The organism is Arthrobacter sp. 05L417 (assembly GCF_056397865.1).
Genome location: NZ_JBFTOG010000034.1, coordinates 1 through 57,010, shown reverse-complemented (window position 1 = coordinate 57,010; position 57,010 = coordinate 1). Strand labels below are relative to the sequence as shown.

Sequence of the window (57,010 nt, the reverse complement as noted above, 5' to 3'; positions counted from 1 at the left end):
AACGCGGCCAAACGTTTCCCTGAGCTGCAATACGAACCGCATCTGGACAAAGCTATCGCCGGAGCCGATACACTGCTCTTGCTCACCGAATGGCAGCAATACAAAGAACTCGATCCCTTTGAAGTGAGCAACGGCGTCGCCGGGCTCCGGATTCTCGACGGACGAAACGTTCTGGATGCCGCCAAATGGCGTGCCGCCGGTTGGCACTATCGCGGACTCGGAAGGCCATAAAGCGTGACCGACACTAAACAACCCGAAAGTATCCCGGACGAAAACGAGCTGCGCAGGGACACAAGGAAAGCCGTCCCAACCAGGCGCCGGCGCCGTCTTGTGAAAGTCGGAATAAGTCTCGCGGTGCTTTTGGTGGTCGCTGGGGCAGCCGTCCTATGGCTAGGCGCTAAGGCTTCAACCATCAAATCCGAGCTGGAAGCATCAACTCAATTGGTACCCAGGCTCAAGGAGAGCATCCTTGAGAATCGTCCGGCAGATGCAACCTCGGCAGCGAACGATCTGCGGCGCCACACTGCCGCCGCGCGGGACGCCACTTCCGATCCCCTCTGGTCCCTAGCCTCGGCCACTCCATGGCTCGGCGCGAATTTCTCCGCCACTTCGGAAATAGCCCGCTCAGCTGACGACGTGGCCACGCTGGGCGTCACTCCCCTGGTGAATGTGTATGACTCTCTCAACTGGGACAAACTGATGCCCAGCGGCAGCGGCACCGACCTTGAACCGATTCGAAAGGCCGCGCCCTCCGTCATTTCCGCCGCGCACGCCGTGCGCGCGTCAGCCGAGCGGCTGAACGGGATCGACGCAAGCAGCCTATTGCCACAAATTGCCGGACCACTAACACAAGCCAGGCAACAACTTAGCTCCATTGTGGACGAGTTGGACACGGCGTCCGACGCAGCAGGCTTGGCCCCGGGCATGTTGGGCTCCGATAAGCCGCGGCACTATTTGCTGCTTATCCAGAACAACGCCGAAGTTCGCGCCACTGGAGGAATTCCCGGCGCCTTGGCCGTACTCACCGCGGACAAAGGCAAGGTCAGTCTCTCCGGCGAGAGCAGCGCCACTGAGCTTGGAGCGTTCAAGCCTCCGGTACCCGTTGATGCCGAGCAGCAACGCATCTACACGGACCGCATGGGCACCTTCATGCAGGACGTCAACTTCACCCCGGACTTCCCCACCGCTGCCACCACTGCGTTGCAGATGTGGGAACAAAAAAAGGGTGAACGTCTGGACGGAGCGATTTCGATCGACCCCGTAGCTCTGGGCTACATCTTGGACGCCACGGGACCCGTTACGCTTCAAGATCCACAGATACAGGCTATGACCGCGGGGAAACTACCGACCCAGCTCTCCGGCAAGAACGTCGTGAAAACCCTGCTCTCTGATGTGTACGCCCAAATCCAGGAACCGAAGATGCAAGACGTGTACTTCGCAGCGGTGGCCAGGGAAATCTTCGGTGCCTTTTCCTCCGGCAAAGGCGAAGCCAAAAGCCTCCTGGCGGGCATCGGAAAAGGCGTAGAAGAGCGCCGAGTGCTCCTCTGGTCGGCGGACAGCGGGGAACAAACCGTCCTTGGCAAATACGCTCTCAGTGGCTCCATCTCCGGACCCAGCGTTCCGGCCGCACAGTTTGGCGCCTACTTCAACGACGGCACGGGCGCGAAAATGGATTACTACGTGAAACGAACCGTTCAGCTTATCCAGCAATGCACGGCTGCCGATGGTTACGGAACCTTCAAGGTCCGGATCACCAGCACCAACACTGCACCGACTGATGCCGCGACCTCGTTGCCGAATTACGTAACCGCCGGAGGAGCCTACGGCATCCCCGCCGGCTCGGTTCAAACGAATGTGATCACCTACGGGCCAGCCCAGGCCAACGTTGAAACTGCAACCCAGGATGGGAAAAACGTCCCATTCGGCGCGCAACGCCACGACGACCGGCCAGTTGGCACTCTCTCGGTTCGTCTGGCGCCTGGGCAGAGCAGCACCGTGGAATTCACTTTCGGGAAAATCGTCCAGCACAGCCAGCCCGAAGTGGTGGTGACTCCCACCGTCCAATCCGTGGACAACGTAATACTCCCGACTCAATCGGAAACCTGTGGAGCCGCAAGATAGACGGGGTGTTAACCCTTTGTAACGGGTTTGGATTTACTTTGCCGTCAGCACCCTTAGGATGATAGCTTCTCTGTTGGGTGGGTCTCAGATTTCAGTTCACGTGTTCGTGGTGGATGAAATCACGTCATCACAATGAATTACGTATCAGGTCTCAAGTACGTACCAAGGTCTCAGGGGGACAAAATGAAGAAAACTCTTTCAGCGCTCGCACTTGCGGGCACCATCGCACTTGCCGCCTCGGCTCCAGCAATGGCCGTCGATTACCCGGCACCGGTTCCGGGCACGGTTTCTAGCGCAACTGTAACGGTAGGCGGAACCGTCGTATTCTCCGGAGGCGGCTTCACGCCCGGCGAAACCATCACCATCACAATCACATTTACTGCCGCTCCCCAGGGCGCAGCAGCACCTGGCACTAGTGGCGGCCTCGCCTTGGCCGTACCCGGCGCCCTTCACCTGGCACCCACCACGGTGACGGCCGTTGCAAACAGCTCCGGCGCTTTCTCCACCGACGTCACGCTGACCGCCGCAGGCACCTACCAGCTGACCGCCGTCGGCGCGACCTCCGGACACACCGTCACCTCAACTGTGGTGGCAGCAGGAGTCAGCGGTGCGGGACTCGCAAACACCGGCGGCGCAGGACTGGCCAACACGGGCGGTACCGGATTGGCTAACACCGGCGTTGACTCCAGCCTGATCCTTTGGGGTCTAGTTGGTGCTGGCGCTCTCGTAGCCGGCACGGCCTCCGTAGTGGTGGTTCGCCGCCGCGCAAAAAACGAAACCGTAGCCGCGGCCTAAACGCAAAATAAAGGGAGGGGTTGTTTCCGGTGATCCGGAAACAACCCCTCCCTGTTTTTGGGTACTGTAATTTATGAACATGGGGAGACATTGGCGACGCCGCAAGAGGCTGAGCTTCAGAGTGGAGTTGCCCGCGATTCCACGAATTCCAGCCGTCCCGAGGCGGGCCTGGCCGACGATATTTCTGATCCTGCTGGCCGTGGTTTCTTTCGGTATGGCTGCTTTCGTGCTGTTGCGAGACTCGTGAAATCGGGCTCCTTCCAGAAATCGCTTGCCCGAATTGGACTACTCCGCTGGATTCTTCTGGGCTATTTCGTAGTACTCGCATTCATCGCTTTTTGGCCGACGCCAGTGGACAAGCCGGCAGCAGGCGACCTTTCAGTCCTCTTGGATTTGCTCCACCGAAACGGCATACCCGAATGGATCGACTACGGATTTGTCGAGGCCTCGTCCAACGTACTCCTCTTTGCACCTGCAGGGCTTCTTCTTGCGCTCACGCTTCGGCGCAAGCGATGGTGGCAGCTCCTGGCGCTCGGTACGGCAGTATCAGGGACGGTGGAGCTCGGCCAGTTGCTGTTGCTGCCACAGCGCTTTTCAAGCCTCCAGGACATCCTCATGAATACCTTTGGAGCCGGCCTCGGACTGTTGCTTGCGACAGTGTTGAAACGGTTGCCGCTGAGCGCTGTCAGGCCTTGAATGAGCCCCGATGTCTGCCGTGTTAAGTTGTAAATCACAGGCGTCGCACGCGCCTGCCAGCTAGTGAAAGAGCTACACCTTTGGAATCAACCCAACCCATTCGGATACTGACCGTTTGCACCGGCAACATCTGCCGCTCCCCCGTAGCCGAACGTTTGCTCCAGGCAGGCCTGGACCAGGTTCTCCCCGGCGGCTTCGAAGTGCGCAGCGCCGGCACCCGCGCGATGGTGGGAAGTCCCATCCAACCGCTGTCTGCCGACATCATCCGCACGTACGGCGGCACACCGGATGATTTTGCCGCCCGGCAACTCACCCAGAAAATCCTCAGGCAGGCGGATCTGGTGCTCACCATGGCGTCCCACCACCGCGGCGAAGTGCTGCAACTGGATGCCTCGCTGCTCAAGAGGACCTTCACCATCCGCGAGTTCGCACGGATGGTGACGGCCCTTGAAGAACGAGGCGACGCACCGGCGTCGGGCTCTGATTTCACCCAACTATGGCGAGAACTGCCGGCACGGGCATCCTCAGTGCGTCACCTCGTCCTCGCGGCAAAATCCTCAGACAACGACGTCGCTGACCCCTACAAGCAGGGTGCTGAAGCATACCTGCGGATGGAAGACGAGCTGGCTCCGGCCATCCTTAGGATTCTGCGCTACGCGCGGCTAAGCATGCAGCACTCCTAGTCCTAGCCGAGGAATCCCTTCATCCAGGACTTGAGGTCTTCACCGAATTCGGCCCGCTCGGACGCTAAGGTGATGACGGCTTTCAAGTAGCTGAGCTTGTCCCCTGTGTCGTAGCGACGGCCTCGGAAGACGACCCCGTAAACGCCCGCGCCTTCACCATCTCCCTCAGCGAGAGTTTGGAGGGCGTCGGTCAACTGGATCTCGCCACCGCGTCCGGGCCCGGTCTCCTCAAGGACATCGAACACGGCCGGGTGCAGTACATAGCGTCCAATGACAGCCAAGTTTGATGGCGCCTCCTCGACAGAAGGCTTCTCCACAAGGCTGTTGACCCGGACGTAGTCCTCGCCCGCGATGGGCGTAATGTCAGCGCAGCCATACGCGCTGATCTGTGACGGGTCCACTTCGATGAGGGCGATAACCGAACCGCCGGTCTTCGCATGGACGTCGATCATGGTTGACAGGAGCTCATCGTTCTCGTCAATAAGGTCGTCCCCCAAAAGCACGGCAAACGCTTCGTCACCCACGTGCTGCTTGGCGCACAACACGGCATGGCCCAAACCCTTCGGTTCGCCCTGCCGCACGTAGTGGATTGGCCCAAGCTCGGAGGCATGCCTCACTGCGTCCAGTCGGGTTTCGTCGCCCTTCAGCTCCAACGTGCGTTCGAGATCAGGTGCACGGTCGAAATGGTTTTCAAGAGCGCGCTTATTGCGGCCTGTGATCATGAGCAAGTCGCTGAGGCCCGCCTTCACGGCCTCCTCAACCACATATTGGATGGCCGGTTGATCCACTACCGGCAACATTTCCTTCGGCATCGCCTTGGTGGCAGGCAAGAAGCGCGTGCCCAATCCGGCGGCCGGAATAACTGCTTTACGAACTAATCTCCCCATAGACATAGGCAAATCCTACGAACGGATTATGAAAAGCGCTAATCCCTGAGGCAAGATTTCTGGCTCTCGGGTCAAGAAGTCTCTGGCTGCGTGCCCTTGCGCACCCGGTGCTCGCTCAGGATGGACAGGCAGTTGAAGGCGTTGATGCCGATGCACGTCATGCACAGCACGCTGATCTGTGCCTCGGCACGCCAGCTGATTACCTAACGCTCCCAGGCGAAGCATCCTTACTCACAGTGAGACGTCTGCGCACCACTCAATTTGCTCAGTTTTGGCACTCAATTTAGTCAGATTGGCACTCAATTCTGCGGAAATCCGTATCTAAAGGTGAAACGGCCGCTTAGGATCAGCACAGGACCGGCGCCGATCCTAATTCAAAGAGGAACATGCAACTCATCGCCTCGTCGCAGATATTCCGGAACATTTGGATGCTACGTCAGGCAAAGCATCGATGGCTCACAGCGGGTCGTGTTCGCGCGCCTTGGTCAATCGCCGAGTGAGAGTAGGGGTCAATTCATGGCAGCAAACAAAATCTTCATGCTACCGCTGTTGGCGGCTCCTGCGTGCTTCGCTTTCGCAGCAGTCGGAGGGAGCTTCGCGGTTGTCGGCTGGATAGGCGGACTACTGATGCTTGGGGCAGCCCTGTTCCTACGTACCCGTGAGTGGAAATCGGAAAGACAGGATGACTCAAATGAAAATCGTGCGTAGCTCTCAAGCCGCGCTAGTTGCCATATTCTGTGCGCTTGCAGTCGTTGCGGCATACCTTCTGCCACTGGTAGGGACATTCGACAAACAAGATACGACAGGGGGCGTATCCGTCGACGAAGGCGTCAGTGCGACAAGTATTTATCGGTCTACGACACCGAGCGTCCAGAAGACAGTCGCCGAGTTCGAGAAGACTTGGAAGCCACTCGGTGCTGGCGACGCCGAGAACTGGGGCGAGGCATTCCTAGACGCCAAACCGGTTCCTTCAGGGACGGGAAAGATAGTCCCAGCAACTCTCCGCGCATTCGCAAATGAGGATCTGGTCATGGTGCGTTCGGGATTGATTGGCTCCGGGGTTGTGGAACCTTCCGGTATCTCGTTGCTGTTCGACAAGACGACGCGCCAGCCCATTCAGAGGGTGGAAACAATATTCTTGCAGGGCGCCGGCGGCGGAACGGTAACGACCTGGATCGACGGAACGAAGGTGCTCGATCGATTCGTACCCGATCAGGTGCCCTTAGGAAAGAACGTTACGGTGGGATGGAACGAATTCACTGCCTGTCTTAACGGGGCTGGAGTGGCGTCCTGGGTGATTACTGCCATCACTATTGCATGCTCCGCCATCTGTGTGGGCAGCGCCGGCACAGGTTGCGTTCCGTGCCTCGTCGCCGCCGGTGGAATCACCGGGGGCGTCTTCTATTCTTGCGCTGCTCGGGGGCTTTTTTACTCCTGATGATTGTTTGTCGTACCCAAACGCAACTGCCCATGGCATGTCCTTACATTTAGATCGCAGACGCCGGCTTCGTTCCATTCTTTGGTTCGAAGCCGGCGTCGTGCGACTTCGCACGCTTCACGACGATGAACGCGCCTTGCGCACCGGGTGCTCGCTCAGGATGGACAGGCGGTTGAAGGCGTTGATGCCGATGCACGCCATGCACAGCACGCTGATCTGTTCCTCGGTGTAGACCTTCCGCGCGCGGGAAAACAGCTCGGCCGTGGGACGAGCTGTGCACATTCGCGTGATCTGTTCGGAAAGCTCAATCGCAACCTGTTCGGCCTCGTCGAAGAGCCCCACTTCGCCGTGCACCGACACCAGGGAAAGCCGCTGCTCGGTCTCGCCATAGCCAATGGCGCGGCGGTGATGCAGGTCCAGGCAGAAGGCGCAGCCGTTGATCTGCGAAGCCCGGTAGTTCACCAGCTCCAGGGTTCGGCGCGGGATCCCGGTCCTGTCCGCCTCCGCAGTGACCTGCCCCGCGTAGGCGGACAGTGCCTGATAAAGTCCAGGCTGTTGCTTGTCCAGATATCCTGCGAGCCTTGGGGTGTTTTCACTCATTCGTCGAGCCTATCGGAGAGATAAACCCGGCAAAGACCACACAAAGAAAAGAAGCGGCTGTGGGAACAGCGCAGGGGCGTGAGACGGTTGTTTCATGAGGATCGATGAGCGAATCGAACAGCACTATCCGGCGCTTGGCCCGCAGGAACAGCTCGCGGCAGATACCATCCTGAACCACTTGGGTGATCTCGCCGTCTACAACGCGGCCGAACTGGCGCGCCTGAGCGGAGTCTCCAAGGCAACCGTGAGCCGCTTGTTTCGCCGGCTCGGCTTTGCCGATTTCAATGAGGTCAAGGAGCACACCAGGGCACTGCGGTCCAGCGGTGTGCCGCTCGCCACCAGGGATTCCGACGGCGATCTGCCGACCCACGCGGCACTGGAACAGCGGAACCTTCAGCGTCTGTTCGAGTCCATTGACGAAACACGGCTGGGCGAAGTGGCCAATCTGCTTGCGGGAGCCCGGAAGGTATTGCTCATCGGCTTCCGAAACAGCTTTCCCCTCGCGCTCCATTTGCGGCAACAGCTCCTCCAATGCCGCGACGGCGTCGGGCTAGCTCCGCAGCCGGGCCAAAGCGTGGGCGAAGAACTCGCAGGGCTCGGTCCCGCCGATGCTGTGGTGCTGCTGGGATTCCGCCGCCGTCCAGAAGCCTTCTCAAACGTCCTCAAAGCTGCTGCCGGAACAGGTGCGGCCACCATCCTGATTGGCGACGCCACCGGGCGCCGGATGGCCGGCGACGCCAAGGTGTGGATCGAGTGTCCCGTGGAAGGCACTGGAGCCTTCGACAGTTATGCTGCGCCCATGAGCCTCCTGAGTGTCCTTGCCAACGCGGTACTTGCGGCCACCGGAAGACCAGGGACCAAACGCATCAGTGAAATCACAGGCCTTTTCGACTCGCTCGGAGAGGTCGAAAAGCTTCGGTAGATCCGACTCTCGGACGGCCAGAAACCATCCTCAGACCACGAGTGCGCCAACATTAAAACAGATGTTTCAAAGTTCCGACAGTTTAATACATTCGTTTCAGGCCGGAAACAATGCTCCCCTACGTTGGTAGGGTCCCTTGAATTTCGGCCGCGGACTTCTGGTTCCGCATGAGGATTGGCTTCGCCATGAAACTCGACATCAACGCTGCGCAGGCAGTCGCCATCAAGAAACCGCTGTACAAATCCCTGTTCTTCCAGATCTTTGTCGCCGTCGTCGCCGGGATCCTGATCGGGTATCTCTGGCCGTCGATCGGCGCAGGACTACGCCCGCTCGGTGACGGGTTCATCCAGCTCATCAAGATGATCATCGCGCCGCTGATCTTCCTGGTGATCGTCACGGGGATCGCGGCCGTTGGCGATGTCAAAGCCGTGGGCCGAGTGGGAGTCAAGGCGCTCTTGTACTTCACCGGGGCCACGTTGTTTGCCCTGGCCTTCGGCCTCGTGGTCGCGAACATCGTCCAGCCCGGTGCGGGGCTGAACATCGATCCGAGCACCCTGAGCCAGGACGCCCTGAAGGCGAAGACCGGCACCGCGCCGCCCAGCGACGCCGGACAATTCATCCTGGGCATCATCCCGACGAGCGTGATCGGCGCCTTCGCCAGCAACAACCTCCTCCAGGTCCTTTGCTTCTCTGTCTTCTTCGGCGCCGCAATTGTGGTGATCGGCAAGGACCGCTGTGCCCCTGTCATGAAGGTCCTGGACACCATCCTGGAGGTCTTCTTCAAGATCATGGGCTGGGTCATGCGCCTGGCACCGATCGGCGCCTTCGGTGCCATGGCGTTCATCATTGGCCAGTATGGACTGAGCACGTTGGGCACCTATGCCCTGCTCATCGTGGCCTGCTACGGTGCGGCGATCGTGTTCATTGGCCTGCTGTTCCTGATCGCCTGGGGCTTGGTCCGGGTCCCGCTGTGGCAGTTCATCAAATACACGCGCGAGGAGTTCCTCCTGGCTCTGGGCACCGCGTCCACTGAGTCGGTCCTGCCGCGGATCATGACCAAGCTGACGGACGCCGGCTGCTCCCGTTCCACCGCCGGCCTGGTGGTCCCCACCGGCTACTCCTTCAATCTGGACGGTGCGGCCATCTACTTGTCGATCTCGCTATTGTTCCTTGCACAGGCCTTCGGCCACCACCTGGATCTCGGGCAGCAACTGGCCGCCCTGGGCATCCTGATGCTCACCTCAAAGGGCATGGCAGGTGTCCCCGGTTCGGCCTTTCTCGCACTCTCCGCCACCGCAGGCGCCTTGGGCATCTTCCCTGTTGCCGGCGTCGCACTCCTCCTGGGAGCCGACCGCCTCATGGACTCCATGCGCGTCGTGGTGAACCTGCTCGGCAACTGCGTTGCGACGTTCGTCGTCGCCAAATGGGAGGGGCAGTTCGACCGCGAAGCCATGCTACGTGCTTTCAACGGAGAGAAAACCGTAGCTGAAGGCGGCCCGATCAATGCCGGGAACCTTGCTGTGCAGGCTGCAGGGACCCGCAGTTAGATGGCCAGTTCATTTCACCCCGAAGTCGCCATTCCACAAGCCCAGCTCCCAAAAGACCGGGCCATGGTCAAGGACGCATATACCGTCATACCTAAGGGCGTCCTTAAAGACACAGTCACCAGCAATCTCCCCGGCTGGGAGAACACACGGTCCTGGATCATCGCACGCCCCATCGAAGGTTTCGCGACAAGGTTCTCCCAGTTGATCGTCGAGGTGGGACCCGGCGGCGGTTCGCGGAAGCCCGAGCCGGAAGCCGCCGTCGAGGGGGTCCTCTTCCTGACAAGGGGATGGCTTACCCTGGCGCTTGACGGAGAACTGCATATCTTGGAGGAAGGCAGTTACGCGTATATCGCCGCAGGGGCCGCCTGGTCCGTAAGGAACGATTCGGACGGGATCACAAATTTCCACTGGATCCGTAAGGCCTACGAACCGGCGGATGGCTATACGGCCACGTCCTTTGTTACCCGCGATCAGGATGTGGAGCCCAGCCAGATGCAAGGCACCAACGGCAGTTGGGCCACCACTCGATTCGTGGATCCCGACGACCTCGCGCATGACATGCACGTGAACATCGTGACCTTCGAGCCTGGCACTTCCATCCCGTTCTCTGGAACACCAGCCATGGAACATGGGTTGTTCGTCCTCGAAGGCAACGGCGTCTATCTGCTCAACGACGACTGGGTGAAGGTCGAGGCCGGCGACTTCATGTGGCTGCGCGCATTCTGTCCGCAGGTCTGCTACGCAGGTGGCCCGGGCAAGTTCCGTTACCTGCTCTACACCGACGCAAATCGCCAGATCCGCCTCACGTAAGCGTCCGGGGGGCGCTGTCGGATTGTGTCCGAGCCGCTGTGCAGGGCGGACCCGCAGTCAGTGCTTGTCATGCAGGAGCAGTCCTTCGGCGTCCACCATCCGCTGCTCCTTGTCGAGGTCGAGGCTACGGCAGAGGACGAGGTAAAGGATCCCGGCAACGGGGAGTCCGACGAAGATTGAGTAGTCGACGCTTCCCAGCCCTTGGGCGATCGAGCCCACGAACGGGGCCGTGACCATGAACGGGATCATGGCCGCGATGCCGACGAGGTATGCCGTGGTGCCGCGCCAGCCCCATCGACCGTAGATCCCGTCGGGGTTGAAGATTTCGCCGATGACGTACTTGCCCTTGCGCACGAAGAAGAAGTCGACCAGGTTAATGGCGGTCCACGGCGTGAAGACATACGCGATGAAGATCAACACATTGCCGTAGAAGGCGTTGAAACTGTCGATCCCGACCACTTGCGAGATGCCGAACACCAGCACGAACATCAGCCCAATCGTGATGGCCCGGAGCTTCAGGGTCGGTTTGACGGGCCGGAACGAGTCCAGGATCGAGATCATCGTGAGGCTGCCGCCGTACTGGTTGATGCCCATGACCGAGAGCACCCCGACCAGCAGGGCCGCGATCACGATCCAGCCAAAGACGGGCCCGCCGAAGTTCACCGCGGCGGCAAGGAACCCGGTCACCGGGTCGGCGCCTGGCGACGCAGCCGCCATGATCGCACCGAGCACAAATACCCAGATCCCGGAGATCGCGCTCGGCAGGTAGGTCCACCAGAAGGCCGCCTTGACGCCGATCGACGCGGGAAGGTAGCGGGAGTAATCAGACACGTAGGGCGCCCAGCCGAGTTGGAATCCGGCCATGATAACGAAGACGGTCAAGAAGGCCGGGCCGTTGAATTCCCCGAGGTCGAAGGCTCCCGCCGGGAGCGCCCCATTGGTCAGGGCCGCTACGGTGAGGATTCCCATGAGGCCGAGCAGCGGAAAGGTCAGCCACTTGTTGACCTTGTGGATCCAGTCGTAGCCGAAGAGGGCCAGCACGGCGGCGAGGACGGCAGCGATCGTAAAACCGATTCGAGGCGGCACCGCGAAGAGCAGATTCGTCGCAGAGCCGGACAGCAGCGCGTCGCTCGTGTTGAAGGCGACATAGTTGACCAAGGCGGCGATGAAGACAGTGATGGCTGCACCGATGTATCCGAACTGAGGACGCGATTGCACCAGTTGCGGAAGCCCGAGCTGGGGGCCCTGCGCACTGTGGAAAGCCATGAAAAAAGTGCCGAAGAGAGAGCCAAGCACGGTTGCTACGATCGTCCACATCAATCCGGCTCCCGCGGCAAGCGCGGCCGTTCCGGTCGCCATCGCCGTCAGGTTGACGTTTCCGACAAACCAGATCGCCCCGACGCCGCGCAGCTTACCGTGCCGCTCGTTGTTCGGGACCCAATCAATCGATCTCTTCTCCATTGCCCTCGCAGCGCGGGGAGCTGTCGACGCGGTCTCAGGCATGGGCGTGGCAGTGCCCGGCTGTGACTTCACAGGGACCGGAGCGCCGGCCGGTGGATCTTGGTTTGCAGTTTGACTCACGATAGGGCCTTTCGTGGGAAGCAGATTCCTGCGCGTGATGAAGGGGATGCCTCCGTTGGCAAGAGCTCGAAGGAGACGGATATCACAAAATGAACGGGATTCATTTAGTATGAACGGGAGGTCTCCGGAGCGCAAGCAAAAACGAAAACGTTACAACCCGGCGGAACGAAAAGCCGCTATTTGACGCAGGGAATGGCGCCGCCTTGGAGGGCCCCGGTCGAATCCGCATAGACGTTGCTTGCAGGTGCTGACGGAGCTGCCGGTGCTGCACCCCCAGAGGTGGGTGCCGCAGAGGCTGCGGCTGCCGCCGGCGGGGTGGCCCGCCGCCGTCGCGGTCGCCGTCGTCGTCGGTGCGGGAGCCGGCGGGACCGGGGTGAGAAGTTCCTTGACAGTGGCCTGAACTTGGTTGATGTCCACGGTGTTGATGGAGGCGCCATCCGGGGACGTTCCGAAGCCGGTGATCGGCAGGGTGGAGAAGGAGATGTTGCCCCCGGTCAGGGACGTGGCCTGCTGGGCAAGCTGGATCAGGTTCAACTCCGAATCCACCACGATGTTCTTGCTCACCGCATCCAGGACACCCTGCATTTTCCCGATATCGGTGAAGGTCCCGGCGTCCTTGAGCTGGTGGGAGACCGAAACGATGAAGGCCTGCTGACGGCGCTCGCGGTCCAGGTCCGAGAAGAGGTACGTCGGATCGGACGTGTCCCGGCGCTGCCGCACGAAGGCCATCGCCTGTTTGGCATTGATCTGCTGCATGCCTGCTTTGAAGTCGGCCCCGGAGAAGGTGTCCTGGGTGGCCTTGTTGACGCACACGGTAATGGGCGCGATGGCCTGGGCCGTTTCGTAGAACGCGGCCATGGTGACTTCGAGGAAGTGGTCGATGTGGACGCTGCCCAGGAACTTGGTCACGGTAGCTATTTCGGCCTTGCGTCCGGCGTCGCGGGCCGCCTGGTACGTCGTGTCGTCGTCGGGCTTTCCCGCGTTGATCAAGGAGGTCTTCTCTGCCGCGAACCCGTAGCCGTACGCCTCTTTGATTTTGGCTTTGAAGGGGCCGCTTCCGGGTATGCCGTCGACCTGGACGTAGTCATCCCGGGGAATGGAAATCCCCGCGGCCTTGGAACCGTCCGCGGGGATGTGGATGAGCATCAGCACATTGGAGTTGTACCCGCCGATATTCTCATCCCCCGCGTGCAAGGCGTCATACATCTCGGGTGGAAGAGGCTTGCCCTTCTCGTCGACCCTCGTGTCCAGTCCCATGATCAGGATGTTCGTGTCCTGGCCCAGCTTCGGCACCGCCGCGGGCAGCGTTTTCATATCCTTGAGGACATCCGAGCGGTGGACGTTGTTGTTGACCGCAACCGCCGTCGCGCCCACATAGGTGACAGCGGTGGCGGCCAAAGCCACGGCGGCTGCGACCGCCGTGGCCGAGATCAGAATGATGGATTTCCGCCGGGATTTGCGGCGCATATGGCGAGGGCCTTGAGACCTTGTGTGGGGCCCATCATTCATGAAGTTCTCCTGTCCCCGCCGGCGTTGGCGTGGTGGCTGGACTCGCGGCGCCACCAGAGCGAAAGCAGATTGTAATCGGCCATCCGCGCAATGATCCCGACGACGCGGGGCTTTGTTTCCTCCTCTAGCGGCGCTTGAGCATGACCGCGACCGCGGTCCCGTTGCACACTGCGACGGCGAGAACTCCGAGTCCGGTCACGGCCTGACCACGCCACCCCTCCCATGGTGCGGCAGTCGGCAGAAGCAGCACCGCAGCGATCGCGGCCAGCACGAGCGCCGCAATGTTGACGGCGAGCCGCATCCGGCGTCCCGAAGGCCCCGGTGCGGCCCCGTTCTCCCGCGTCCGCGGGAGGGGGCGGCGCCAGTCGTCGGCTATTAACCGGGGTACCCGCCTCACGTACGCGAAGACGTGCACTGCGAGGGTGGCAAGCCAGACCAGGAAGCTGACTACGTGGACCCGGATCAGGATCTCGGGGGCAGGGCCGGTGATGGCCAAGGCGATGCCGCTGCCGATTAGCGCGATCGTCGAGACGACGAGCACCGGAGCCATCACGCGCAGCAGCAGCCGGGGCGGACCCTTGCGGCGGTACGCTGGATCCCCCGAGTAGTAGCGAATGAATCGCCACCCGGTGCTGGCCGTCTTGGCAACGACCGGGCCCGCCAGGAGCACGCCGACGAAGAAGTGCGCCACGATCAGGCTGCCCAAGGTCGGAACGGTGGCGATCTCCGCCACCGACAGAACCAGAACCACGGCCCCTATCAGTGCGGTCAGGCGCTCATTGCCGACGACGCCGGAGGACTCACCTCGCGCTCTTTCTGTCACGCTTTCACGTCCTGGCGGGAGAACACGACGGCGCTCACCACGACGAAGCCGACAATCCACAGGAGTGCTGCTCCCAGTGCCGCCGGATAGCCTTGGGGAGGGGTCGGGCCAACCAGGGGCACGGTGGTCCCCCCGATGGTGTTGAACACCCGGCCTGGGAACCACTGGGTTACCTGCGGCAACACCACCGCGATGATGCCTTCGACCACCAGGATGAGCAGGATGGTTTTCCCCTGGCCGGCCAAACGGCGCAGCATCTCGCGTATCTCGATGATGCCGAGGGGATCAAGGCCATTGGCTGGCTCGTCGAGAATGAGCAGATCCGGATCGGGCGGCAGGGCCATCGCCACCCCAGGGCGCTGCTTCATGCCCAGCGAATACGTTCCGACCCGATCACGCGCCCGATCGGAAAGTCCCACCACTTCCAGCAGTTCGCTCACGCGGGAACCGGGATGCCCTCCAAGGCGGGCGAGCACCTCCAGATTGGTCCGCCCGGAGAGGCCCGGATAGAACGCCGGCGCTTCGACCAGGGCTCCGACGCGCGGCAGGTAGCGCTCGAATTCGGTGAGAGAGTGGCCCAGAACCGTGGGGCTGCCCGCATCTTGTCGCACCAGCCCCAAGAGCAGGCGAATGGTGGTCGTCTTTCCTGCCCCATTGGGACCGATAAAACCTGCGATGGCTCCCGCAGGGACGCGCATGGTCAGGCCATCGACGGCGGTATGCCTGCCAAAATGCTTGCTCAGGCCGCGTGTTTCAATTGCGAAAACTCCTGCGGGATCAGAAGAGAGGGGCATAAGAAAGAATGTATCTTGAGGTACCGAAGGGATGTGTCATGGAAACGAAACCGGCTGGAACAACCCTGCTCGACCGGACATTTCGCGTGAGCCTCATCCTGAAAGGCCTCGACGGCGTCCTGGAACTGATCGGCGGCATTCTTCTTCTGTTGGTGACTCCCCGGCAAATCGGTGATCTGGTCCGGGTCCTCACCCAGCACGAGCTCGCCCAAGACCCGCACGACTTCCTGGCGAACAGCTTGGTGCACTTGAGCTCCAACCTCTCAGGTTCGGCGACGTTGTTCGGCGCGATCTACCTATTGCTGCACGGCCTGGTGAAAATCGTCCTGGTCTGGGCCGTCCTGAAGGACAAGCTCTGGGCCTACCCGTGGATGATCGCATTCCTGCTGGTCTTCATCCTTTACCAGGGTTACCGGATCGCCGTTGCCTTCTCTTGGGGGCTTGTCCTCCTCACAGCCTTCGACATTTTCATCGTCTGGATCACCGGGCGTGAGTACCGCATCCACCGGGCACGGAATCAGCAGCCCTCCCCCACATCCCGGCCAGCGGGCTGAAACGAGTACGGACCCTGAGCTAGACAAGTAGTTACCACTCAGGCGCTGCGCGGTCCCGGTCCCTACCCTCAAACCATGATCACCCTGATGCATGGAGGCCCATGGCGGCCAGAGCAGCCGAAGCGGCCACCGAAAGATGTTCTGCAAGACGCGGCGTGGACCATGTTGTCCATCACCGTGGGCCTCGTCCTGATCCCGGCAATTGCCATTGATGAAGCAGGACGCGCTCTTTTCCCAGGGAGAAGGCGCGACCCTGAGGCAGAGTTCGGCCCGTACATTACTTAGGTTCGGCTGCACGGCTTAGTACGGGCCACGGCTTAGTACGGACCACGGCTTCCCGGGCAGGGAGCCCGGATACACCCCAGTCCGATTGGGCCCTGGCCGTGCGTCGGGGAACAGCCATGCCTCGGGCCGCAGGCAGGCTGCCGAGCAGCAACAGGGTCAGCGCGACGACGCCGACGGCGGTGCGTCCGCCGTCGTGGAAAGCGAACGCGGCGATCGTGAGAGGGCTACTGGCGACCATCGCGCACGCCGCCCAAAGCGGAATAGCGGCCGCCCGGTACCTGGGCCATCGCGCTGGCGAGATCGTCCAAGGCGGCCAAAGCCGAGAATGGCAGCCAGCCCACCACACCAAGCAACCCACCGATCGTGGCGAGCCACGAGGCGGATGTGCTTGCCATTCCGCCTGCCCCGAAGCCGCGAGTCCGTCTTAGCGGTAGGCGTCGCGGCGATGCGCGATCGAGACGATCTCGATCAGGACAACGTCCTCCACGATCCGGTAGATGACGCGGTACTCTCCCCGTCTGGCCGAATACAAGGGGAATAGCGGCTCCTGCAACTGCTTGCCCACACGTTGAGGGTTCTCACTCAGGGCGCCGGTGATGAACTCAAAGGCAGCAGCTGCAACCTTCTCCGGCAGGTCATCGGTTAGAGCCCGTTTCGCCGACTTGGAGAATCTGACCTCATAACGAGGGCTCACGCCCCGTGCTTGGTCGTGCGCATGTCCGCCTTGACCTCGTCGATGCTGAAGGTTTGTCCGCCAGCCAGTTCTCTCAGCCCCTTTCCAATATCCCTGACGAGTTTCGCGTCGGACAATACCGCCACCGTTTCGATCATGGCGTCATAATCGTCGGCGCCCAGGAGGACCGCGGCACGTGCGCCGTTTCGAGTGATTTCGAATCGTTCATGGGTGGACGATGCCTGTTCCACGATCCGCGAGAAGTGTGATCGAGCCTCTGCAACTGGAAGGGTTGTCATGTACAGAATTCTAGCGCCTCCCTACCCCCTGAAGACCGGTGCCCGCTTCTCCTGGAACGCCCGTGGAAATTGCCGGGAAGCTTCGTCAATTTAGACCCAGGTACCCTGGTTGCACACTCAGCCTCTTGATGAACGCCGCCATCGCATCCCGGTGGACAGGCTCGCTCGGTTTGAAGGATCCGTCGGCATAGCCGGTTGAAATGCGGCACGAGGCCATCCACTGGATCTCGTTGTGGAATGAACCGCCGACGGGGTTGTCGGTGAAAACGGGGATTTCGGCCGGCGCCTCCGCCAGCGGAAAAGCGCAGCCGACACCGCCGGCCATGCGGTACAGAAAAGCGGCCATGGCATCCCGATTGATGGCACCCAGTGGCTGGTACGTGCCGTCCGGATAACCGTTGGTGATTCCCTTCGACTTCAGCCAGGTGATCTCCTTGTAGAACGGGTCCGAAGTGGCTAGATCACGGAATGGCGACACCGCTGGTGGCGTGAACTCTGGCCTGCCGGCTGCCCGGTAAATAAACGCTGCCATGGCATCTCGATGGATCACGTCTAGTGGGCGGAAGGTACCATCAGGAAATCCGCCCGTGACACCTCTTGCAGCGAGCCACGAAATTTCGTCGAAGAACGCAGTGCCAGGTGCAACATCACCAAAGGACGGAGTCTGGACCAACGTCAGATTGACCCCGCCGACATCGGTCGACTGAGGCACATCAATGCTCGTGGCTGAACCGGTGCCGGTCCCGTCGCTGTACCACTGGTCAACGAGCCCAGTGGTGCCGGCTTCGAACCTGATCCGATACTTCCCTTCGTACAGGCCCGTAATCTGAAATGACCCGTCGGGTGATATCGATCCCCTGCCTTCGACGTTGTTGTCTTCCCTCCGTGCCGAAACCTTGAGACCGTCGGTGCTGACGCCAGGCGGCAGTGTCACCTTGCCGGAAATGCTGGATGACTTGAGCATGGTGACATCGATCCCGGTGAGCTTTTCCGACCCGGCAATGTTAAGCAGCGTGAAACCCGTGGATCCTCCACCCAAATGGTAGGAGGTTTGTTCAAGGGCCTCATTCGTACGGAAGTTTATGATGTATGTTCCGGGAGCCAAACCCCTGATCTCGTAGTTCCCTTGAGCATCGGCGTGTGAAAACAGCTGAGTGGCCGGGGTGTAGCCCCAGAAGGCTTCTGCCAAGACCTTGCTGACCAAGAATCCTTCAGGAACGGACACCCTTCCCGAAACCGTAGCTCCCAAGGGCACGACGACATCGATTCCGGTGAGAACTTGGTTAGAGGGCACAGTCACCGTCTTTGCATTCTCTGACACTGCCCCGCCATACCAGGTGTCGTACCCCCCGCTTCTTCCACCGCCGACCCTGATCTTGTAAGTGCGCGTCGGCACGTTGACCATCGTGTAGGTTCCATCTGCTGCGGTCCAGGCGTGGCCCCATTCGGAGCCGTCGACAAGACCGATGGCCGAGACCGAGAGACGTTTGACGTCAACACCAGGAGCACCCGAAATGGTGCCGGTGATCGAGCCAGTGTCGGTGGTCGCCGCTTGGGCAGGGATCCCGACTGCAACGAGCGCCGCTACAAGGATGAAGGCGCTCAGATTGCGCCAGACATGACGAAAAGAAGACAACAAGCGCATGGTCTCCCCCAAATGACTCAAGCCAATTGCTGCATCTTAGCAACCAACCCTCAGCCGAAATGTTCTTCTAGTTTCCTACTTTTCTGCATGAAGGGGTTCGTTCGGCCTAAATTGATGCTCCTATAGCTGTCAATGGTCGTTGAGCCAGCTTTCGTAGCGTTGGTGAAAGGCGTCATCGCGTGTGAGTCCGCGTTCGAGCCGGGATAGGGCACTGGGCCAGGCGTGGAGGTTGTCGGCGGCGGTTTGCAGGGTGATGTTTTTGGCTTTTCTCAGTGCACGGAGGGCCCCGGCGTCCGGGGCCGGCTGCGGGTGGAGGAGCTGCTCGTAGATTTCGCGGGCGATGTAGCGTTTGAGGCAGCGCATGATTTCCTTGGTGTTTTTGCCTTCATGCCGTCGCCTGGCCACATAGTTTTTGGTCCGGGTGTCGCTCTTCATCCGGACCAGAGCGACGTGGTGGATGGCTTTGTTTGCCTGCCTGTCACCGCCCCGGCTGAGCCGGTGGCGGATGGTTTTCCCGGAAGACGCAGGGACAGGCGCGACGCCCACGAGGGAGGCGAATTTCGCTTCGGTGCCGATCCGTTCGGGGTTGTCTCCCACGGTGACGAGCAGCTGGCTCGCGACCTCGGTGCCCACACCGTGCAGGTCCCGGAGCATCGGGGCGTGGAGGGTGATGACCGCGTCAAGTTCGCCATCGATCAGGGCCAGTTCGTCATCCAGGTGGCGGTACCGGATCGCGAGGCGCTTGAGCACGATGGCGGTCGCGTATGCTGGCTCAACCGGGTTCCCGGCGGGTCTGCTCTTCTCCAGCGCGCTCATCAGCGCGGCACGGGCCAGGTCGCGGTATTTGGCCCGGATGGCCTCGGGCGCCGAGACGAGGATGCTTTTGATCTGGGTCATGACCGCAACCCTGGCACGCATCGCGGTTGTTCTCTCGGCCCGCAGGACCCGCAGGGATTCCACGGCCCCGTCCCGGGATTTCGGCGTCGCGACCCTGCTGCCGGAGAGCGCGGCTTCCGCGGCCTGGTAGGCATCCAACGGGTCTGATTTGCCCCGCAGCCGGCGCCCTTGCCGGTTCGGACGCATCACCTCCAGCACCTGGAGGCCCTCACGGCTCAGGACTCGTGAAAGCTCGGCCCCGTAGCTGCCGGTGCCTTCCACCCCGACGGCGGTGACCGGACCAAATCCGGTGATGAACTCCATGATCTTCCGATACCCGGAACCGACGGCCAGGAACTCCCGGTCCGCGAGATGCTCGCCGGTTTCGCTGATCACGGCGACGTGATGGGTATCGGCATGCGTATCGATCCCGGCGATGACTTTCCGACGTGGTTTTGCCATGATGAAACTGCCCTGACCTTTCCGTTGCGTGCGATGGAACATGGAGGTGGGCACGCCGGCCGGGTGGGCAGACAAGACAGTAATGGGACTCTTTGAGCAGGCTCCTATGAGGTCATGTCCACCCGGTCACCGCGCTTACTGCAGTTGTGCTGCGGCGGACAGATCAAAATGAAGACAAACCGCAAGGGCGTCAGTCGGACCCAGAGTCACACCGCAACACAACCAATTCCATCATTACTGTCAGACCCTCCTGAAATGCTTTGGTTATGGACGGCATTCGGAGAACCCCGGCAGTGGAGGATCTGATCGCTGCCGTGAAATCGATTCGGCCAGCCTCCGGCGGTTCCGGGTCAGTCGACGGCGGGGCACTGGCCGACAGCAAACTGCGGGACTGTGCCTTGCTGATCGACCAGTTGCGTGGGCTTGAGGACTTGAAGTCCGCGGCCGCTGCCGCGCAGGCGAGGATCGCTGTCGCGTTCGACGCCGTCCAGCGCAGCGCCGAGAAAGACCTGGGCGTCCCGGCCGAGGAGCAGGGACGCGGCGTCGCCGCCCAGATTGCCTTGGCCCGGCGGGAATCCCCCGCCCGCGGATCCCGGCTCCACGGCCTCGCCAAAGCGCTCGTCGCCGAAATGCCGCACACCCTCGCCGCCCTGGAAACCGGCCGGCTCAACGAATGGCGCGCAACCCTTTTGGTCAAGGAAACAGCCTGCCTGTCCGCCGAGAACCGCTGCGCGGTGGATGAGGAACTCGCCGCCGACACCGGAACCTTCGACGGCGCCGGAGACCGGACGATCATCTCCATCGCCCGGGCCGCGGCCTACCGTCGGGACCCCCGCTCGGTCACGCAACGCGCCAGCCACGCCGCCACCGAACGGCACGTGAGCCTGCGCCCGGCACCGGACACCATGACCTACCTGACCGCGCTGGTTCCCGTCGCCCAGGGCGTGGCCGTGCATGCGGCCCTGTCCCGGCACGCCGACACCCTCCGCAATACAGGGGACACACGCACCCGGGGCCAGATCATGGCCGACGCCTTGGTCGAACGCACCACCGGCACCCCCGGTGGCATCAGCGGGGTGGACATCCAGCTCGTCATGACCGACCGCACGCTCTTCCAGGGCGACAGCGAACCAGCCCGCCTCACCGGCTACGGCATCGTCCCGGCAGGTTGGGCAAGGGAACTGCTCTCAGCCGGCGAGTCTGAGGGCAGTCGAGAACTCAAGCTCTGGCTCCGGCGCCTCTACACCGCCCCCGGGACCGGGGACCTCGTCGCGGCCGATTCCCGGGCCCGGCTCTTCCCCGCCGGCTTGCGGCGCTTCATCCAAGCCCGTGACGACACCTGCCGGACACCATACTGCGACGCGCCCATCAGGCACTTTGACCATGTCGTTGCGTGGCAGGCCGGAGGACCCACCAGCCAGGCCAACGGGGCTGGGCTGTGCGAATCGTGCAACTACACCAAGGAACGCCGCGGCTGGACAGCCCGAACACGCCCCGGGACACGGCATGTCGTCGAAATCCGCACCCCCACAGGACACCACTACCAATCAACAGCCCCGCCCCTGCCTGGAACCGACCCACCCGATACGGCGCCACCGCATTCCAGACACCATCGGCGCAAACTACGCCACCAAGCCAAGGCGCTGAAATACGCCCATCTCACGGAACTCCAGGCCGCCTGAATCGCGAAAGGGTACCCCCTCACCGCACGACCCGCAGGGTGCGCACCTCGAATGGCCGCAGGCGCAGCTCGCCACCGAGGCGCGCCTCGTCAAGGGCGTCCTCGATGAGGCTCACCTCACGCACCTCGCGGTGCGGGAAGTCGACCGACAGCTCGCCGTTCGTGCGACGACCAAGCGACTCGTAGACGCGCACGATAAGGTCGCCCGAGCCATCGTCGGCGAGCTTCACGCCGGAAACGACGATCCCTTCGCCCTGCACCGAAACCAGTGGCGCGACGTCGTGACCGCCGCGGACTACGGTACCCGGAGCGTTCAGCTCGATGCCCGCGCGGGTGGCCTCGGCAGGACCAGCACCGATCACCATGCCGATCGTGATGACGTGCCGTCCGTGGTCGGCCTCGGGGTCAGGGAAGCGCGGTGCCCGAAGCAGCGAGAGCCGCGCGGTGGTCGTCACGGAATCGTCCGCCACTTCGCGGGAGGTGTCGTAGCCGTAGATCGAGTCGTTCACCAGGGCGACGCCGAAGTCGGCCTCGCGCACCAGCACGAAGCGGTGCATCGACGTCTCGAACTTCGCCGCCTCCCAGCTCGTGTTCGTGTGCGTGACGCGCGACTGATAGCCGAACTGGGTCTCGGCCTCAGAGTGTGCCGCCTGCACGTCGAGCGGGAACGCGAGCTTGAGCAGCTTCTCGGTCTCGTTCCAGTCGATGTCATTGACGATATGCAACGTCCGCGAGCCGGGCGACAGGGTGATCGTCTGGGTGATGGTCGACTTGGAGAACGTGCGATCGATGACCACCTCGGCGCCCGTCCTGGTCAGCCGGGAGCAGATGCTGGTGACATCGCGCAGCTCGGTGACGCTGTTGCGGTAATAGCGGTCAATATCCCAGGCGTCCCACATGTTCGGGAAGTCCTGGTGCAGCTGCAGCAAGTTCGCCGCGCGACCATCGGCGACGGCGTCGCGCCCAGTCCCGAGGTCGACCGCAGAGACGATGAGTCCCTCGTCGGAGATGCGCACACGCACGAGCGCATTCTCCAGCACGATGCCCTCGCCTGAATCGTCTAGCGTGACCCGGTCATCCGAGGCGACGGCCAAGGTGGCGCCGAGCGGCACCGGACCGGCGACCGACGTCGGCGAGAATACAAGCTCCCGGTCTCCCTCGCCGGCGAGCGAGCGGCGCGCGGCATCCGAGATCGCCCGAGCCCTGTCGATCACGTCTTCGAGGACGGCCACCGCCTCGCGGTGCACCCAGGCGATGGACGTACCGGGAAGGATGTCGTGGAACTCATGCAGCAGCACCTGCTGCCACAGCTCATCGAGTTCAGCCTGCGGGTACGCGTTCCCGGCACGGACTGCATCCGTTGCCGCCCACAGCTCGGCCTCAACGAGTGCGTGCTCAGCCCTGCGGTGACGCGACTTGGTGCCGTGCTGGCTGGTGAGGGTGCCGCGGTGCAACTCGAGGTACAGCTCGCCAACCCAGACGGCCGGGTGCGGCAGCTCGGCCTTGGCGGCGTCGAAGAAAACGTCGGGGTGTTCCCAGACCACTTGGGCGCTTCCCTCAAGGTTCTGCAAGCGTCGGGCGCGGCCCGTCATCTCGCGGGTGGTGCCGCCCCCGCCGTCGCCCCAGCCCACGGGCGCGATCGACCGGGAGCTGACCCGGTTCTCTTTGAACTGGCGCGACGCCTTGGCGACCTCCATCCCGCTCAGCTGCGAGTTGTAAGTGTCCATCGACGGGAAGTGCGTGAACATCTGCGAGGCATCGATGCCCTCCCACAGGAACGTGTGGTGCGGGAAGACGTTCTGCTGGTTCCAGGAGATCTTCTGCGTGAAGAACCACTCGAAGCCGGCGCGGCGCATGAGCTGCGGCAGCGCGGGCGAGTAGCCGAAACTGTCGGGCAACCAGACGCCCTTCGAGCGGAAACCGAACTCCCGTTCGAAGAACCGCTGACCGTGCGAGAACTGCCGCACCAGCGACTCACCCGTCGGCATCACCGTATCGGACTCGACCCACATGCCGCCGAGAGGCAGGAAGCGACCCTCGGCCACAGCGGCCTTCACCCGTTCGAACACCTCGGGACGGTGCTCCTTGAGCCACGCGTATTGCTGCGCGCTGGACATACCGAACTGGAACTCCGGCTGCTCTTCCAGCAGCGCCACCATCGAGGACGAGGTGCGGGCGACCTTGCGGATCGTCTCGCGCACGGGCCACAGCCAGGCCGAGTCGATGTGGGCGTGGCCGATGGCCGAGATGCGATGGGCGCTCGCCTCGGCGGGAGCCGCGAGCACGACGGCGAGCTTCGCGCGGGCGTCCGCAGCGGTCGCGGCGATGCGCTGGAGGTCGAGCGCATCGAGGGCATCATCCATGGCCTGCAGGATGCGCATGCGCCGCGGCGAGGTGTCCGGAAGTTCGGCCTGCAGCTCGAACAGCACGTCGAGGTCGAGGGAGAGCTCGAAGACTTCCTTCTCGAAAACGACGAGATCCATCCGTCGTGCGCGGTAGAGCGGCTCCGCAGACGAAGTGAGGATGTCGCCCTCGTGCGTCGGGAGGAACGGATGGTAGTCGAGCAGCACGGGGTTGGATGCCGCTTCGAGGTACAGCTCTACCGGCTCGTCGCCGTCGGCCGCCTCAGCGATCGGCACCCACTGATTGCGCGGGTTGATGCTCTTCACCGGGGTGCCGTCGGCACGATACACGAGTCCCTCGCATTGGAAGCCCGTCATGTTGACGTCGAACCCGAGGTCAACGACGGCTTCGACCGTGCGCCCTGCCCATTCGGCCGGCACGCGGCCGGTGAGCCGGAACCAGGTGGTGCCCCAGGCGGGACCCCATGGCGCTCCGACGCACCACGGCGCGTAGTCGAGCGCGAGCCCGTCAGCGGGGCTGATCGGCTCGCCGTCGAGCTCGTGGATCTCGACTGCCAGAGGCACGGATGCCGAGTGGATCGCCGGGAGGATGCGCTCCTCAAGGACGCGCTTGACGCGTCCGATGGTGAGCGAAGTGTCATCATGCATGGACTGTTCTCATCCCTTGACGCTTCCCTCCTCGACGCCCTTGAAGAACCACTTCTGCAAGACCGCGAAGAGCAGGATGATCGGCACGAGCGCGATCATCGTTCCCGCTGCGATCACGCGTGGATTCGCCGCGAAGTTGGAGCTGAGATATTGCATCCCGACGGTAAGCGTGTAGTTCGCGGGATCTGAAAGCACGACGAGCGGCCAGAGGAAGTCGTCCCACGCGCCGATGAACGCGAAGAGCGCGACGACCGAGACCATGCCCCGCACGTTCGGCCAGACGATGTGGCGCAGGCGCTGCATCGTGTTCGCGCCGTCGATGGTTGCAGCATCCAACGTGTCTGCCGGGATCATGCGGCACGCGGCCGTCATCAGCAGCACGTTGATCGCCCCGATCGCCCCGGGGAGGAACACACCCCAGAGCGTGTTCGCGAGCCCCAATGACTTCACCGTGAGGTATTGGCTGGTCAGGGTGACCTCGGCCGGGATCAGCAGCGTGGAGAAGAAGATCGCCAACACGACCCATTTGAAGCGGAACTTCATCGTGCCCAACGCGTAGCCGCCGAGTGTCGCGAACACGACGTTGGTGATCACTGTACCGACGCCGACGAGCAGGGAGTGCCAGGCATAGTCGACCACCGGAATCGTGCGGAACACCTCGGCGTAATTGTCGCGGGTGGGCGCCGCCGGGATCAGCGAGGGCGGGAAGTCGTAGATGTTCTCCGACGCCCCTTTGAGCGAGGTCGACATCTGCCAGACGAAGGGGAACACCATGAGCGCCAGCACGCCGAGAAGCATCGCGTACTTGCCGATCAGGCCGCCGAGCGATGGCTTCATGATGTCCGCCGAACCGCGGGTGCGGTAGGGATTCTCCCGCGGTGGCTTCACCGTTGCGCTCGTCTGCGTCGCAGTCATCTCCGGGCCTCCTGAACCGTCGCCTCGCGCTTGATCTTCGCTGCCTTGACCGCGCGCCTGCTGGCCAACGCTTCGCGGATGGTGTCACCGTTGTTCGCGATCCCGACGATCAGCAGCGGAACGAGGGTTAGCAGGAACAGCACCAGCGAGATCGCGGACGCATAGCCGATCTGACCGTTCAGTCCCTTGCCCATCGACTGTATGAGCATCACCATGCTCATTGCCCGCCCGCCAGGTCCCCCCGAACCGTTGGAAAGCACGTAGAGCTCGGTGAACACGCGCGTCGCCCCCACGCACACGAGCACCGAGACGAGCATCATGGGTCCGCGCACTCCGGGGACGGTCACCGACCAGAATCGGCGCCAACGGCCGGCGCCGTCCATCGCCGCCGCCTCGTGCAGCTCGCGGCCGACGTTCCCGAGGGCCGCCAGGTAGACGACCATGTAGTAGCCGAGCCCCTTCCATACCGTCAACCCGATGGCACATCCGATCAGCAACCAGCGGTCGGAGAGGAATTCGACCGGGCGGTCGATGAGGCCGAAGAAGTTCAGTGCGGAGTTGATCGTGCCACTGCCTGAGAAGAGGAATTCCCAGACGATCGCGACGACCACGGCGGAGGCGATCACCGGGAAGTAGAACGTGGTGCGGAAGAACCCGATCGCGGGGACCTTGGTATGCACGAGCAGTGCGAGCAGCAGCGGGAGGAACGTCAGCAGCGGCACGCACACGACAACATAGATCAGCGAGGTGGTCAGCGCGTAGCCGAAGCGGTCGTCCTCGAGCATCTTGTCGAAGTTCGCGAAGCCGACGAACTCCGCGGGACGAAGGGGGCGGGCATCCGTGAACGCGAGTGCGATCGTGTTCAGGAATGGCCAGAGCGCGAACACGGCCATCCAGATCACACCAGGCAGCACCAGCAGGTACGGTGTGTACCAGCGCTGTAGTCTCATGGCGAACGCCCCCTTCATCTCGTCGTCGCCGGCTCAGCCGGCGACGTTCTGCTTCGCGTACTCGACGGCCTTATCCAGTGCAGCCTGGGCAGAGATTTCCCCCTTGACCGCGAGGGCGATCTGCTGTTTGGCATACGTCTCCATCGCCTCGGTGAACTTCGGGGCGCCCACCATCCGGGCCTTATTCATTTGCGAAGCGGCCAGGTCGGTGGCGACGCCCTGCATCTTGTTCTTCGCCGTCTCGGTGAAAGCGGCGGGGTCTTCGTTGGCGGCCCTTGTTCCAGGGAAGAATCCGGGGGCGAGCTTGACGAACGCGATCTGGTTCTTCGTGTTCGTGAGGAACTCTGCGAAGGCAAGCGCCGTGGCGGAGTTCTTCGACTTCGCCGAAACGCTGATGCCCTGCACGAACAGCGGCGGGTTGCCGAAGCCGTTGGTCGCCTCGACGCTGGGCAGGATCGACGGCGCATTCACGGAGACGTCCTTGTCGATGTAGTTCGGACCCGAGGTGGTCCAGGCTACGGTGCCCTTGTTGAAGTTGTTGACGTTGGCATTCGCGGTTCCGGCGTTCTGCAACGCCTCGGGCGTGATCGCCCCCGCCTTGTAGAGCTCGGCGTAGCTTTGGATGATCGCCGCGGCCTCGGGGGTGTTGAAGACGAACTTGCCGTCCTTGTAGACGTCGAGCTTCCCGCCCCGGTCGGACACCATGATTTGCAGCGACTTGGGGCTGGGCACATCCGAGATCGTCTGCACGCCGGCTGCCGCGAGCTTGGCCGCGGCGTCCAAGGTCGCGGCGTGCGTCTTCGGCGGCGCGGTCACTCCGCCTTTGGCGAGCAGGTCCTTGTTCCAGTAGTTCAGCTCGGTGCCCAGGTACCAAGGGAATCCGAACGAGCCATCGATGCCGTCGAACTTGTACGCTCCGACTCCGCCGTCGACGTAGTCGCCAAGGATCTTCGAGTCCTTCTTCAAGTCGACGAGTTGCCCAGCCGAAGCGAGGGAGTACGCGTACTCCGGCGGAAGGTTGACCACGTCCGGGAGTTCACCGGACCCGGCCTGCTGCAGGATCTTGTCCTCGTAGCCATCGCCGGGCTGGTCAATCCACTTGACCGTGACGCCCGGGTGCTCCTTCTCGAACGCCTTGACGACGCCCTCGAAGTAGGGGGTGAATTTGTCGTTTTTCAGCGACCAGGTCTGGAACGAGATGTTCCCACTGATCTTTCCGTCGCCAGCGGAAGCTCCGGAAGCGCTGGATGAGGAGGTTCCGCCGGTGCAGGCGGTGAGGGCGAGTGCTGTGGCCACCGCGATGCCTGCGGCGACAGTCGTGCGGATCTTCATGGACGTTCTCCTTCGAGGGGTCCAGGCTGCTACGCCTTGGAATGTATCGCGGTCACAACCTGCTACTAAAGCGATATAGTTGCCATAGCTTGCCACACAGAACGTCGAATAGTCCAGTGCCGGCAAACACCGGCCGGACGTTTATTCCGAGGAAAGGACCGCGATGCCCCGCTCCGTCGCCCCGCTGCGCTTCGGCGCTAACTACACCCCGTCATCAGAGTGGATGCACGCGTGGATGTCGCTGGATCTCGACGAGGTGCGCCGGGATTTCGCCTCGCTGGCAGCGATCGGCCTCGACCATGTGCGGATCTTCCCGCTGTGGACGCTGCTCCAGCCCAACCGCACGCTGATCCGCGGGAAGGCCGTGGACGACGTCCGCGCCGTGGTTGACGTGGCGGCGGAATTCGGACTGGATGTCAGCGTCGACGTCATCCAAGGGCACCTGTCGAGCTTCGACTTCATCCCTTCCTGGCTGTTCACCTGGCACGACAAGAACATGTTCACGCACCCCGATGCGCTCAGCGGACAGGCCGAGCTGGTTACCCGTCTCGGCGAGCGGCTCGGCGATGCCGCCAACTTCCTCGGCTTCACCCTCGGCAATGAGACCAACCAGTTCTCCGCCCCGAGCCACCCATCCCCCTGGCCGGTCACCGAGGCCGAGGCCGCGAACTGGATCACGACGCTCCTGGATGCCGCGCACACTTCCGCCCCTGCGCAGCAGCATGTGCACAGCGAGTACGACGCCGCGTGGTACATGGACGGGCACGGCTTCACGCCCGCCCTCGCCTCCCGCCTCGGCGATATGACCACCGTGCATTCGTGGATCTTCAACGGCACGGCGCAGCAGTATGGCGGCCGCTCCGTGGCATCCGACCGCCACGCCGAGTACATGATCGAACTCGCCCGCGGGTTCGCCACCGACCCTGGCCGTGCTATCTGGCTGCAAGAAGTCGGCGCCCCATCGAACTGCCTGACTCCTGCGCAGGCCCCGGGCTTCCTGGAGGCTACGCTGCGCTCCGTAGCGCGTACCGAGAACCTCTGGGGCGTCACGTGGTGGTGCTCGCACGACGTAAGCCGCGGCCTCGCGGACTTCCCCGAGCTGGAGTACACGCTCGGCCTCGTCGACCAAAACGGCGCGGCGAAGCCGATCGGACGCCGCTTCGCCGAACTCATCCCGGAGCTTCGCAAGCGGCAGCCCGCCCCCGCACGCACCCTCGGCATCGTCGTCGAGGTCGACGAGAACGCGACGCCGGTCAGCCGCGGCGCGGTGAGTCCGGGCGGAGCGATCTTCCAGGCCTGGGTGGACGCCTGCACAACAGGCGCTGACCCGGCCATCGTCACGTCGATCGACGCCGCGAAGCCCGAGGTTCTCGCCGCGCGCGGCATCACCGAGCTCATCCGCCCCGCAGTCAGCCGGACCGCTTACGCCTCCCGGAACACCGTGGTCTGAGCAGCTACCCCACCTGCCGTCGCAGGCACTGACGTCAACGCGGGACGGCGGTGCTCTCTCGGACGGTGAGCTGCGGCATGGCGCCGATGCGGTCAGCCAGCACGTCCGGGGCGTCGATCTGCTCGAGCAGGAACTTTGCCGCCTCCGCTCCGAGCCCGAACGTATCGCGGGTGATGCAGGTGATCGAGGGGTGCACGAGGCCCGCGACGACCGAGTCATCGAAGGAGGCGACCGAGAGATCCTTCGGCACCGGCACCCCCATCTCCTGTGCGACGCGCAGGCCGGCGATCGCCATCACGTCGTTATCGAAGACCACGGCCGTTGGCCGCTCCAGCCGACTCAGGAGGCGGCGCATGGCAGTGGATGCCGCGGCTGGCGAGAAGTCGGTGGCGATCACCTCTCCGCGCACCCCGCGTTCGCCGAGGCCGGCGAGCACCTCAGTGCGCAGGCGCGTGTGTTGGAACTCCGCAGGACCTGCGACGTAGGCGATCGAGCGATGACCGAGGGCGCCGAGATAGTCGAAGAGAGAGTGCGCCACCTGACTGTCGTCGAGCCAAATCGTCGCCGGGTGGCCCTCGGGGGACGCATGACTGCCGAGAACGACCGCGGGGAGGGCGAGATCGCGCAGGACGGGGAGGCGCGGGTCGTCGTCACGAGGATCGATGACGATGACCCCATCGACCTGCTTGGCGCTGTGCCAGCGGCGGTAGGTGGCCACTTCCTCCTCGACCGAGGAGACGAGCACCATCTGCATCGCAATGCGTTTCCCCGCAAGGGCCGACTGGACGCCGGCAATAAGGTCGGTGAAGAACGCCTCGGCACCGAGGGTGCCTGCCGAGCGGTTGACGGCGAAGCCGATGACCCCGGCGTGCGAGCCCACGAGCGCCCGCGCCGCCGAGTTCGGAAGCCATTGGCTCTCCTCGGCGATGTCGAGGATCCGCTGTCGCGTCTGCGCACTGACGCCCGGCCGTCCGTTCAGCGCGAAGGACACCGCCCCGGGAGACACCCCGGCGAGCCGGGCGATGTCCGTGATGGTCACACGCTTCGCTTTGTTCATGCTTCAACTGTAGCGATACAGGGTCATCCCAAAACTTTTTCTGTGCATGGCAGCCTCCACCTGCTACCGTTTTACTAAATCGCTATAGTTGCACCCCATCCCGGTATCTTCACGGGGATTTTGAAGATGCCTCTTCGAAGAAGAGAGAGCAATGAGACGAACAACAGCATTCGGTGCAGGGTTACTACTCGCCGGGCTCGCCGGGCTCGCCGCCTTCGGCCCGCAGTCTGCGGTGGCCGCTGAGACCCCCAAGGCATCAGTGGGGAACACCACGCACTGCGAGGCCGAGCCCCTCACGATGGCGTACTACCGGACCTGGCGCGACGTCACCGTGCCGCATAACGCCAACTCAGACTTGCCCGACCCGAACGTCACGCGCATGAGCGACCTCCCTCCGGAGATCGATGTGGCGATGGTCTTCGACGCCGGCGCCACGGCCAACACCGACTATTGGGCCACCCTGCGCGACACCTATGTGCCCGCATTGCACGCGCAAGGCACGAAGGTGGTCTACACCCTGTGGATCGAGCGGCTCGCCGAGGCTGACATCCCGCTGACCGAGGACGCGTACCGCGCCTACGCGCAGAAACTCGTCGACACTTACGTCACCCCGTACGGCCTCGACGGGATCGACATCGACGTCGAGTCCTATCCGCAGGGCGACAACCTCACCCGCGCGATCGGAGTGTTCAACGCCCTCGGCAAACTGATTGGCCCGAAGTCCGGCACCGACAAGCTCTTTATCTTCGACACCAACCAGGACGGCAACACCCCGCTGTTCAAGGCCGTGCACCAGAACGTCTCCTTCGTGCTCCTGCAGGCCTACGGCCGCGGCACTTGGGGGATGCAGGGGACATGGAACACATTCGCGGACAAGATCGCCTCGTGCCAGTTCTTGCCCGGCTTCTCCTTCCCCGAGGAGAAGGATCCGACGCGCTGGGGTGACGCCGAAGGCATCTACGATCCCGCCACGGCACCGCGGAGCACGGCGTACCAGTACGCGACCTGGCAGCCCGAGAGCGGCTCCCCGAAGGGCGGGTTCTTCGCATACGCTTTGGACCGCGACGGAAAGGCCTGGGGCGATAACACCATCACGCCCACCGCGTTCTCTTGGATGAAGAACCTGTCCGCAGTGCAGGACAAGGCCGCCGGCGTCGTGCCGAAGGGCACCTGGTCGCTGGCGGTGGCGTCCACTCCGGCGCACGGGAGTGAGGTGGGTCCGGGTGACACGGTCTCGTGGACGGTGTCGGCGACCGCCGGATCCGTCGACGTGGCAGGCGCGGCCGTGGCCGTGGACCTCAGGGACCTCGTTGACGACGCGACCATCGAAGGCCTCACGGCGTCGACCGGTACCACCGAGGAATATAGCGGGGTCACGGTGTGGAAGACGGATCTGCCCGCCGGTAAGAGCGCGACCCTGACGGTTTCGGCGCGGATCAACGCTACCAGTCCTGAATCCAAGGCGGTGTCGGCGGCTGCCGAGGCGCCTGGCTCCTCGCCTGTTCCGGGCCGGCTCTCAGTGGCGGTCGCCGGCTTCGCGCCGCGCGCCGAGCTGACGGCCTGCGCTAGCTGCACGGGCATTTCCCTCACGGTGGCGGATTCCGGGCCGACGCCGACCCCGACCCCGACGGCCACGCCCACCCCGACGGCAACCGGGACCGCCACCCCGACGGCCACCGGGACCGCCACCCCAACGGCGACCGAGACCCCGGTGCCGACCGGGACCGCCACCGCGGGCGCGGGCGGTGGGTCTCCCCTTGCGTTCACGGGCGGGTTTAATCCGCTCTCCTGGCTGGGCCTGGGCGGACTGCTCGCTGCTATCGGCGCGGCCTTGGCTGTGTGGCACCGGAGGACCTGATGCGGCAGATACCCGCGGTTCGTCTGGTTCACTACGCAGACAAAGCCACCGCTTCTTCGCACGAAACTTTGTCCTATTCCGCCTGGATCATCAATGAATCAGGGGAAGAGCTGTCCCAAGTCACGCTCGTTCTAAGGTCCTTCACCAACGCGGGCATGGAGGATTTGCAGTACGCGACCGGCCCGTCCATCTTGAGCATCGGCCCCATGCCAGCAGGGGCGGAGACCGAGCTGGTCTTCACATATGTCGTCACCGAAAACGACCAATGCCATGCAGGGGAACTCATCAGCGCCATGGCTGTCCAGGCAGTGACCGCCTCCGGAACGAAACTCTGGGACGAACACGACGCCATCACACCGTTGGCTTGCCCAGAGAGCATCGTGCACCCCTTAGGTACACGAACCAGTCTCCCTACCCCTTGAAGACCGGTGCCCGCTTTTCTTGGAACGCCCGGAAGCCTTCGGCGTAGTCCTCGGTCTTGCAGAGCCGCGCCTGTTCCTTGTTCTCCTCGGACATGGAAGCCCACAGGCCAAGGCGCTGATCCCGGATATCGGCCACCAATTGCTTGCTCGCAAGGAAAGCTCCGGTCGCGCCCGCCGCCACTCGCTCAACGATGGCCCGGGTGCCAGGCAGCAAATCGTCGTCAAGCATGACCCGGCTGAACATTCCCAGCGCCACGGCCTCGGCACCGCTGATCAGGTCCGCGGTGTAAATGAGGTCCAAGGTCCGGTGCATGCCCAGGCGTTCCGTGAAGTACCAGTGCCCGCCCGAGTCCAGGGTGGCGCCCAGCTTGGCGAACGGCGAACCGAACTTGGCGTTCTCCGCCACGTACACCACGTCGGTCGCCAGCAACAGGCCGAGCCCGACGCCGAGGCACGCGCCGTGCGCTGCCGCGAACGTCGGGGCAGGGAAGGCCGCCATCTTCTTGAGCAGCGGCTCCACGAGCCCGTTCAAGTATGCCTTCGCGTCGTCGCTCTCCGGCGTCACGCCAGCAATGTCGCGTCCCGCGCAAAAGGCGCGGCCCTCTCCGCGGAGGAGCAGCGCCCGCACCATCCCGCGGGAGGCGGCGGCAGCGGCGTCGTCGTACGCCCTATCCAGTTCCGCGAGCGCTGCCTCGTCAAGCGAGTTCAGCTTTTCCGGGGCGTTGAGGACAATTTCGGCGATGCCGTTGGCGATGGAGAGCTCGATCATTCGTTTATTCCTTAGACGTCGAAATCGACCGTGACGGATTCACTGGTGGGGTGGGCTTGGCACGTGAGCACGTAGCCCTTGTCCAGTTCATCCTGCTCCAGGGCGTAGTTCTCGTCCATGCTGACCGTGCCGGTGACCAGTTTGGCGCGGCACGTGCCGCACACGCCACCGGCGCACGCGAACGGAACGTCCGGGCGGACGCGCAAAGCCGCGTTGAGGATGGATTCCCGTGCGTGGGTGGGGCTGGCGACATCGCCGGTCAAACCATCCAGCTTGAAGGTGATCTTGTACGTGTCCTGCGACTCGTCCTCCACAACGGGCCGGCCGGCGTTGCCCTCGGGGCGGTCCGGGCGGCCGGTGGTGAACAGCTCGAAGCGGACGTGCTCGGGCTCCACGCCACGGGCAGCGAGGGTGTCCCGGCACAGCTGGACCAGCTCGAACGGACCGCACAGGAACCATTCGTCCACATCCTGCGCGTGGATGGCGGTGCCCAGCAGCTGCTGGAGCTTCTCGGCGTCGATACGTCCCGTCATGAGCGGCGCGATACGCTGCTCGCGCGACAACACATGGTGCAGTGCCAGTCGCGACGGGTACTTGTCCTTCAAGTCTGCCAATTCCTCAAGGAACATGACGTCCATCGCGGCCTTGTTGGCGTAGATCAGGTCGAAGCGGGTCTCGGGGTTGGCGGCCAGCAGGGTGCGGGCGATAGCGATCACGGGGGTGATGCCCGAGCCGGCGGCGATGGCCACGAAAGAACCGGCGTCGCCGAACTCCCCTGCCATGTTCTCCGGATTGTTCATGGAGTTCATGACGTTCTGCTGGACGGTCTTGCCGTCCTTGCCATGCTTGGAGATGAACGCGCCCATGGGGCTCATGACGTCCAGGGTGTCGCCGGCCTTCAGTTCCGCATTCGCCCACGTGGAGAAGATGCCGCCCAGGTCCTTCTTGATGGCCACGCGGATCTCGCTGCTGCCGTCCGCGAAGCTGCGCGGCTCTGCGCAGATGGAGTAGCTGCGGCGGACCTCGTGCGGCTCACCGCTCTCATCAGGAAGGGTGGTCCGCAGGGCCACGTACTGGCCGGGAAGGTAGTCGTACTGGCCGGCGAGCTCTGCCGGAACATCGAACGTGACCTCGATGGCGTCTTCAGTCAGGCGGCGGACTTCCGAAACGCTGAGGGAATGGAAGGACGCACGACGGCGGCCGGTGGCCTGCGCTTGTTCGGCTGCGGTTTGGCGGACAACGGGCATGTCGAATTCCTTAAAGGACTTTGAAGTAGTCGAACGGTTCCTTGCAGTCCTGGCAGACGAAAAGCGCCTTGCAGGACGTGGAACCAAAGCGGGTGAGTTCCTTGGTGTTCAGCGACGAACACTGGGGGCATTTCACTGCGAGGCTGAGGCGCACTTTGCCGGCATGTCCACCGGCGGCGGCACGTCCGCTGGGCGGTGCGATGCCGTATTCCTGCAGCTTGGCCTTGCCGTGCTCGGTCATCCAGTCCGTGGTCCACGCCGGGGCTAGGACCAGTTCGACGTAGACGCTTGGGTAGCCGGCTTCCGTGAACGCGGTCTTGAGGTCGTCGCGGATCGCGTCCATCGCGGGGCAGCCCGAGTACGTCGGCGTAATGGTGACCTGGACCGCGGGGACCAGCCCGCCGTCGTCGAACAGCTGGACGTTGCGGAGAATCCCCAGATCCTCAATGGTGAGGACGGGAATCTCGGGGTCGCAGACGGTGGCCGCAATCCCCCAGGCCTTCTGTTCGGCGGTTTGCTTGGCTCTTGCACTGGTGTCCTGAACGAACATGTCCACCGTCACCAGCTTGCACCGGGATGTTCGCGGGCAAGCACCTGCATCTCGGCGAGCAGGTAACCCAAGTGCTCGGAATGCTTGCCTTGACGGCCGCCACCCAAGGATTGCGGGATGCGTTCGAGGTTCAGTTCCCCTCCCGAAGCGGCGTCGAGGCCGGCTTCGCTCAGGATTTCGCCCGTGAGCTGGTCGAAGTCGGCGCGGAGGCTCGAGGGTTGCACGCCTGCTCCGCTTTCAGCGAGGCGGGCCGTGAGCTCGTCGTCTTCGAAGAGTTCTTCCACGTACGGCCAGACGAGCTTGAAAGCCTGGACGATACGACGGCGGGACTCTTCCGTGCCGCCGGCAAGCCTGAGGACCCATTGTGCGCTGTGGTCGCGGTGGTAGTCGACCTCTTTGAGTGCCTTCGCCGCGATGGCCGCGATGGTTTTGTCGCTCGAGCCAGTTAGCCGTTTGTAGAGCTCGAACTGGTAGTAGCTCACGATGAACTGCCGGGCGATGGTGACGGCGAAGTCCCCGTTCGGCTGCTCGAACAGGTGGGCGGAACGGAACTCGTGCTCCCGGCGGAAGTACGCAAGATCGTCCTCGGACTTGTCCCAGGCCGCACCCGCATAGGTGAGGAAGGAACGGGCGTGGCCGAGCTGGTCGAGCGCGATGTTGCCCAGGGCGACGTCTTCTTCAAGCTCCGGGGCGCGGGAAATCCAGTGGCCCAGGCGCTGGGCGAGGATCAGGCCGTCGTCGCCGATGCGCAGGGCGTATTCCGCGACGTCGTTTGTGGGCTTGACTTGTCCCTTGCGGACCTCAAGGGCGATGTCCTCCGGGCGCAGGGCGTTCCCGGGAGTGATGCGCGTGGCGCTTGCGGAACCGTCGCCGGAAGCACCCGCACCTTTGACGCCGACGGAGATATCGCCGTGGCCCTCGATGGCGAAGTCTGGGTTGTTTGTCTTTTGTTCGTTTGCGGGCGTGGTCACAGGTGCTTCACGCCTTCGCTCTTGGTGTAGTACGTCGCGTGGCGGTAGTCCTTGCCCTGCGGGGATTCGAAGAAGGAACCCTTGGAATCCGGGTCGCTCGAGGAAATAGCATCGGCCGGGACCACCCAGATGGACACGCCTTCGTTGCGGCGGGTGTACAGGTCACGGGCGTTGCGCAGCGCCATCGCCGCGTCAGGTGCGTGCAAGGATCCGGCGTGGACGTGGGAGAGGCCGCGGCTGGAGCGGACGAAGACTTCCCAGAGGCTCCAGGGGGTCTCGTGGGGTTCGTTGGCTTGGTTCGCCTTTGGCGTGGCTGGGGTGGTCATGCTGCGTATTCCTTCTCGGCTTGCTTGCGGGCGTACTCGGCGGCCGCTTCGCGGACCCAGGCGCCGTCGTCGTGCGCTTCACGGCGGCGCTCAAGCCGCTGCGCGTTGCAGGGACCCTTCCCGGCGAGAACGTCTTTGAACTCGTTCCAGTCCAGGGGGCCGTGCTCCCATTTCTTGGTTTCTTCGTTGAAACGGATGTCCTTGTCCGGGAGCGTGAGGCCCAGGACCTTGACCTGCTCCACCATCATGCCGACGAAGCGGCTGCGGAGCTCATCGTTGCTGAACCGCTTGATGTTCCAGGCCATGGACTGCTTGGAGTTGGGTGAATCGTCGTCGGGCGGGCCGAACATCATCAGCGCCGGCGCGTACCAGCGGTTGACGGCGTCCTGGGCCATCGCCTTCTGGGCGGGCGTGCCATTGGACAGTTCAAGGAGGATCTCGAAACCCTGGCGCTGGTGGAACGACTCTTCCTTACAGATGCGCACCATTGCACGTCCGTAGGGGCCGTAGGAAGCGCGGCACAGGGGAACCTGGTTGCAGATCGCGGCACCGTCCACCAGCCAGCCGATCGCTCCCATGTCCGCCCAGGAAATCGCGGGGTAGTTGAAGATGGACGAGTAACGGGCCTTGCCTGCGATCAAGTCGCTGGTCATCTTGTCCCTGCTCTGGCCGAGGGTTTCCGCGGCTGAGTAGAGGTACAAGCCGTGGCCTGCCTCGTCCTGCACCTTGGCCATGAGGATGGCCTTGCGCTTGAGGCTCGGAGCCCTGGTGATCCAGTTGGCTTCCGGCTGCATGCCGATGATCTCCGAGTGCGCGTGCTGCGAGATCTGGCGGAGCAGGGTCTTGCGGTAGGCCTCCGGCATCCAGTCGCGGGGTTCGATGCGCGAGTCCTCGGAAATGATGCGGTCAAAGTACGCCTGACCGGCCTGCTCCCGCTCAAGCTCTTCGGGGGACAGCTCAGCGGGCACAGACTGCAGATTCTGCGATGCCATGGTTGCTCCTAAATATTTACCGACCGTTCGTTCAGAATATGCGGAAGGCGCGAGATGCGTCAAGCGTTCGGGTTGGTTGGGTCTCGGGCAGCCGGGACGCTCGCTCACATCTATGGCCAGGCGGCCCGACGCTCGCTCACATATACGGCCGCACCCCCCGACGCTCGCTCACATATATGGCCATACGGCCGCACGCTCGCTCACATGATCTGAGCGAGCGTCCGCCGGAAGCACCCCAAAGGTGAGCGAGCGTCCGGGGTGGGCACAACGCAAAGGCGGGACGACAGCCCAACGGGATTGCGCCGTCGGGCACAAACGACACTGTTCCCGGCACCTCCACAGGGACGCTCGCTCACATATATGGCCATACGGCCGCACGCTCGCTCACATGATCTGAGCGAGCGTCCGCCGGAAGCACCCCAAAGGTGAGCGAGCGTCCGGGGTGGGCACAACGCAAAGGCGGGACGACAGCCCAACGGGACTGCCGCCGTCGAGCACAAACGACACTGTTCCCGGCACCTCCACAGGGACGCTCGCTCACATATATGGCCATACGGCCGCACGCTCGCTCACATGATCTGAGCGAGCGTCCGCGGAAAACACCTTAAAGGTGAGCGAGCGTCCGGGGTGGGCACAACGCAAAGGCGGGACGACAGCCCAACGGGATTGCCGCCGTCGGGGATTAGAGGACCAGCGAGGCCGGATCCCGGACCGGGTAGCGGCCCGCCGAGCAGGTAGCCGGCCGCGTAAAGTAGAGTACCCACTACTCGTGACCGGCCCTAGAGCCAGCCGATTCAATGGAACTCAGTTGGTCTCAAACGCAGTTCCTGGTCTCTCTGGGGGTTATCCGTATGTGTGTTTCCTGCAGTCTTGTTGTGTCATTTTCGCGTTCCGCTGCGACGGAGGCAGTCCGTTGAGCGCCGGGATGGAATCCGCTGCCATGTTCGCGGGGTCGTTGCCCGCGCTGATCCTGATGGACTTGGGCCAGGCAATGGTGGTGGTATGCATGTGTTTCGACATGGTCCGTGCCATGTCCGTGCCACGATCGCATCGGCGCTATGTCGCCAGCACCATCTTCAGGACCCTGGCGGTGCCGTCGATTCTCGTAATGGGCATCAGCGTGCTGGCTAAGGCAATCCAATTGTCTTGGGCGGATGTGGCCATGGGCGTTTTCGTGATGGTGATGATCATCTTCCGCTGGCACCACGACAAGGACGAGGACAACTGGTGGAAGGGCAAAGGCAAGAAGCTGGCCCGCTGGGCGCGGAAGCAACTGGCACCGCGACCTGCCTTCGCCCCGGCGTCGGCGTCGGCGTAAGCGGCCAGCCTTCACCGGGCGCTCGCTCACAGATATCTGAGCGAGCGTCCTGGGATTTGGCTATATATGTGAGCGAGCGTCCGACTCGAGGTGCCGCCTCAATACAGTGCCGGGCCTAATACAGCGCCGGTGTGTCCGTCCGCGAATGCTCCCGGAGCGGACCAGCCGGCAACGCCACAGTGAAGGTGCTTCCACTGCCGGGCTCGCTGCTGCAGGAGATGCTGCCTCCGTGGCGTTCCACGATGGACTTGGTGATGGACAGCCCGAGGCCGACGCCCGGAATCGCGGCCTGACGGGCAGCGTTTGTCCGGAAGAACCGGGTGAAAATCCTGGTCGACTCGTCCATGGTCATGCCCATTCCCGTGTCCTTCACTTCGAGCTGGACCCAGCCGTCGCTCCGCTCCGCCTTTATCGTCACCAGTCCGCCGTCGGGCGAATACTTGATGGCATTGGAAACCAGATTGTCCAGGGCCTGTCCCAGCCTCAAAGGATCCGCATTCGCCCACAGGGGTGCGGGGACGTCGGCGACAAGGCCCACATGAGCGGCGTCGGCCTGCGCCCGTGCAGAAACCAAGCTGTTTTCCACCAGCCCAGCCAAATCAGTGCGCCGTGGATTCACGCTCTCGACGGCGACGGCTGACAAAAGGAGGTCTTCGACCAGGACACGGAGCCGCTCGGCGTTGCGTTCCGCGACTTCCAATCCGATCCTCGTTGCCGGTTGGAGTTCTTGGGCGCCGCGGAGCACAAGATCGATGTTGCCCAAGATCGATGTCAGCGGCGAACCGAATTCGTGCGAAACGTTGGCAACCAATTCGTCCTTGGCTGCAAGGGCATCGACAACATCCGTCACGTCCCTGAAGACGATGACCGCTCCGGCGAACCCGTCATCGACGTCGCTTTTCATGCCCCGCGCAGCGGTGGAGATGGCCCGTTGTTCGGTACCCGCGCCGAACCAAAGGAGATAGTCGGAAAATGTTTCCCCTTGAACTGCCCTTCGAATAGGGCCTTTTTCCGGGGGAAGCGGCGTCCGCCGGTCCTGGCCGAAAACCAGCCGGTCTTGTTCCCCGGGCCCCGGCGAGCCTTCAGCCATCCGTAGGAATGCCTTTTGTTGGTTGTTGATCAGGAGAGTTTCGCCCTTCGAATCGACGGCGACAATTCCGACGTCGATCGTGTCAAGGATTGTCTTGAGCAGCGTCTCCCGCTCCCGGCTGGCGGCCAACAATTGCCGCAGGACCTGATCCCGCTGTTTTACCCGCCGCTGCTGCAGCCGGGCATTGGAGCCAGCCAAACGAATGGAAACTGCCATTGCGAACATCATGAGAGGCAAAAGCAGCACCGACGAAATGTCCGACGCGGTGGGACGGGGCAAGTGCGAAACCACGGGCGGCAACGCGATGAAGAAAGGACCTACAAAGCTGAGGATCAGGCTTGCCTTGGAAAGCATGCCCGAGGCAGACAACCAGATCACGGGAAAGATAGCCAAGGTGATTAGGCCTGGTATCGCGGTGAAAGCGCCGTTTCGCGTGAACCAGAGGGCGACAAAATCCAAAATAGGAATGGCAAGGCCTGCGCTCGGCGCCAATCGCTCCCAAGGAACCAGCAGGCAGCTCACGAACAGGATGCCATGGAGGAGGACTCCAGTGACGAACAACCAATTTTGGACCAGGCCCGGCCAAACGGTAGGTGCCGCGATCGCCAGGCCCGCGATGATGAGCGTCAGTGGTAATTCACAGACAGCCAACCGGGCTCGAGGTGTGAGTTTTCTGAACAAACGGGCGGCTGCACGGAAAAATGGCTGCTCACTCAAGTCGAGACCCTTCGTTGGAGATTCGCGAACCAATTACTACTCCACGCGTTTCCAGAAGGAAGCGCCCGGAGTCCACTATTCCCCCCAAGGAACAACAATACGACGGTCCCGCGCGACTTATAAGTTCCGAGCGGCACTTAATCCACATATTAGATGCCAGATGCCTTCAATGCTTGTATCGTGAGTATTTGGGTGAAACTTCCCGCATTGCGCTGGGCTGTGCGGCGGTCTGTGCCCACGAGGATGTCCAATGAGCGAGCCTGGGGTAGCTGTTGTCATTGAGGATGACGAAGATGTGCGGAATTTGGTTGACGCCATCCTCAAAGAAGCTGGATTCGTGGTGCACTCTGCCGCCACCGGACGCGAAGGCGTCGAAGTCGTGCGGGATCACCACGCCTCCGTAGTAACTCTCGACGTCGGGCTTCCGGATATGGACGGCCACGAGGTCCTGCGGCGAATTCGGCAATTCAGCGACGCATATGTGTTGATGCTGACGGCCAGGCGCGACGAGCCGGACACCTTGACGGCTTTCCTGACCGGCGCCGACGACTACGTCAAGAAACCGTTCTTGCCGCGTGAATTGAGGGCCCGGGTCACAGCCATGATGAGGCGGCCACGCACGGAAGGTGCTTACGGGGGTCCCGCCCGTTCAGACGGGCCCGACGGCGGTGCTTACGGGCCCGACGGCGGTTTGGCCGGGGCCGGTTTGGCCGTCACCGGTTCGGCCGGCGGTTCAGGCGGCGCCGGTTTGGCCGGACCGGCCGCAACCGGTTCGGCCGGCGGTTCGGCCGGAGCCGGTTCGGGCGGCGCCGAGCAAGCGGTGATCCGGCACAATGGCTTGGCCCTGAACTACAAATCACGCATGGTGACGCTTCAAGGTTCAGTCCTGACCTTGACGCGGAGCGAGTTCGATCTGCTCTACGACTTGCTTCGGGCCAAAGGCGAAGTGCGGACGCGCGCGGACCTCGTGCGGGCGGCGCGCGGTGACTACTACGACGACGATGCGTACATCAGCGACGCCGACGAACGGGCTGTGGAGACCCACATTGGGAACCTCCGCCGAAAGCTCCGTGAAGATCCACAATCGCCGCGCTTTCTAGAGACTGTTCGAGGAGTCGGGTATCGACTCACACCGAAAAGACCGGACTAGGCGGGCACGTTAATCGTTCCTGAGTACGTAGCTGTCCTTTAGTTCCTGGACCGTTAGGTGCCCGCATTCCGCAACTTCCTTGAGGAGGGGCCGGGCCTCACGCAATTCACTTTTTCGAATGCGTTCCTCCAGTTGCGCTGCAAGTACCGCAAGGCGGACACCGCCAACCATGATGGAGGAGGTCCTGAGGCTGAGGACCGCGTTCAGGGCCGCGGCCACGTCACCGCGCTCGACGGCGGACGCCAGGATTTCGTATCGCTTCGCCCAGAGTTTTGCGAAGTCGCCGGCAAACGTTCGTGCGATCAGCGGATTGTCTACTTGGTCTTCCAGGAGTTGGAATTCCGCGAGGTCCAGTATGGGATGTTCGGCAAGCGGGACGATGGGCAGCCCAACGGAATCGTCATCCGAGCCCGGATGGCTCGGATCCGAACCCTCGTTGACCTCGCTAGAACCTGAACTGAACATAAGCCCAATGCTACTTTCTGAATTCCGGAAAAACCGAACTTTTGCCCATCTTAAGGAAATCTTAGGCCTTTCTTGATTTAACCCCTTTTCATGCGGTGCACCCAATTCGGAGAATGTGATATCGCGCTCAGCCTCCGCTGAAGGTGGCTATAGCGTTGATCACAGCCGGCCCCAGGATGGCGATGAACAGCACTGGGAAGATAAAGAGCAGAAGCGGGAAGAGGACCATCACGGGAAGCTTCATGGCCTTCTCCTCGGCCCGTTGGCGACGCTTCACCCGCATCACCTTCGCTTGGACCCTCAAGACCCGGCTGATGGCAATGCCGTAAGTATCCGCTTGGATCACGGCCTGCACGAAGCTTCGGAGCTCCGGCACGTTGGTACGTTCGGCGAGTGCCAGATAGGACTCGCGGCGGCTCCGTCCAACCTGCATGTCCTGCAACGTCCGCACCAACTCCTCAGCCAAGGGTCCTTTGCCATTTTCGCCCGCGCGAGCCATTGCTCCTTCAAAACCTAGGCCCGCCTCGACCGATATAAGCATTTGGTCCATAGTATTTGCGAGTTCCAATTGCATGGCTTTTTGGCGCTCTTGTCCTTTGCTGTACAGCATTAGGTCCGGGATAAAGTATCCAAGCAATACAACAAATATCCCCACAAGCTTTAGGATTCCGCTTGAGCTGTTGGCGCTGATGAGCCAACCAAAGAGCGCACCGCACAATCCGAGTAGGGGTTTGGCTGCGAGGACCCGTCCCAAAGGGAGCGACGGCGGCCGGCCGGCCAACGAGAGGAGCCGATCCAGCTTCTGGACGTAGCTTCCTGGGGTCACTCGGTAGCCAATCAGTTCGAGTGCACCGCTCCGACTCTGTGGGCCGGCCTCGGCAATGTTTTCCCCCCGCGCCAGAAGCTCGCGCACGACGCGTTGGGCTTTGCGGTCAACCGACAGGACTGACCAAGCGAGGTAGGCAATAGGCAGGGGCACGAGGAGCAAGGAAAGGAGGAGAGAGGGATTCACGAGTCACCTCAAAACTTTAAGTCGATGATCTTGCGCATCCAGAGGCCGCCGATGGTCATGAGAATGACTGACAACCCAATCATTCCCCAACCAAGCGGCTGGCTGAACATCACATTCATGTAGCCGGGATTGACAACCAAGAGCATGGTCACGATGCCGAAGGGAAGCGCCATCAGGATGTATCCCGAGAACTTTCCTTCCGCGGCCAAGGATTTGATATGTCCCTTGATCTCGCTGCGTTCGCGTATGGTCTCATTCACTTGGTCCAGGACCTCTGCAAGGTTGCCGCCCACCTCACGGTTGATTTGGATGGCTTGCGCTATCCACACAAAGTCTTCGCTCCGCATTCGCTCCGCAGTATCGTTCAGCGATGCCTCAAGATCACGGCCGAGGCTTGTCTCTGTAATGATCCGACGCATCTCCTCGGCCGTGGGGCTCGCCGACTCGGCGGCCGCCGCGTCAATGGCGCGCAGTATGCTGTGCCCGGCCCGCAGGCCACCGGACAGTAGTTGGAGGGTGTCGCCGAGCTGAGCATCGAATTTTGCACGCCTTTTGCCGGCCATGGAGCCAAGGAGGAGTCGTGCCACGAAGGGTGCCAGGATAAAGAACAGGAAGGCCAAAAACGGACCGCCGACGACGAGCCCGATCAAGGCGCCCACGAATGCACCGGCAATTACCAGGATGAAGAAATCCGCCTGGCTCATTCGCAGTCCGGCGTTCTCCAGTTCTTCACGGTTGAAAAGCCGGACGTTGCGCCTGGTCAGGACCCCGTGAACGACCTCGGCGGTAGAACCAGCAAAGCGCGTCAGCTGGGAGCCTGAGCCTACTTGGTAGGGCCGTCTCCGATCCAGCGGAACTTCCGGGGTTTTCGGCAAGATCACGGCCACCCCGAAGAGCAGGATGGCTGAAAGCATCAAAGCGGTTCCGATCAAGAGAATCATGTTTCGTTCACGTCCTTGCTGCTGGTGCCAAGGGAGCGGCAAATACGCCAGGAGAAACGCGAATGCCCAAGTCATCGAAGCGATCGATGAACCGTGGACGGATACCCGTTGGGACGGGCCTTCCAAGGAACATGCCATGGTTGTCAACACCGGCCGAGTAGTCGAAAACAAAAGCGTCTTGGAGGGTGACAATGTCGCCTTCCATGCCTTGAACCTCAGTTACATGCGTGATGCGGCGCGTTCCGTCCCGCAACCGGGAGATTTGGATGATGAGATTCACGGCGGAGGCAATTTGCTCGCGGATCGCTCGCAATGGCAGGTCCATGCCTGCCATGAGCACCAGGGTTTCGAGGCGCGCAACGGCGTCGCGAGGGGAATTTGAGTGCACCGTGGAGAGGGAACCGTCGTGACCCGTGTTCATCGCCTGCAGCATGTCGAGGGATTCTCCGCCGCGGACCTCGCCGACGACTATCCTGTCCGGCCGCATACGGAGAGAGTTCCTGAGCAACTCCCTGATGGTCACTTCCCCCTTGCCTTCCGTGTTCGGCGGCCTGCTCTCAAGCCTGACCACATGTTGCTGTTGGATCTGCAGTTCTACGGCGTCCTCAATGGTGACGATGCGGTTGTCCTCCGGAATGAAGGAAGAAAGGACATTCAACAGCGTGGTCTTGCCGGTTCCAGTACCTCCGGAAACAATGATGTTCAGCTTTGCCTTGACGCATGCATTGAGGAGTTCGGCCATCTCAGGCGTGAGCGTGCCGAAATCGATCAGGTTCCTGATGGTCAACGGTATTTTGCTGAACTTTCGTATGGTCAGCGACGAACCGCCCACCGCAAGCGGAGGGATCACGGCGTTCACGCGCGAACCGTCTTCAAGTCGCGCGTCAACGAGGGGCGATGACTCGTCGATCCTGCGGCCCACCTTCGAAACGATGCGTTCAATGACCCTCCGGAGATGGTCCTCGGAGCTGAATCCGGAATCCGTCAGGGTGAGCTTGCCTTTTCGTTCGACGTAGATCTGGTCCATCCTGTTGACCATGATTTCGGTGACCTCCGGATCGTCCAGCAAACGTTGGAGCGGCCCATAGCCAAGGACATCGTCTGCCACGTCCGCCACGAGCCTGCTGCGCTCGTCCGCGGACAGTGGGACCTGCTCGGCGTCGATGATCCGGGTGAGCTCTTCCCGGGCCGTTGACCGCAGCTCATGTTCGCTCACGCTCGAGTCGTTGAACCGCGCCCCGAGCCGCTCGAACAATGCGGTAGCCGCGCGACGCTTGAGGGCAGCGAAGGCGTCCACCGGTTGCTGGGCTCGAGGTTTCGGCGACTCCGGGAGGTCGGAAAGCTTCACTGAAGTGTGGGGTTTTGCGACGCCGCCGGGCTTCCCCGTGGGAAGTGGGCGGACTTGCTGCGTGGACTCAGCGAACGTCGGCTTAGGCGTAAAAAGCGTGCTCGGGTCCCCTGGGCCGAGGGATGCTTCGGCTATGTCCTCGGCAGCATGCAGGCGTTCAGACAGCTTCATCTAGACCACTACCCTTCTGTGCAGTTTGCGCTGCGCCGTGGCACGCCACGTTGGATTGAAGCGCTCGACAAGTTGCTTGAGTCCCTTGACGGCCGGATCCTTCACCGCATCCTGGAGCACGGGGATGCCGCGGTTGGTTGAGAACGCCACGGCTTTCGATCGCGGGATACTCACGTCTACCGGAGCACCGACTGTAGATTCGACGTCCTGGACCGACAGCCCGGACTTGGAATCAGCCATGTTGAGCACCACGTGCCGGGTTTCGGGCAGCAGGTTCAGCCTGCGGAGTATGTCCAGGCCGGAGCGAAGGCCACGGACGCTTGGAACATCCATGCCCGTCACCCAGACAGCATCCGAGCATTGCTCGAGGGCAGCAAGCCCGATTTCGGGTAGTCCGGGTGCCGTGTCCACCACCACGTATTGGAACTCTTGAGCCAGCTGTTCGAGGAGCCGGCTCACCTGTTCCGGCGAGATCTCGTCTGCTTCGACGGGGTCCTTCGGCGCGCACAAGGCATAGATATTTGCCGGGTGGACCGTGAGAAAGGCCTTGAGCACCAGCGAATCCTGGCTGGCCGAAGGAGTGACTGCGTCCGTGACAGTGTGCTCCGGATTAAGGTAGAGCCCCGAGGCGACGTCACCGAATTGCAAGTCCAGATCCACGATCACAACGCTCATCGGCGCAATCTTGCCGAGCCCCACGGCGATGTTTGTGGCGATGGTGGTCTTGCCCACGCCGCCTTTGGGCGAAAAGACGCCGATCACCAAACCTCGCGGGGAGCCCGCTTGCTTGGATTCCCCTGTGCGCCGTCGGCTGGCGAAAGACTGACAGGCGCGCTCAAGCATGATCCGTATCTGGGCCAGGTCCGCATCCGGGCTCATGATGTCACGGATGCCGGACCGCATGGCTTGGAGGACGAATGCGGGATCCAGTTCGCTGACAAGGATCACGCTCAGTTCCGGCAACTGCACATCGAAAACCGTGGCCAGGCGAAGAGCGTCCTCCACGGGCACGCCAGGTCCCAGAATCAGCACTTCGAGTTGTTCCTGATTCAGGGCGCCAAAGAGCTCGGCCGGGTCGGCCGGCAAAACGCTCGTGAAGAAGGTCTGCACGCTTCCGGGCAGGCCGCCCGCGACAGCTTGGCGCAACCGCTGGTCAAAGTCGGTGTTGGGGGTTATCAGGACAAAACGGCTCACCTGTATACCCCGCTCTGCTGGATGACGGTGGGGCCGCTGTCTTTGGCATCCAACGGCTCTTTGCTCAACCAGATCTTGGCGTACTCGGCGGCGAAGACAATCTTGGCTGCGTCCACGTCACTTACCGCAACGGTCAGCAAGAGGGAACCGGTGGGAAGGCTTGTATCGCCCGAGTTGACCGCGCCACCAGAGCCGGGAGTCGGCGTCGGCTGCTGGCTTGCGGTCGCTTGGGGGGCGCGCTGGACCGCGGTCAGAAGAACCTTGGGGATGGTCAATTGGGTGGTCCCTTTGTCCGACTTCGAGTCACTTCCGCCGCTGGACATGGAGATGAAAATGCCAACATGGTCGCCGGGAACGAGTCGTCCTCCGACCACCCGCTGGGGTTCCAGTTGAAACGAGACCTCTTGAAGCCCTGCGGGCACCTTGACATCCCCCGGGGTCTTGAGTGCATCCGGGGCCACCAAACGTTCGGCCACCAAGGTCTCGCCAGGGACGAGGTCGACGGCGGCGACCTTGCCTGCCGAGTCCCCCAGGGAGTGCAGCGCCGACGCAGGGACGGCCGATTCCGGCAATTGCTGGGTCACGATTGAATCCTTCATGGCGTCCACGGATGTGCCGGCCGGGATGGGCGCCTTGACTACCAAGACGTCAACCGGGGCAAGGTTCTGGACTGCCCGCTGATCCGCTCCTTGCGCGTAGGAGAATACGAGAATCACCCCGACGACGGCCAGCAGTGCCGCTGCCGATCCGGCCAACAAGCGTGACTTCACTTCGGACTCCTGTACTCAAAAAATGGATGAAAACTAGTTGGTGAGGCGCACAATGGTGGCCCCAAAAGCGTCTACCGGGCCCAGCGTGTAGCCATCCGCCAGCGAGACGTACTTGACGAAACTTCCGATGATTCCGCGGCAGTTTCCGTTGCAGGAAACTGCCGCAGGGACATAGGAATTTGTGTTGTGGAAACTGTCTGGAAGATTGTTGTTGCCGCTGAATGTCCACCCGGTCACTTTGAATGCGGCGAAGGACACCAGATGGTAGATTGCGCCGGCTCCCGTGCCGGTGACGGCGTCGAAGACCGGAAGCAGGACGATGACGTCGCGGCCAGCGTTGATGGTGTCGGCCCACTTTTGAAGGGTGGTGGCGCAGTTACCCGGCGAACTGTTTCCGGGGGCGCTGCCGCCTTCGCTGACCGCGAGGTTTATCGTGCCGCCGCACACACCGGTGTCTTGGACTAACCAGCCGTATCCGCCGGCAACCGCCGCGCCTGAAGGGCCGTAATTGCAGCTGGGGTTGGCACCGGTGCCGTGATCCTGAAGAAGCTGGAGCGCTCCCCCGATGTATCCCTGGACCTGGCAAATGGAATACGCGAGGGGAAAGGCGGTTCTGCCCGCGACGGCGCTCCCCCACTGAACATTGGACGTGGTCACAACATTGCTCGTGCTGAAGCCCAGGACGCGCGCGAACAAGAGCGAGACGGTATTCGGCGGGCCACCCGCCTGCTGGGCACCCGCGGTCACGGTGACTTTCCGGTTGGTCAGGTCCAGGTTGATCGACTTGATGTTGCCCAGGCCGTCGTTTGCGTTCTTATTGGCCATGTCGCTGGCGACCGGGGACGTGGTGGAGCAATTCGGATCGCTCGTATTCGCGGCGCATTTCTGCGCCACGGCGAGGGCGGCGGCGTCGGCTCCGTTCTGTACTTGCGCCTTTTCCGAGTACAGCATTCCCGCATCCACGGCGAGGGCGGCAAACCCGAGGAGCACCACCAGCAAGAGCGCGACGAGGACGGCGACCGCACCGCGCTCGCCGTCGTCGCCGTCGTCGCGGACCATCAGCCGCCGCATACCATGACTCCTACTCCTTGCATCGGGAAGGGCCCCGCGATTCCCGTGAGGGTGCTGAGTGTGTACTTGATGGTCACGGACATCTGGGCTCCGGACGTGCAACTGGCCGCACTGAAGGTGAAGTTCGTATCTGCCAGCCCCGGGTTCAACGACACGGCGGCGTTCTTCGCAGCTGTCTTGGCGGCCGTTTGGTCATTAGAGATTGCCATGACACGGACTCCTTCCCGGGCTGCGTTTGAGAGCGACACTTGAACGTTGTAAGCCCTGCCGTATTCCATGATGCCCAGCAGCAACATGATCAGGAGCGGTGCGAGGATGGCGAACTCGACTGCCACGGCACCGCGCTCTGAAGCCCTCGGCATGATGTTGCCTTCCCAGAGAACGGATTGTTCGAATCAAGCAGAGTGGCGGCCGCCTGAATGCCGCCGCCACTCGGGAATTGCTTGGTGTGCCCCGAATTGCCTCCCGGGCACTGTGCAATGCAACTTCTAGGTGCAGGTGCCGGTACCGCCTGAAGTGGTGGCGGCCGCCCAGGCCTTGCCGCTGACTGAACACTGGACCTGGGAGAACGTCTCCCTGACCGTGCTGCCCAGCAACGTGACAGCGGCGATGATGACCACTGCGATGAGAGCGACCATGATGCCGTATTCGACGGCGGTCGCGCCGGTTTCGTCACGCCGCGCGTGAGAAACAGACTTTTGGAAAGCGGAAAGCATTGAAGCTCCTTGTTGTCTGGTACGAACGGGCGGGAGAAGCGAACGTCCTAGCTGCAGGTGGCCTTACCGGCGCCTGATCCAGCGGAGAAGGTCTTGCCGGCCACTGAGCACTGGACCTTGGTGAACGTGTCTTGGACCGTCCCACCCAGCAACGTGACGGCGGCGATGATGACAACGGCGATAAGGGCAACCATGATGCCGTATTCGACGGCGGTGGCGCCCTTTTCGTCACGACGGATCCGGGATGCGGCATTGGAGAAGAAAGCAAACATGTGAAACTCCTGAGCGAGTTGGGGAATGTGGGCTGGTCCAGCACCAGCTCTCTAGCAACATAGCAACGCCCGATACCCCATGGCGCAGACCTTGGGACATCCTGTGGGAAGACTCGCGATCCTGCGCATTTCTTGGGTTAAACCTAGGGAAACCCTGCAATCCTGGGCTTCCTGCCGAGCGCGACGCTCGCTCACATATATGCCCAAATCCCCGGACCCTCGCTCAGATCAAATGAGCGAGCGTCCGCCGAAAAGACCCCAAAAGTGAGCGAGCGTCCTGGAGGGGAACACACCAAAGGTGAGACAACCGCGCAACCGGCCTGCCGCCGTCGGGCCCCACCCGGACGCTCGCTCACATATATGCCCAAATCCCAGAACGCTCACTCAGATATATGCCCAAATCCCCGGACCCTCGCTCAGACATACGGCCAAATCCCCGGACGCTCGCTCAGATCAAATGAGCGAGCGTCCGCCGAAAAGACCTCAAAAGTGAGCGAGCGTCCTGGAGGGGAACACACCAGAGGCGAGACAACCGCACAACAGGACTGCCGCCGTCGGGCCCCACCCGGACGCTCGCTCACATATACGACCAAATCCCAGGACCCTCGCTCAGATATATGCCCAAATTCCAGGACGCTCGCTCAGATCAAGTGAGCGAGCGTCCGCCGGAAACGCCCCAAAAGTGAGCGAGCGTCCGGGCGGGAGGGGCGCAAAGCTAGCCGGCTGGGTGCTCGACGGTCACGGTGCCGGCGTCGCCATCGACGGTTATTTGTTGGCCGCTTGTGAGCCGCTGGGTTGCGACTCCGGTGCCGAGCACGGCGGGGATGCCGTACTCCCGGGCCACGATGGAGCTGTGGCTCAACGGGCCGCCGACGTCGGTGACCACCGCGGAGGCCATCGCGAACAGCGAGGTCCACGCGGGAGTGGTGATGCGCGCAACCAGGACCTCCCCGGGTGCCATCTGGCCGAAATCCTGGGGGCCTCCGAGGACGCGCGCAGGGGCACTGACCCGGCCGGCACTGGCGCCGACCCCTTTGATGACGTCGCCCTGCTGCTCCTGGGAGCGTGCCGGCATCATTGATTCGAAAGTGCGCTTCATCCAGCGGGTCTCCGGCAGGAGTTGCGGGGCAGCCGCCTTGGCCTGGCCCCGCCAAAGCATCTTGCGCTCCTCGACGACGTCGGCACGGACGGGGCGCGCCGCCCCAGTGATTGCCACAGCCACCGCTGCGAGCGGTTCCGCCGTGCCCGGCGGTTGCGGCGCGGCGAGGCCGAACTCGACGGCGCTTTGCAGTTCCTGCTGGCGCAGCCAGAACACGTCGGCGGGGCGGGCGATAACGCCGGAGTAGACCAGCCGTTGTCCGAGTTCGAGCAGCATCCGCCGGATCAGCGGCCAAGCGAGCCCGACGTCGGCCAGGGCGTCTTCGCGGACCGGTGCGGACTTCTGCGCCCACCGGAGCAGGCGGATGAACGGCGCCCGGCGACTCCGCCCGAGCCGGGTCCGTCCGAGCCGGGCGAGTATTCGCTCGGTTTGGTCCTCTCGCCGGGCGGCCGAGAGCCGCTGGCGCTCATGCGGGTCGTTGCCTTGTCCCCGCAGGTAGAACTTCACCGTGTCCAGCAACGCCGAAGGATCGTCCGCCGGCACCGGGCTGGCGAAGTCCAGGTTGTAGACCGCATGGCCGAACCGATCGAGATGGGCCTGGAAGCGGGGACGCCACTGCTGCCAAAGTGCCGGGTCCATGCTGGCAGGAGGGAGCCATCCCCTCTGCGACTCGGCCAGTGCAGCCGTCGGTTGCTTGAGGATTGCCGAGGCGAGCCCCTCGATCTCCCGGGCCCAAGACGCGAGGTCGTATAACGACTTCTCCGCCCGGATTGGTTCACTGTCGTAACCGAGGAGGAATGTCTCGGCAGGGGGATCTCCCGCGCGCCGGATGAGTTTGTCGTAATAGGCCCGGAAGGAGATTTCGCTCGTGGCGGCGATCGGAATGACTGACTCCACGGCCGTGTAGTACACGGTTCCCGCGTCCAGCAACGTCCGGACACCCTCAAGCAGTTCCTCTCCCGAAAGCTCCCCCATGGACTTTGCCGACCAGTCCTTGAGCACCTGCTTGTAGCGCGGATGCGAGAATTCCTCCCAACCCGTCACGCCCATGTGCGCCTTGCCTCGAGCCAGGGCGAGCATGGCCCCCGGCGCCTTGGCCATCACTCGCCACATTGCCGCGCTGCGGTAGTAGTAATAGGCGTAACCGTTGATGGTGGGCAGTCCGACGTCGCCGTCCCTGACGACTTCGCTGCCGACTGCTTCGTTCATCAGGGACTTGAGCGAGCGGGTCACCGAGCCGTCGATGAGGTCGGCGAACAGCGGCGACAAGGGATCCGGCAGTTGTTCCACGATGCTCGCCCGGAAATAGAGACCCCTCGGATAGGGCAAAGGCCAGGTGTCCGGGGTGTCAGCTACAGGTTCAGGCAGTGCCGTGATGGGCCGGGATTGCAACATGAAGAAATTGCCATCGGCTCGTGCCCACTCGATGTCCTGCGGAGTTCCGAAGTAGTCCGAAATCCGTGTTCCATAGCGGGCCAGCGCGGCGGCAGCTTCGTCGTCGAGCACGGCCCGGTTGCGAAGCGCCGCAGGGACCGGCTGCTCCGTAGTGCCTCCTTGGTCCGCGGCGCGGCGGTCCGGCACGACGTCGGCAGCGTGGTCCGCGTAGACGGTCATGACTTCCTTTTCGGCGGTCCGGCGCGAGAGCACGCGGCCCGTTCCCGCTTCGACAACAAGGTCATCCGTAGTGACATTTCCACTGACCACGGACTCCCCCAGCCCCCACGCGGCACTGATCGCGATCTGGTCGCGGCGACCGTTGGCCGGATTGGCGGTGAACATGACCCCGGCAGCCTCGGCCTCGACCATCCGTTGGACAACCACCGCGAGGCGTACATCGCCCGGTGCGATCCCCTCGCGTTCCCGGTAGGCCATGGCACGCGCCGTCCACAAGGAAGACCAGCAATCGATGACTGCCACATCCAGCGCTTCCGCCCCGCGGACATTGAGGTAGGTGTCCTGTTGCCCGGCGAAGCTGGCTGAGGCAAGGTCTTCCGCCGTGGCGGACGAGCGCACCGCAACGGGCGCGCCGTCGTCGCGGTCGCCGCGCTCGCCGTCGACGGCGTCCCGGCCGTCACCGCCGAAGCGAAGCTGTTCATAAGCCGCGGCGAGCTCGTACGCGATGGCCGCGGGCATGGTGCCGCCGGTGAAAAGGTCACGGATTGCGGCCGAGGCGTCTTCGTAATCCTGCGGCACAGCCTCCGCCGGCAGCGTCGCCAGTTCCTGGATGCGCGACTGGATCCCATTGGCATCCACGAAGGCCTCATACGCTGCGGTGGTCAGCACGAACCCCGGAGGGACCGGCAGCCCGGCGCGAACAAGGTTGCCCAGCCCGACTCCCTTGCCGCCGGCCACGGCGACGTCGGCCGCTTGCACATCGGCGAAGTTGTAGATGTAGGTCATGACCCTCGCTCCTTGTCGCGGAGACGCCCTCATCGAGCCTGACTCACAACATACTGCCACGCTGTCGAGCGGGACGCGATGGCTTCGCCGGCTGGCTTCTTACTGCGGGTCCAGCGCGCGTTTTACGGCCGCTTGGTCGCAAGCCTGGAGAACGCGAATGAACTCGTCCATTGCTTCCGGACCCCGATCGGTGTCGGCCACGCGAACAAGGTGGGAGGCGAGGACCGCGACCTTGACGTTCGTCATGCTGCTGCAGCTCACGAGCAGTTTGAACGCGGCGTCGGAGCTAACGAGCAACCGCCCCATCAGGATCCCGCGCGCCTGGTTGATAACGCCCCGCGTAGCATTGGCCCCCGCGACGGCGTCACGGGCCGCCTGCTCGGTTTCGCGCCGCAGCGTGGACGTCAGGTCGATCGTGGTCCCCTCGACCGCGGCGGCCCCAGACGGGCCCAACTTCGCGATCCCCGCCGTCAGCACTCGGCGGACATGTCCCTGCGCGTCAATGATCCGGTGGTAGATGCAGAAGTGTCCGCCGTCGCGGAACACCTGAGCCAGGATCTCCGTGGCCGGCGGCCTGTCATCCGGGTGCTTGTGCGACATCAGCAGATCGAGCGTTGGCACTACTTCCCCGCGCTGGTAGCCGTGGAGATTGAAGAGCCCGTCGGACCATTCCGCTTTCCCCGAGACAGGGTCAAAGAGGAAGGTTCCCGCCAGAAAGCCGGGGGCGCCCAGTGCACTCGAGTACGTATGAGGGCTGTCCAACATGGCTCAAAAACTCATTTCCTAAGCGTGCTTATTAATTCAGCTAAGCGTACAGAATACAGCGCGTACGACGGCGGCACGCACCGTCGGCTCCCGGCCTCACCCGCACCCCGGGGCTTGTTTCCCAGCGGGGCGTTTGTAGCCCCGGAACGGGAAACAAGCCCCGGATATGCAAGAAACTACCACCGGGACGGGAAACAAGCCCCGGCATGCGTTCAAACCAGCAGCTTAGTCCTTCACCACCACCTTGCCGACCATTCCAAAGTAATCGTGGAGTGCGCAGATGTAGTCGTAGACCCCTGCCTTGTTGAACGTCACAGTGAATGTCACACCCGGCGGCAAAATGCCCGAATTGAGCTGTCCGCCCGTGTAATTCGTCGGATCGCCCAGCGGCGGGAACGGGTTGGCAGGCTCGTCACCGAAGGTCACCGTGTGCGGCTCGCCCATGCCGTTGTTCACGAAGCTCACTTTCTCGCCAACGTGGATGACCACCTTTGGCTCGATGAACCGCATGACGCTGGCCACGCCGTCGTCGGCTCCGGCGATCACGGTGTGGTTGTCCGCTTGGTCGCGGGCGTCGCTCCATAGCTGGTAGCCGTCACGGAGGATGGCCCGTTCAGCACGCTCCACCCGGTTGTTGTACTGCTCCTGGCTGTAGGGGTAATCCGTGCCCTTGGCCCGCACGTGGACTGCGCCCTTCATGGCCGCGCCATGCACCAGGCAGTAGTACGTGAAATCGCCCGTATCCGGGAACTTCAAGGTGTAGGAACCAACTTCGGCGAACCCACTGTTCGAAACGTTCGACATCACGCCGGAGTTGTAATAGGAGTGCCCGTCGTAGGACGCGCCGCCCTGCGCGGATATGTAGAGGGGGCTGAAAGGATCAAAGGGTTGCGTGGACTCGATGGTTTGCCCCGTGGCCAGGAACGTGACCGTATGGATTTCGGCCGAGTTGGCCTCCCAGGTGACCTTGTCACCGGCATTGATGTAAATGTTCTTCGGCAAGAAGGACATTCCCTGGATGGCCTGGTCCGACGATTCGGATCCGACCTGGACAGTCCACGTCTTTGCGGATTTGCCACTGTCTGCGACCGCTGTGCCACTGAGTGCGACGGGAAGCATCAGGGCAAGGAGCAAAATCATGAGCGCTCGAAGGCGCGCCAATAGACGGGGTTTTGGATGAGCAGTCATAAGACTCATTCCTTAGGAAAATCTTTGCTGACCGGCTGTTATTAGCCTGGAAATTTTGAGGCGCCGGAGACCATGGCGTCGTTTGACGGTGACTCGGTTTCCTTGAACTTCCCTATGAACTTCAGCTCGCAGCTGCTGCCCCATCCCCCGCATACGGTGCGGCGCCACGGCGTGGGGCCATGCAGGATCCTCCCTTTGCTCGTAGGGATAACGTCCAGTTCCGTGGGCCAAGAGCCCCCCATTACGGAACCGGAAGGACACGGCGAAGCCGGCCCATGTGAAGGCGAGAGATTTATCTCTCATCGTGCTCCTGGAACGTTATTTTGTCGAGACACTGGGACTACACACGGGCTATATTTGTGGCCAAACTGAGGCTTTCCCGGATGCGTATTTAACCCACCTGAGTGGTACTTTCCGGACATGGACAGACGACGGCGACTATGGCTCTCGGCAGGGCTCGCAGTCCTGCTCGCGCTTGTGGTGGTCCTGGCCGCTGTCATCGCCGGATCCGGCAGAACGTCGTCGGGACCTTCGCCCTCAAGCGCCTCCGCGGGCGCAACCGCTACCCGAACTCCGTCCCCCACCAGGTCCCCCACCAAGTCCCCCGCGCCAACCGCTGCCGCACCCGCCCCGCCTACAATCCCTGAGCTTTCCGCCACTCCCATGAACATCCTGGTGATTGGCAGCGACAGCCGTGCGAATGCCAGGGACCAAAACAACCAGACCGTCACAACAGGCCAGTCATCGGACCAACGCTCGGATTGCCTCATGCTGATCCACGTTCCAGCGGACCGGCACAAGGTCTACGGCATTTCGATCATGCGCGACAACTGGGTGGACATCCCGGGCTATGGCGCATCCAAAATCAACGCCAGCCTTGAGGTGGGAGGCATCCCCCTCGTGGTGCGGACCGTAGAGACACTATTGGGCACGCACATAGACCACACCGTCATGCTGGACTTCCAGGGCTTCAAGGTCCTCACGGATGCCCTCGGCGGGATCGACGTCAATGTCACGCTTCCCTTCACGGCGAGCTTTGACACCCACCACACCTTTGTTGCCGGCGTCAATCATTTGGACGGGGAAGCGGCTTTGGAGTTCGTTCGTGAGCGCTACTCGTTCGTGGACGGAGACTACCAGCGCGTGCGCAACCAGCAAACGTTCCTCCGTGCTCTCCTGAGCAAGCTAAGAGGTGGAATCCAGACTCCCGCCGCGGTCCTCGGCTTGGTCAAATTCGCAACCAACTACCTCACGGTGGACCAGGGATACGACCCCGCAGCCGTGGCTATCCTGGCCTACGCACTCCGCACCGTGGACCCGGGAGCCTCCGTCTTCTTCACCCTTCCGACTGCGGGGACGGGCACTTCCCCGGACGGGCAATCGATCGTGCTGCCCGACTACGCGGGGATCGGGCAAGTGGCCGCGGCTCTGCGGGACGATACCCTGCCGGAGTATGTGGCTGCGCACGGTTACTGAGCCGGTGCGGGCTACTCGTTTCCGCTACCTGGAGTCTTGGGGCTTTTGTCTGTCACCACTCGAAGACTACTTGATGGAATCTTTAAGCAATCTTGAACCGAAGCTTGGGGAATCCTTGCGGCTTCCTGAAAAACCTGCCGGAAAGTAGTGGTCATCGGACAGCAAAAGTCCCGGTCTCACGGGCTTCAAGAAACGGAAATTTCATCATGGGTCTCAACCTGAAAACCACCACCGGTAAAGTCATTGCTTCCCTGGCCCTGGTCGGCACAGCTGCCGGCGTGGCGGGACTGGGAACCTACGGTGCCTTCACCTCCAG

At 62.7% G+C, this 57,010-nt stretch carries 54 protein-coding genes (1 of these 54 cut by a window edge); 17 read left to right on the top strand and 37 right to left on the bottom strand.

Going from position 1 to position 57,010, the window contains the following annotated elements:
* The 5 genes from AC1DJW_RS20290 to AC1DJW_RS20270 all read left to right on the top strand — a co-directional run.
* Positions 1-231, top strand: partial view of a UDP-glucose dehydrogenase family protein gene (locus tag AC1DJW_RS20290; protein WP_459342451.1) — the 3' portion only. 1,083 nt of this gene lie to the left of the window's left edge; only the last 231 of its 1,314 coding nucleotides appear in the window; the start codon falls outside the window, past its left edge; it ends in the stop codon at positions 229-231.
* Between the two features lie 3 nt (positions 232-234).
* Positions 235-2,121, top strand: coding sequence for a DUF4012 domain-containing protein (locus AC1DJW_RS20285; protein WP_459342452.1), 1,887 nt, complete (start codon positions 235-237; stop codon positions 2,119-2,121).
* A gap of 183 nt (positions 2,122-2,304) precedes the next feature.
* Positions 2,305-2,916, top strand: coding sequence for an LPXTG cell wall anchor domain-containing protein (locus tag AC1DJW_RS20280; RefSeq protein ID WP_476902328.1), 612 nt, complete (start codon positions 2,305-2,307; stop codon positions 2,914-2,916).
* Between the two features lie 243 nt (positions 2,917-3,159).
* Entirely contained in the window at positions 3,160-3,612 is a 453-nt protein-coding gene (locus AC1DJW_RS20275; protein WP_476902327.1) for a VanZ family protein, read from the top strand.
* A gap of 80 nt (positions 3,613-3,692) precedes the next feature.
* Complete coding sequence (locus tag AC1DJW_RS20270) at positions 3,693-4,295, top strand: arsenate reductase/protein-tyrosine-phosphatase family protein (RefSeq protein ID WP_284756185.1); 603 nt, start codon at positions 3,693-3,695, stop codon at positions 4,293-4,295.
* A gap of 2 nt (positions 4,296-4,297) precedes the next feature.
* On the opposite strand, the gene galU is transcribed toward AC1DJW_RS20270, so the two are convergent.
* Entirely contained in the window at positions 4,298-5,188 is an 891-nt protein-coding gene (gene galU / locus AC1DJW_RS20265) for a UTP--glucose-1-phosphate uridylyltransferase GalU (RefSeq protein WP_284756183.1), read from the bottom strand.
* Positions 5,189-5,873: 685 nt separating this feature from the next.
* On the opposite strand from galU, the gene AC1DJW_RS20260 reads away from it, so the two are divergent.
* On the top strand, positions 5,874-6,620 hold the full coding sequence (locus AC1DJW_RS20260) for a hypothetical protein (protein ID WP_476902326.1): 747 nt from the start codon (positions 5,874-5,876) through the stop codon (positions 6,618-6,620).
* 117 nt (positions 6,621-6,737) lie between these two features.
* Here the strand turns inward: AC1DJW_RS20260 and AC1DJW_RS20255 are convergent, their stop codons facing one another.
* On the bottom strand, positions 6,738-7,220 hold the full coding sequence (locus tag AC1DJW_RS20255; protein ID WP_284756179.1) for a carboxymuconolactone decarboxylase family protein: 483 nt from the start codon (positions 7,218-7,220) through the stop codon (positions 6,738-6,740).
* Between the two features lie 94 nt (positions 7,221-7,314).
* Between AC1DJW_RS20255 and AC1DJW_RS20250 the strand changes: the two genes are divergently transcribed.
* From AC1DJW_RS20250 to AC1DJW_RS20240, 3 genes are all read left to right on the top strand, one after another.
* The gene (locus tag AC1DJW_RS20250; protein WP_476902325.1) at positions 7,315-8,142 is read left to right on the top strand and encodes a MurR/RpiR family transcriptional regulator; all 828 of its coding nucleotides are present in this window, start codon (positions 7,315-7,317) and stop codon (positions 8,140-8,142) included.
* A gap of 185 nt (positions 8,143-8,327) precedes the next feature.
* A complete protein-coding gene (locus AC1DJW_RS20245; protein ID WP_476902324.1) occupies positions 8,328-9,689 on the top strand; it encodes a cation:dicarboxylate symporter family transporter in 1,362 nt (453 codons plus the stop codon).
* The gene (locus AC1DJW_RS20240; RefSeq protein ID WP_476902323.1) at positions 9,690-10,499 is read left to right on the top strand and encodes a bifunctional allantoicase/(S)-ureidoglycine aminohydrolase; all 810 of its coding nucleotides are present in this window, start codon (positions 9,690-9,692) and stop codon (positions 10,497-10,499) included.
* A 57-nt stretch (positions 10,500-10,556) separates the two neighbouring features.
* On the opposite strand, the gene AC1DJW_RS20235 is transcribed toward AC1DJW_RS20240, so the two are convergent.
* From AC1DJW_RS20235 to AC1DJW_RS20220, 4 genes are all read right to left on the bottom strand, one after another.
* The gene (locus AC1DJW_RS20235) at positions 10,557-12,080 is read right to left on the bottom strand and encodes a purine-cytosine permease family protein (RefSeq protein WP_284756170.1); all 1,524 of its coding nucleotides are present in this window, start codon (positions 12,078-12,080) and stop codon (positions 10,557-10,559) included.
* Between the two features lie 150 nt (positions 12,081-12,230).
* The gene (locus AC1DJW_RS20230) at positions 12,231-13,547 is read right to left on the bottom strand and encodes an LCP family protein (RefSeq protein ID WP_476902322.1); all 1,317 of its coding nucleotides are present in this window, start codon (positions 13,545-13,547) and stop codon (positions 12,231-12,233) included.
* Positions 13,548-13,713: 166 nt separating this feature from the next.
* Positions 13,714-14,412: a hypothetical protein gene (locus tag AC1DJW_RS20225; protein WP_476902321.1), complete on the bottom strand. Its 699-nt coding sequence runs from the start codon at positions 14,410-14,412 to the stop codon at positions 13,714-13,716.
* On the bottom strand, positions 14,409-15,206 hold the full coding sequence (locus AC1DJW_RS20220) for an ABC transporter ATP-binding protein (protein ID WP_284756166.1): 798 nt from the start codon (positions 15,204-15,206) through the stop codon (positions 14,409-14,411). Before AC1DJW_RS20220 ends, AC1DJW_RS20225 begins: the two co-directional genes overlap by 4 nt.
* Positions 15,207-15,244: 38 nt before the next feature.
* On the opposite strand from AC1DJW_RS20220, the gene AC1DJW_RS20215 reads away from it, so the two are divergent.
* Complete coding sequence (locus tag AC1DJW_RS20215; protein ID WP_284756164.1) at positions 15,245-15,760, top strand: DUF2127 domain-containing protein; 516 nt, start codon at positions 15,245-15,247, stop codon at positions 15,758-15,760.
* 277 nt (positions 15,761-16,037) lie between these two features.
* Here AC1DJW_RS20215 and AC1DJW_RS20210 read toward each other — a convergent pair whose 3' ends face one another.
* The 6 genes from AC1DJW_RS20210 to AC1DJW_RS20185 form a co-directional block, all read right to left on the bottom strand.
* Positions 16,038-16,283, bottom strand: coding sequence for a hypothetical protein (locus tag AC1DJW_RS20210; RefSeq protein ID WP_476902320.1), 246 nt, complete (start codon positions 16,281-16,283; stop codon positions 16,038-16,040).
* Positions 16,270-16,440, bottom strand: coding sequence for a hypothetical protein (locus AC1DJW_RS20205; RefSeq protein WP_284756158.1), 171 nt, complete (start codon positions 16,438-16,440; stop codon positions 16,270-16,272). Before AC1DJW_RS20205 ends, AC1DJW_RS20210 begins: the two co-directional genes overlap by 14 nt.
* 29 nt (positions 16,441-16,469) lie before the next feature.
* Complete coding sequence (locus AC1DJW_RS20200) at positions 16,470-16,739, bottom strand: type II toxin-antitoxin system RelE family toxin (RefSeq protein ID WP_284756157.1); 270 nt, start codon at positions 16,737-16,739, stop codon at positions 16,470-16,472.
* The gene (locus AC1DJW_RS20195; protein WP_284756156.1) at positions 16,736-17,017 is read right to left on the bottom strand and encodes a type II toxin-antitoxin system Phd/YefM family antitoxin; all 282 of its coding nucleotides are present in this window, start codon (positions 17,015-17,017) and stop codon (positions 16,736-16,738) included. The genes AC1DJW_RS20200 and AC1DJW_RS20195 overlap by 4 nt, the downstream gene beginning before the upstream one ends.
* An 85-nt stretch (positions 17,018-17,102) precedes the next feature.
* Positions 17,103-18,653: an S-layer homology domain-containing protein gene (locus AC1DJW_RS20190; RefSeq protein WP_476902319.1), complete on the bottom strand. Its 1,551-nt coding sequence runs from the start codon at positions 18,651-18,653 to the stop codon at positions 17,103-17,105.
* 138 nt (positions 18,654-18,791) lie between these two features.
* Positions 18,792-20,000 (bottom strand): IS110 family RNA-guided transposase, encoded by a 1,209-nt coding sequence (locus AC1DJW_RS20185; RefSeq protein WP_284756338.1) that lies wholly within the window; start codon positions 19,998-20,000, stop codon positions 18,792-18,794.
* A gap of 266 nt (positions 20,001-20,266) precedes the next feature.
* Between AC1DJW_RS20185 and AC1DJW_RS20180 the strand changes: the two genes are divergently transcribed.
* Positions 20,267-21,682 (top strand): HNH endonuclease, encoded by a 1,416-nt coding sequence (locus tag AC1DJW_RS20180; RefSeq protein WP_476902318.1) that lies wholly within the window; start codon positions 20,267-20,269, stop codon positions 21,680-21,682.
* Between the two features lie 19 nt (positions 21,683-21,701).
* On the opposite strand, the gene AC1DJW_RS20175 is transcribed toward AC1DJW_RS20180, so the two are convergent.
* Genes AC1DJW_RS20175 through AC1DJW_RS20160 form a run of 4 tightly spaced genes read right to left on the bottom strand, consistent with a single transcriptional unit; the run spans position 21,702 to position 27,889 of the window.
* Complete coding sequence (locus tag AC1DJW_RS20175) at positions 21,702-24,692, bottom strand: alpha-mannosidase (protein ID WP_476902317.1); 2,991 nt, start codon at positions 24,690-24,692, stop codon at positions 21,702-21,704.
* A gap of 9 nt (positions 24,693-24,701) precedes the next feature.
* Complete coding sequence (locus tag AC1DJW_RS20170) at positions 24,702-25,607, bottom strand: carbohydrate ABC transporter permease (RefSeq protein WP_284755504.1); 906 nt, start codon at positions 25,605-25,607, stop codon at positions 24,702-24,704.
* Entirely contained in the window at positions 25,604-26,557 is a 954-nt protein-coding gene (locus AC1DJW_RS20165; RefSeq protein WP_284755503.1) for a carbohydrate ABC transporter permease, read from the bottom strand. Before AC1DJW_RS20165 ends, AC1DJW_RS20170 begins: the two co-directional genes overlap by 4 nt.
* A 33-nt stretch (positions 26,558-26,590) precedes the next feature.
* Positions 26,591-27,889, bottom strand: coding sequence for an extracellular solute-binding protein (locus tag AC1DJW_RS20160; protein ID WP_284755502.1), 1,299 nt, complete (start codon positions 27,887-27,889; stop codon positions 26,591-26,593).
* A gap of 163 nt (positions 27,890-28,052) precedes the next feature.
* Between AC1DJW_RS20160 and AC1DJW_RS20155 the strand changes: the two genes are divergently transcribed.
* Positions 28,053-29,339: a glycoside hydrolase 5 family protein gene (locus AC1DJW_RS20155; protein ID WP_476902316.1), complete on the top strand. Its 1,287-nt coding sequence runs from the start codon at positions 28,053-28,055 to the stop codon at positions 29,337-29,339.
* Positions 29,340-29,373: 34 nt separating this feature from the next.
* On the opposite strand, the gene AC1DJW_RS20150 is transcribed toward AC1DJW_RS20155, so the two are convergent.
* On the bottom strand, positions 29,374-30,396 hold the full coding sequence (locus tag AC1DJW_RS20150; RefSeq protein ID WP_284755499.1) for a LacI family DNA-binding transcriptional regulator: 1,023 nt from the start codon (positions 30,394-30,396) through the stop codon (positions 29,374-29,376).
* 151 nt (positions 30,397-30,547) lie between these two features.
* Here AC1DJW_RS20150 and AC1DJW_RS20145 point away from each other — a divergent pair, with 151 nt between their 5' ends.
* On the top strand, positions 30,548-32,254 hold the full coding sequence (locus AC1DJW_RS20145; protein WP_476902315.1) for an EndoS/ChiA family endoglycosidase: 1,707 nt from the start codon (positions 30,548-30,550) through the stop codon (positions 32,252-32,254).
* Positions 32,254-32,676 carry a hypothetical protein gene (locus tag AC1DJW_RS20140; protein WP_476902314.1) on the top strand — a complete coding sequence of 141 codons (423 nt, stop codon included), beginning with the start codon at positions 32,254-32,256 and terminating at the stop codon, positions 32,674-32,676. The genes AC1DJW_RS20145 and AC1DJW_RS20140 overlap by 1 nt, the downstream gene beginning before the upstream one ends.
* On the opposite strand, the gene AC1DJW_RS20135 is transcribed toward AC1DJW_RS20140, so the two are convergent.
* Genes AC1DJW_RS20135 through paaA form a run of 6 tightly spaced genes read right to left on the bottom strand, consistent with a single transcriptional unit; the run spans position 32,666 to position 37,531 of the window.
* On the bottom strand, positions 32,666-33,445 hold the full coding sequence (locus AC1DJW_RS20135) for an enoyl-CoA hydratase/isomerase family protein (protein WP_284755496.1): 780 nt from the start codon (positions 33,443-33,445) through the stop codon (positions 32,666-32,668). The genes AC1DJW_RS20140 and AC1DJW_RS20135 overlap by 11 nt on opposite strands.
* A gap of 11 nt (positions 33,446-33,456) precedes the next feature.
* Positions 33,457-34,692, bottom strand: a complete 1,236-nt coding sequence (gene paaE, locus AC1DJW_RS20130) for a 1,2-phenylacetyl-CoA epoxidase subunit PaaE (protein WP_284755494.1) — start codon at positions 34,690-34,692, stop codon at positions 33,457-33,459.
* Positions 34,693-34,702: 10 nt separating this feature from the next.
* Positions 34,703-35,242, bottom strand: a complete 540-nt coding sequence (gene paaD, locus AC1DJW_RS20125) for a 1,2-phenylacetyl-CoA epoxidase subunit PaaD (protein WP_284755507.1) — start codon at positions 35,240-35,242, stop codon at positions 34,703-34,705.
* 8 nt (positions 35,243-35,250) lie between these two features.
* Entirely contained in the window at positions 35,251-36,213 is a 963-nt protein-coding gene (gene paaC, locus AC1DJW_RS20120; RefSeq protein ID WP_284755493.1) for a 1,2-phenylacetyl-CoA epoxidase subunit PaaC, read from the bottom strand.
* Positions 36,210-36,539, bottom strand: a complete 330-nt coding sequence (paaB, locus tag AC1DJW_RS20115) for a 1,2-phenylacetyl-CoA epoxidase subunit PaaB (RefSeq protein ID WP_284755492.1) — start codon at positions 36,537-36,539, stop codon at positions 36,210-36,212. Before paaB ends, paaC begins: the two co-directional genes overlap by 4 nt.
* Entirely contained in the window at positions 36,536-37,531 is a 996-nt protein-coding gene (gene paaA, locus AC1DJW_RS20110; protein WP_284755490.1) for a 1,2-phenylacetyl-CoA epoxidase subunit PaaA, read from the bottom strand. The genes paaB and paaA overlap by 4 nt, the downstream gene beginning before the upstream one ends.
* A 925-nt stretch (positions 37,532-38,456) precedes the next feature.
* On the opposite strand from paaA, the gene AC1DJW_RS20105 reads away from it, so the two are divergent.
* Complete coding sequence (locus AC1DJW_RS20105) at positions 38,457-38,849, top strand: hypothetical protein (RefSeq protein ID WP_284754533.1); 393 nt, start codon at positions 38,457-38,459, stop codon at positions 38,847-38,849.
* A gap of 115 nt (positions 38,850-38,964) precedes the next feature.
* On the opposite strand, the gene AC1DJW_RS20100 is transcribed toward AC1DJW_RS20105, so the two are convergent.
* Complete coding sequence (locus AC1DJW_RS20100) at positions 38,965-40,656, bottom strand: sensor histidine kinase (RefSeq protein ID WP_476902313.1); 1,692 nt, start codon at positions 40,654-40,656, stop codon at positions 38,965-38,967.
* A gap of 250 nt (positions 40,657-40,906) precedes the next feature.
* On the opposite strand from AC1DJW_RS20100, the gene AC1DJW_RS20095 reads away from it, so the two are divergent.
* Complete coding sequence (locus tag AC1DJW_RS20095) at positions 40,907-41,806, top strand: response regulator transcription factor (RefSeq protein ID WP_476902312.1); 900 nt, start codon at positions 40,907-40,909, stop codon at positions 41,804-41,806.
* A 9-nt stretch (positions 41,807-41,815) separates the two neighbouring features.
* Here AC1DJW_RS20095 and AC1DJW_RS20090 read toward each other — a convergent pair whose 3' ends face one another.
* The 13 genes from AC1DJW_RS20090 to AC1DJW_RS20030 form a co-directional block, all read right to left on the bottom strand.
* On the bottom strand, positions 41,816-42,271 hold the full coding sequence (locus AC1DJW_RS20090) for an Hpt domain-containing protein (RefSeq protein ID WP_284754529.1): 456 nt from the start codon (positions 42,269-42,271) through the stop codon (positions 41,816-41,818).
* A 127-nt stretch (positions 42,272-42,398) separates the two neighbouring features.
* Positions 42,399-43,283 (bottom strand): type II secretion system F family protein, encoded by an 885-nt coding sequence (locus AC1DJW_RS20085; RefSeq protein WP_284754527.1) that lies wholly within the window; start codon positions 43,281-43,283, stop codon positions 42,399-42,401.
* Positions 43,284-43,291: 8 nt separating this feature from the next.
* Positions 43,292-44,224, bottom strand: a complete 933-nt coding sequence (locus AC1DJW_RS20080) for a type II secretion system F family protein (RefSeq protein ID WP_476902311.1) — start codon at positions 44,222-44,224, stop codon at positions 43,292-43,294.
* 7 nt (positions 44,225-44,231) lie between these two features.
* Complete coding sequence (locus tag AC1DJW_RS20075) at positions 44,232-45,743, bottom strand: TadA family conjugal transfer-associated ATPase (protein ID WP_284754525.1); 1,512 nt, start codon at positions 45,741-45,743, stop codon at positions 44,232-44,234.
* On the bottom strand, positions 45,744-46,937 hold the full coding sequence (locus AC1DJW_RS20070; protein ID WP_476902310.1) for a CpaE/TadZ family protein: 1,194 nt from the start codon (positions 46,935-46,937) through the stop codon (positions 45,744-45,746). It abuts the gene before it with no gap.
* Entirely contained in the window at positions 46,934-47,707 is a 774-nt protein-coding gene (gene cpaB, locus AC1DJW_RS20065) for a Flp pilus assembly protein CpaB (protein WP_284754521.1), read from the bottom strand. Before cpaB ends, AC1DJW_RS20070 begins: the two co-directional genes overlap by 4 nt.
* A gap of 33 nt (positions 47,708-47,740) precedes the next feature.
* Positions 47,741-48,778, bottom strand: a complete 1,038-nt coding sequence (locus AC1DJW_RS20060) for a pilus assembly protein TadG-related protein (protein WP_390278125.1) — start codon at positions 48,776-48,778, stop codon at positions 47,741-47,743.
* Entirely contained in the window at positions 48,766-49,140 is a 375-nt protein-coding gene (locus AC1DJW_RS20055; RefSeq protein ID WP_390278122.1) for a TadE/TadG family type IV pilus assembly protein, read from the bottom strand. The genes AC1DJW_RS20060 and AC1DJW_RS20055 overlap by 13 nt, the downstream gene beginning before the upstream one ends.
* A 126-nt stretch (positions 49,141-49,266) precedes the next feature.
* Positions 49,267-49,494, bottom strand: a complete 228-nt coding sequence (locus AC1DJW_RS20050) for a Flp family type IVb pilin (protein WP_390278120.1) — start codon at positions 49,492-49,494, stop codon at positions 49,267-49,269.
* 47 nt (positions 49,495-49,541) lie between these two features.
* Entirely contained in the window at positions 49,542-49,766 is a 225-nt protein-coding gene (locus tag AC1DJW_RS20045) for a Flp family type IVb pilin (RefSeq protein ID WP_284754514.1), read from the bottom strand.
* A 715-nt stretch (positions 49,767-50,481) separates the two neighbouring features.
* Positions 50,482-53,265 carry a PEP/pyruvate-binding domain-containing protein gene (locus tag AC1DJW_RS20040; RefSeq protein ID WP_476902309.1) on the bottom strand — a complete coding sequence of 928 codons (2,784 nt, stop codon included), beginning with the start codon at positions 53,263-53,265 and terminating at the stop codon, positions 50,482-50,484.
* Positions 53,266-53,364: 99 nt separating this feature from the next.
* Complete coding sequence (locus AC1DJW_RS20035; protein ID WP_476902308.1) at positions 53,365-54,030, bottom strand: PAS and ANTAR domain-containing protein; 666 nt, start codon at positions 54,028-54,030, stop codon at positions 53,365-53,367.
* Positions 54,031-54,255: 225 nt separating this feature from the next.
* Positions 54,256-55,218, bottom strand: a complete 963-nt coding sequence (locus tag AC1DJW_RS20030; protein ID WP_284754511.1) for a plastocyanin/azurin family copper-binding protein — start codon at positions 55,216-55,218, stop codon at positions 54,256-54,258.
* 420 nt (positions 55,219-55,638) lie between these two features.
* On the opposite strand from AC1DJW_RS20030, the gene AC1DJW_RS20025 reads away from it, so the two are divergent.
* Positions 55,639-56,694: an LCP family protein gene (locus AC1DJW_RS20025; protein ID WP_476902307.1), complete on the top strand. Its 1,056-nt coding sequence runs from the start codon at positions 55,639-55,641 to the stop codon at positions 56,692-56,694.
* The last annotated feature ends 316 nt before the right edge of the window (positions 56,695-57,010 follow it).

Bases quoted from the DNA above. Each gene is read 5' to 3' on its own strand.
- AC1DJW_RS20240 (WP_476902323.1), top strand. From the start codon at position 9,690: ATGGCCAGTTCATTTCACCCCGAAGTCGCCATTCCACAAGCCCAGCTC.
- paaB (WP_284755492.1), bottom strand. From the start codon at position 36,539: ATGACCACCCCAGCCACGCCAAAGGCGAACCAAGCCAACGAACCCCAC.
- AC1DJW_RS20060 (WP_390278125.1), bottom strand. From the start codon at position 48,778: ATGCGGCGGCTGATGGTCCGCGACGACGGCGACGACGGCGAGCGCGGT.
- AC1DJW_RS20035 (WP_476902308.1), bottom strand. From the start codon at position 54,030: ATGTTGGACAGCCCTCATACGTACTCGAGTGCACTGGGCGCCCCCGGC.
- AC1DJW_RS20155 (WP_476902316.1), top strand. From the start codon at position 28,053: ATGCCCCGCTCCGTCGCCCCGCTGCGCTTCGGCGCTAACTACACCCCG.
- AC1DJW_RS20250 (WP_476902325.1), top strand. From the start codon at position 7,315: ATGAGGATCGATGAGCGAATCGAACAGCACTATCCGGCGCTTGGCCCG.
- paaA (WP_284755490.1), bottom strand. From the start codon at position 37,531: ATGGCATCGCAGAATCTGCAGTCTGTGCCCGCTGAGCTGTCCCCCGAA.
- AC1DJW_RS20170 (WP_284755504.1), bottom strand. From the start codon at position 25,607: ATGACTGCGACGCAGACGAGCGCAACGGTGAAGCCACCGCGGGAGAAT.
- AC1DJW_RS20080 (WP_476902311.1), bottom strand. From the start codon at position 44,224: ATGATTCTCTTGATCGGAACCGCTTTGATGCTTTCAGCCATCCTGCTC.
- AC1DJW_RS20150 (WP_284755499.1), bottom strand. From the start codon at position 30,396: ATGAACAAAGCGAAGCGTGTGACCATCACGGACATCGCCCGGCTCGCC.
- AC1DJW_RS20215 (WP_284756164.1), top strand. From the start codon at position 15,245: ATGGAAACGAAACCGGCTGGAACAACCCTGCTCGACCGGACATTTCGC.
- AC1DJW_RS20175 (WP_476902317.1), bottom strand. From the start codon at position 24,692: ATGCATGATGACACTTCGCTCACCATCGGACGCGTCAAGCGCGTCCTT.
- galU (WP_284756183.1), bottom strand. From the start codon at position 5,188: ATGTCTATGGGGAGATTAGTTCGTAAAGCAGTTATTCCGGCCGCCGGA.
- AC1DJW_RS20205 (WP_284756158.1), bottom strand. From the start codon at position 16,440: ATGGCAAGCACATCCGCCTCGTGGCTCGCCACGATCGGTGGGTTGCTT.
- AC1DJW_RS20055 (WP_390278122.1), bottom strand. From the start codon at position 49,140: ATGCCGAGGGCTTCAGAGCGCGGTGCCGTGGCAGTCGAGTTCGCCATC.
- AC1DJW_RS20025 (WP_476902307.1), top strand. From the start codon at position 55,639: ATGGACAGACGACGGCGACTATGGCTCTCGGCAGGGCTCGCAGTCCTG.
- AC1DJW_RS20045 (WP_284754514.1), bottom strand. From the start codon at position 49,766: ATGTTTGCTTTCTTCTCCAATGCCGCATCCCGGATCCGTCGTGACGAA.
- AC1DJW_RS20090 (WP_284754529.1), bottom strand. From the start codon at position 42,271: ATGTTCAGTTCAGGTTCTAGCGAGGTCAACGAGGGTTCGGATCCGAGC.
- AC1DJW_RS20135 (WP_284755496.1), bottom strand. From the start codon at position 33,445: ATGATCGAGCTCTCCATCGCCAACGGCATCGCCGAAATTGTCCTCAAC.
- AC1DJW_RS20280 (WP_476902328.1), top strand. From the start codon at position 2,305: ATGAAGAAAACTCTTTCAGCGCTCGCACTTGCGGGCACCATCGCACTT.
- AC1DJW_RS20105 (WP_284754533.1), top strand. From the start codon at position 38,457: ATGGAATCCGCTGCCATGTTCGCGGGGTCGTTGCCCGCGCTGATCCTG.
- AC1DJW_RS20030 (WP_284754511.1), bottom strand. From the start codon at position 55,218: ATGACTGCTCATCCAAAACCCCGTCTATTGGCGCGCCTTCGAGCGCTC.
- paaE (WP_284755494.1), bottom strand. From the start codon at position 34,692: ATGCCCGTTGTCCGCCAAACCGCAGCCGAACAAGCGCAGGCCACCGGC.
- AC1DJW_RS20230 (WP_476902322.1), bottom strand. From the start codon at position 13,547: ATGCGCCGCAAATCCCGGCGGAAATCCATCATTCTGATCTCGGCCACG.
- AC1DJW_RS20095 (WP_476902312.1), top strand. From the start codon at position 40,907: ATGAGCGAGCCTGGGGTAGCTGTTGTCATTGAGGATGACGAAGATGTG.
- AC1DJW_RS20220 (WP_284756166.1), bottom strand. From the start codon at position 15,206: ATGCCCCTCTCTTCTGATCCCGCAGGAGTTTTCGCAATTGAAACACGC.
- AC1DJW_RS20160 (WP_284755502.1), bottom strand. From the start codon at position 27,889: ATGAAGATCCGCACGACTGTCGCCGCAGGCATCGCGGTGGCCACAGCA.
- AC1DJW_RS20255 (WP_284756179.1), bottom strand. From the start codon at position 7,220: ATGAGTGAAAACACCCCAAGGCTCGCAGGATATCTGGACAAGCAACAG.
- AC1DJW_RS20185 (WP_284756338.1), bottom strand. From the start codon at position 20,000: ATGGCAAAACCACGTCGGAAAGTCATCGCCGGGATCGATACGCATGCC.
- AC1DJW_RS20040 (WP_476902309.1), bottom strand. From the start codon at position 53,265: ATGACCTACATCTACAACTTCGCCGATGTGCAAGCGGCCGACGTCGCC.
- AC1DJW_RS20075 (WP_284754525.1), bottom strand. From the start codon at position 45,743: ATGAAGCTGTCTGAACGCCTGCATGCTGCCGAGGACATAGCCGAAGCA.
- AC1DJW_RS20050 (WP_390278120.1), bottom strand. From the start codon at position 49,494: ATGCTTTCCGCTTTCCAAAAGTCTGTTTCTCACGCGCGGCGTGACGAA.
- AC1DJW_RS20180 (WP_476902318.1), top strand. From the start codon at position 20,267: ATGGACGGCATTCGGAGAACCCCGGCAGTGGAGGATCTGATCGCTGCC.
- AC1DJW_RS20145 (WP_476902315.1), top strand. From the start codon at position 30,548: ATGAGACGAACAACAGCATTCGGTGCAGGGTTACTACTCGCCGGGCTC.
- AC1DJW_RS20245 (WP_476902324.1), top strand. From the start codon at position 8,328: ATGAAACTCGACATCAACGCTGCGCAGGCAGTCGCCATCAAGAAACCG.
- AC1DJW_RS20210 (WP_476902320.1), bottom strand. From the start codon at position 16,283: ATGGTCGCCAGTAGCCCTCTCACGATCGCCGCGTTCGCTTTCCACGAC.
- AC1DJW_RS20195 (WP_284756156.1), bottom strand. From the start codon at position 17,017: ATGACAACCCTTCCAGTTGCAGAGGCTCGATCACACTTCTCGCGGATC.
- AC1DJW_RS20260 (WP_476902326.1), top strand. From the start codon at position 5,874: ATGAAAATCGTGCGTAGCTCTCAAGCCGCGCTAGTTGCCATATTCTGT.
- AC1DJW_RS20140 (WP_476902314.1), top strand. From the start codon at position 32,254: ATGCGGCAGATACCCGCGGTTCGTCTGGTTCACTACGCAGACAAAGCC.
- paaD (WP_284755507.1), bottom strand. From the start codon at position 35,242: ATGTTCGTTCAGGACACCAGTGCAAGAGCCAAGCAAACCGCCGAACAG.
- AC1DJW_RS20165 (WP_284755503.1), bottom strand. From the start codon at position 26,557: ATGAGACTACAGCGCTGGTACACACCGTACCTGCTGGTGCTGCCTGGT.